Raw genomic sequence first — 55,929 nt, 5'->3', positions numbered from 1 at the left:
CATGCCCGTGCCGAGATCACCCGCCTGCTGGACCTGGGTTTCGTGGCCGTGACCACCTTGCAGGGCAAGGGCACGGTGCCCGAGGACGATCCGCGCACGCTGGGCGCCTTCAACGGCCAGCCCGCGATCGAGGCCTTCTATCAGGGGTGCGACGCGATGCTGGTCGTGGGCTCGCGGCTGCGCGTGCCGGAAACGCTGACCCACACGCTGCAACTGCCGCGTACGCTGATCCAGATCGACGCGGATCCGCTGGCCGAGCAGCGTGCCTATCCGACTTCATTGTTCGTGCGGGGCGATGCGCGCCTGACGCTGGCCAGGCTGGCCGACCGGCTGGCGGGCCGCATGCGGGCCGATGCCGGCCTGGCGGACGAAGCCGCGCGCGCAAGGCAGCGCGCCCAGACCACGATGCGCGGCGCCATCGCGCCCTACGACCGCATCGCCGACGCCTTGCAGGCCGTGTGCGGCCGCGACTTCGGCTGGGTGCGCGACGTCACCATCTCCAACAGCACCTGGGGCAATCGCCTGATGCAGGTGTTCGCACCGGGGCAGGGCATCCACGCCGTGGGCGGGGGAATCGGCCAGGGACTGGCGATGGCCATCGGCGCGGCGACCGGCCGGCCGGACCGCAAGACCTGGCTGCTGGCCGGCGACGGCGGGTTCATGCTGAATCTGGGCGAGCTGGCCACCGCAGTCCAGGAGCGGACCGGCATCGTCATGCTGGTGATGAACGACGGGGGCTACGGCATCCTGCGCAACCTCCAGGACGCGGATTATGGGGGCCGCCGCTATTACTGCGATCTGCACGGCTTCGAACTGGGCGCCCTGGCGCAATCGGTCGGCATGGACTATATCGCGGTGCGCGGTCTGGACGGCCTGGAGCGCGTGCTGCGCGATGCGGCCGGCCGCGATGCGCCGGCCGTGCTGGTGGAGTTCGACATGCGCGCCATCGGGCCGTTCGCCAAGCCGTTCGCGGGGCCGCCGCTGGCGCGCGGCTGACGTCCCGCGGCGGATTCAGTCCGGCGTCAGCCGCGTGTTGCTCGGCTGGCGCCGTTCGATGCTCCACTTGAGCAGCGCGGCGCATCGATAGATGCCGTGCGCGAATTTGCCGTAGGGCAGGGTCAGGAACAAGGCCATCACCACGCCCAGGTGCACGGCCAGCAGCAGGCCCATGGCGCTGGTCTCGCGCACGGCCAGCAGCGCGAGGCCGGTCAGGCTGGTCAGGAACAGCAGGCAGATGAAGCCGCGGTCCATGGGGCGCTGGTCGGGATCGCCATGCGCCGGGTGGCGGCGCAGGTTCAGCCACAGCAGGCCGGCCGGCCCGATCAAGAGGCCGATGCCGCCCGCGGTGCCCAGCAGCACCGGCAGGCTGGTCAGCGCATACGGCGCGTGCAGCCCCAGCGCATAGTGGTAGAGCGTGGCCACGCAGGTGGCGGCGAAGCACAGCATGAAGCCGTAGAAAGTGAAGTGGTGGAACCGCCGCCGCGCCAGGGTGAACGCATCGTCCTCTTCGTTGCAGCCCTTGCCGTGCCCGCCGTCCAGGTACTTCAGGCGCAGCGCGTCGTGCGCGGCCTCGGCCACGGCCGGGCCGGTGGGCGAGCCCGGGGACACGTTGCGCCAGAAGCGCGCCACGCCTACCCCCAGCGCGACGATGGCGAGCACGAACACCGTACCGAACAGCGCCACCAGCAGGTTGTGCGGGAAGATGGCGTAGAAGTTGCCGGCCAGCGGTTCGTGCCAGATGCCGCCGTTCATGGCGGCGGCCAGCACCAGGAACAGCGCCAGCGCGAACGCCGTCGCCAGGGCCAGCGTGACGCCGTTGTGCCGGTACAGGCGTCCCAGGACGCCCGGCCAGGCGTAGTCGCCATAGGTCTGCACGCGCACCTTGGCCATCGCGCGGGGCACGTTGACGCCGAATTCGTTCGGCGGCGCGTACTGGCAGGCGTGCAGGCAGGCGCCGCAGTTGTGGCACAGATTGGCCAGGTAGTGCACGTCGGCCTTGCCGAATTCCAGCCGGCGCATCATGGCCGGGAACGTCGCGCAGAATCCCTCGCAATAGCGGCAGGCATTGCATATCTGCAGGACGCGGGCCGCTTCGCTTTCGTCGGCGGTCAGCGCGGTCGAACAGGCGCCGCCCTGCGCGGCGGCCTGGGTCCGCCATTGGACCGGCACGGCCTGCACGCCGGCCGCCAGGGTTTGCGCGTCGTGCGCGAGATCCTCAAGCTGTTTCAAGTGTGGGTGCTCCGTGAATGCGGGTGTTCTTCCGCGCGGCCTCGGCGGCGCGGGTGCCGGCGATGCGGCCGAAGGCCGTGCCGATGGACATGCCGACGCCGGCGGTATAGCCCTTGCCCAGCACGTTGCCGGACATCATCTCGCCGGCGCAGAACAGGTTCGGGCTGGGTTGCCCGCCGAAGTGCACCGCGGCGTTTTCGTCGACCTTGGTGCCCAGGTAGGTGAAGGTGATGCCCGGGCGCAGCGGATAGGCGAAGTAGGGCGGCGTATCCAGCGGCCGGGCCCAGTGCGTCTTGACGGGAGAGATGCCTTCCGTGCGGCAGTCGTCCATGATGGTGTGGTCGAAGTGTTCGCCCCGGCAGGCCGCGTTGAACTCCCGCACGGTCTGCATCAGACGGGTTTCGTCCAGCCCGGTCAGCCGCGCCAGTTCGGGCAGGCCGTCGGCCCGGATGCCGGTGAACACCGGCGGCATGAAACGCCCGACCGCCTTGGCGTCGATGATGGAGTAGGCGATCTGGTCCGGCTGGAAGGCGACCAGCCGGCCCCAGATCGCATAGCGCTTGGGCCAGAAATCCTCGCCTTCGTCATAGAAGCGCTGGGCGTCGCGATTGACGACGATGCCCAGCGACACGCAGTCCAGGCGGGTGCAGATGCCGCCGTCGTACAGCGGCGAGCGCGCGTCGATGGCGACGCAATGGGATTGCGTGGGGTCGCCGATCATGTCCGCGCCAGCGCCGATCATGAACTTCAACAGCGCACCCTGGTTGTAGCGGGTGCCGCGTATCAGGAAATTGTCGGCCGGCCATTCGCCCCGTTCGTTCTGGCCCCAGGCCTCGCGCATCCATTGCAGGTTGGACTCGAAGCCGCCGGCCGCCATGACGCAGGCCCGGGCCGCGATGCGCTCGTTGCCGGCCAGCGCCGCCACGAAGCGGCCGCCGTCCAGTTCCAGCGCATGCACCGGCGTGTCGTAGCGGATCTGCACGCCCAGCTTTTCGGCGCTGCGGTAGTAGGCGTTGACCAGCGCCCGGCCGCCGCCCATGAAGAAGGCGTTGGTGCGGGCGATATGCAGGGTGCCCGACAGCGCGGGCTGGAAGTTCACGCCATGCTTGCGCATCCAGTCGCGGCAACTGGACGAGGCCCGGATCACCAGGCGCGCCAGCTTTTCATCGGTGATGCCGCCGGTGACCTTGAGCAGGTCCTGCCAGAATTCCTCTTCCGGGTAGCTGTCGACCAGCACGTCTTCCGGACCGTCGTGCATGCAGCGCAGGTTGCGCGTGTGCTGCGAGTTGCCGCCGCGCCATTCCTTGGGCGCGGCTTCCAGCAGCATGACGCTCGCGCCCGCCTCGCGGGCCATCAGGGCCGCGCACAGGGCGGCGTTGCCGCCGCCGATGACCAGGACATCTATCATTCCGCTTTCCTATCAGTGAGGAATCACTGTAGGCGCAGCGGTCCGGCCGGGCTAGACGGCGCGCGGGCAATGGGTATTCACGATTCGTGAATGGTGGCTCCCGGCCAATGGCCGTCGCGCACCAGCGTGCGCATCAGGTCCGCCAGGACCACCCGCGCGGCCAGCGCCGCGGGGGACAGCTCGTCGTCCGAGACGCTGGTCACGACGTTGCGCCGGAACAGGTAGGGGTCGTCCAGCGGATACAGGCACAGGCGCCCCTCGTGCATTCCGCCGGCGGCGACGCCGGGCTGGATGGTGGCGATGGGGGTGTCGATGACGGTGTTCATCAGCGTGGTCAGGCCGTCGATCTCCAGCGCGATGTCCGGCTCGACGCCCGCGCGGTCGAACGCGGCATCGACCAGGATGCGCAGGCCATGGGTCTTGCTGGGCATCGCCAGCGGCAGCCGCGCGGCCTCGGCCACGGTCATCGGCTGGCGGGGCTGGCGGTCGGATACGAGATCGGGCCGGGCCACCACGAACAGCTTTTCGTCCAGCAGCGGCAGGACGCTCCAGTGCCGGCCGCTATCGGTCTGGAACAGCACGGCCAGGTCCAGCAGGCGGGCGTTCAGCATGCCGGCCAGGTGGCCGGACAGGCTTTCCACCAGGTGCAGGCGCACGTCGGGGTAGCGGTCGTGCATGGCGGCGATGAAGGGGCGGGCCAGCAGCGAGGCCGTCGACGGCGCGAAGCCTATGCTGACCGCGCCCGACAGCCGAGCCTCGCGCGCCGCGACCACGGCCTGGTCGGCGTGCCGCAGCGCCATCTGGGCCTGCCGCCAGAACGCCAGCCCCGCGTCGGTGGGGATGACGCCGGTGGCGGTGCGCTGCAGGAGCCGGGTGGCCAGCTCGCCTTCCAGGCGGCTGATCTGCTGGCTCAGCGCGGAAGGCACTAGGCCCAGCTCGCGCGCGGCGCGGCCCATGCTGCCCAGTTCGACGACGCGGACGAAGTAGCGGAGTTGGCGCAGTTCCAAAATGCGATCAGTCCTCTGCCAGCAGGCGGTAGAGCGACGACCCCGACCGCATCTGCGGCTGGCCGTCCACCGTCGAGAACTCGAGCTCGACCAGGTCCCGCCCATGATTGACCGGTACCTGTATCGTCATTCTGGCACGGTCGTCGCCATCGGGCCGCAGCAACTGGCCATCGCTCCACATCACGTACCCTGGCAGCTCGGCCAGCTCGTCCAGCGTGGCGATGCCGCCCCCCAGGGCCAGCGCCACGGACTCGGGCGATTCATTGGTGGGTTCCCAGCGCGTGCCCAGGCGGGCCTGCCAGGCGGCGGACAGCGGGGGCAGGGGCGCCAGGCGCTGGCCCACGGACATCGTCAGCCGGTAGTGCCCCCAGCCGGCCGGTACGCGCTGGATCATGTAGTGCTTGCCGTCCAGCGTCAGCCAGCGGTAGCTGTTCCCCGAGGCAGCGTCGTTCCACCACCAGCCGTCGGCGCGCAGGGTCAGGCCCGGGGCGACCGGCTCCCAGGCGCCGCCTTTCCTGTGCAGCACGTCGATCGTGCCGGCATTCACGGCCTGGACCTTGTACGGCCCTTCGTAGTTGGCATAGATGCCCGCCAGTCCGGCGGCGTCGACGGAGGGCGCCGCCGCCGCGGGGATGCCTGCCAGCGCCGCCGGGACGGCGGGAATCGCGCGCGTGGTCGACAGGGCCCGCAGCAGCACGCCTTCGGCGATGCGCAGCGGCCCGTAGGTGGTGCCGGCCCCCGTCAGCAGCAGGGCCATGCGCTGGTCGGGCAGCACGAAGAACTCGGTCGAGAAGAAGCTCGTGCCGCCGTTCTTCTGCCAGGCCTTGATGCCGACATTGTCCAGGCCGGGCTGGCGCACCGAGTCCCAGCCCAGGCCCCAGCGCCATTCGGGACAGGGGTTGATGCGCAGGCCCGTGGTCTGGTCGGTGCCCATCTCCTGGATGGCTGCCTGCGACACCAGGCGCTTGCCCTGGTGCATGCCCAGGTCCAGGAACATCTGCGCCAGCCGCATCATGTCGCCGGGCGTGGAGGCCAGACCGCCGGTGGCGTAGGCCGACACGAATTCCTGTCCCATGCGCCGCCCTTCGTAGACCGGGTGCACGAAACTGCCTTCGGGAAAGGCCTGCACGGGATAGGCGGAATGGCTCATGCCCAGGGGTTCGAGGATCTCGCGCCGGACGAACTCGGCGTACGGCTGGCCCGTGACCGCCGCGACCAGGTTCTCGACCATCGTGAAGCCGTCGTTGCAATAGACGGCCAGTTCCCCCGGCAGGTGCTTCAGGTGGAAGTAGGCCAGGCCGTCCTCGGTGTCTTGCGCGTAGCCGGCGATGGGCTCGAACGCGAAGATGTTGCGCCAATTGGTGCCGGGCAGCCCGGACGAATGGCTGAGCAGGTGGCGCAGCGTGATCTGGCCGTACTCGCTGGACAGCATCGAGAAGCCGGGCAGATAACGGGCGATGGGCGCGTCCAGCGCCAGCTTGCCCCGGTCGCACAGCACCATGGCGGCCAGCGCGGCCAGCACCTTGCTGACCGAGCCGATATTGAAGCGGGAATCGATGGTGGCGGCGACGTTGCCCTGGGGATCCGCGACGCCGAAGGCTTCCTGCCAGATCACGCCTTCGCTGGTCATCAGCGCGACCGAGACCGCGGTGGCCTGGTTCTTCTGCACGGCCTGGCGGATGGCGTCCCGCCCCCACTGGATGGCCTCGGACAGCCGGCCGGCGTCGGGCTTGGGGTCGTCGCCGCCGCCGCAGCCGGGCAGAGCATGGAGCAGGGCGCCGGCGCCGGCGAACTGTATCCAGTGGCGGCGCGAGGGGGAAAGCAGGGGGGCGGCCGTGGCCGGTTGCGCCCCGGTGGGGCAATCCAGATTCAGTTTCGTTGAATGCATCTCGATTACCCCCAGGTGGCCGAATATCGGGAAAATGATTCTATCCCGGCTCGACCGTACGGAGGGGGTGCGTATGTCTTATATAAGATATAAGACAGTTGCAGCTCGCGGCCGCTAGTCCTACAATCCCGGCGATCGCCCTCAATCCCTTCATACCGGGACACCTCCAATGCTTGAATCCTACCGTCAACACGTTGCCGAGCGGGCCGCGCTTGGCATCCCCCCGCTGCCGCTGTCGGCGCAGCAGACCGCCGACCTGATCGAGCTGATCAAGAACCCGCCCAAGGGCGAAGAGCAGACCCTGGTCGATCTGCTGACCCATCGCGTGCCGGCCGGCGTGGACGACGCCGCCAAGGTCAAGGCGTCCTACCTGGCCGCCGTCGCCCTGGGCAAGGAAGCCTGCCCGCTGATCGATCGCGCCAAGGCCACCGAGCTGCTGGGCACGATGCTGGGCGGCTACAACATCAGCGCGCTGATCGAACTGCTGGACGACGCGCAGGTCGGCACCATCGCCGCCGACGGCCTGAAGAAAACCCTGCTGATGTTCGACGCCTTCCACGACGTGAAGGAAAAAGCCGACAAGGGCAACGCCAACGCCAAGGCCGTGCTGCAAAGCTGGGCCGACGGCGAGTGGTTCACCAGCCGTCCCGAGCTGCCGCAGAGCCTGACGCTGACCGTGTTCAAGGTGACCGGCGAAACCAACACCGACGACCTGTCGCCCGCGCCCGACGCCTGGAGCCGCCCCGACATCCCGCTGCACGCGCTGGCCATGCTCAAGAACCCGCGCCCGGGCATCGAGCCGCAAGAGCCCGGCAAGGTCGGTCCGCTCAAGCTCATCAATGACCTGAAGGAAAAGGGCCATCCGGTCGCCTACGTCGGCGACGTGGTCGGCACCGGTTCCTCGCGCAAGTCGGCCACCAACTCCGTGCTGTGGTGGACCGGCGAAGACATCCCCTTCGTGCCGAACAAGCGCTTCGGCGGCGTCTGTCTGGGCAGCAAGATCGCTCCCATCTTCTACAACACCATGGAAGACGCGGGCGCGCTGCCGGTCGAGCTGGACGTCTCCAAGATGGAAATGGGCGACGTCATCGAGCTGCGTCCCTATGAAGGCAAGGCCTTCAAGAACGGCGAAGTCATCGCCGAGTTCGAGATCAAGTCCGACGTGCTGTTCGACGAAGTGCGCGCCGGCGGCCGCATTCCGCTGATCGTGGGCCGCGGCCTGACCGCCAAGGCGCGCGAGGCCCTGGGCCTGCCGCCATCGACCCTGTTCCGCCTGCCCAAGAACCCGGCCGACACCGGCAAGGGCTACACGCTGGCCCAGAAGATGGTCGGCCGCGCCTGCGGCCTGCCGGAAGGCAAGGGCATCCGCCCGGGCACCTACTGCGAACCGCGCATGACCTCGGTCGGCAGCCAGGACACCACCGGCCCCATGACCCGCGACGAGCTGAAGGACCTGGCCTGCCTGGGCTTCTCGGCCGACTTGGTGATGCAATCGTTCTGCCACACCGCAGCCTATCCCAAGCCCGTGGACGTCAAGACGCACCACACGCTGCCCGAGTTCATGAGCAACCGCGGCGGCATCTCGCTGCGTCCGGGCGACGGCGTCATCCACTCGTGGCTGAACCGCATGGTGCTGCCCGACACCGTCGGCACCGGCGGCGACTCGCACACCCGCTTCCCCATCGGCATCAGCTTCCCGGCCGGCTCGGGCCTGGTCGCCTTCGCCGCCGCCACCGGCGTCATGCCGCTGGACATGCCCGAATCGGTGCTGGTCCGCTTCAAGGGCAAGCTGCAGCCCGGCGTCACGCTGCGCGACCTGGTCAACGCCATTCCCTACTACGCGATCCAGCAGGGCCTGCTGACCGTCGAGAAGCAGGGCAAGAAGAACATCTTCTCGGGCCGCATCCTGGAAATCGAAGGCCTGCCGGACCTGAAGGTGGAACAGGCCTTCGAACTGTCCGACGCCTCGGCCGAGCGTTCGGCCGCCGGCTGCACGGTGCGCCTGAACAAGGAACCGATCATCGAGTACATCAACAGCAACATCACGCTGCTGAAGTGGATGATCGCCAACGGCTATGAAGACGAACGTTCGATCGGCCGCCGCGTCAAGGCCATGGAAGCCTGGCTGGCCAACCCGGAACTGCTGCAGCCCGATGCCGACGCCGAATACGCGGCGGTCATCGAGATCGACCTGGCCGACGTGCACGAGCCCCTGGTGGCGTGCCCGAACGACCCGGACGACGTCAAGACCCTGTCCGCCGTCGCCGGCGCCAAGATCGACGAAGTGTTCATCGGCAGCTGCATGACCAACATCGGCCACTTCCGCGCGGCGTCCAAGCTGCTCGAAGGCAAGCGCGACATTCCGGTCAAGCTGTGGGTCGCTCCGCCCACCAAGATGGACCAGCAGCAGCTGACCGAGGAAGGCCACTACGGCGTCCTGGGTTCGGCCGGCGCCCGCATGGAAATGCCGGGCTGCTCGCTGTGCATGGGCAACCAGGCGCAGGTCCGCGAAGGCGCGACGGTCATGTCGACCAGCACCCGCAACTTCCCGAACCGCCTGGGCAAGAACTCCTTCGTATACCTGGGTTCCGCCGAACTGGCCGCCATCTGCTCGCGCCTGGGCCGCATCCCGACCAAGGAAGAGTACATGGCCGAGACCGGCGTCCTGGCCGAGCACGAGAAGACCATCTACCGCTACATGAACTTCGACCAGATCCCTGACTTCAAGGATGTGGCCGATTCGGTCGGTGTGTGATCGACAGGTGAGGAAGGACGGCCCGACCGGGCCGTCCGGCAGTATTGAGAGGCGCCCCGGATGGGGCGCCTTTTTCATTGGAGGGCAGCGCGCTGCCTCGCGCAGGTGCGTGAGCTATCATTGCCTGGGCCCAATGATGTTCACGAATATGCGCACTCAAGACTATCCCATCGATCGCAGCATAGGCTTCCTGCTCGGCAGGACCTTCCGCCGCCTGCGCCCGATCATGGAACAGCAGATCAACAGCGCCGGGATCTCGTATGGCATGTGGTTCTTCCTGCGCGCCCTGTGGGAGAAGGACGGCGTGAGCCAGCGCGAGATCGCCGAGATGGTGGGGCTGACCCAGCCCACCGCGTGGGCGGCGCTGCGCAAGCTCGAGGCGCAGAAGATGGTCACGCTGCAGCCCGACTCCGAGGACAAGCGCAAGGTGCTGGTGTACCTGACCGAGAAGGGCAGGAGCCTGGAGGAAGTGCTGCTGCCGCGCGTCGAGAACATCAACGAGGTCGCCTTGCAGGGCATCAGCAAGACCGACCTCGCGACCTTCATGCGGGTGCTGGGCCGGATAGAGACCAATATGGGGCCCGGGGAGTAAGGCCCGGTTCGCGGGCCTCGCGGGTCAGATGGCGTTGATGACGCCGCCGTCCACTTGCAGTGCCGTGCCGTTGATGTACGAGGCCCGTTCGGAGCACAGGAAGGCGACGGCTCCCGCGATGTCCTCCGGCTGCCCGAAGCGGCCCACGGGAATGCCCGCCAGCTTACCGGCCGTGTAGGCCTGGCTGTCCGCCGCCAGGTCCTGGCCGCCCTTGAAGCGGTCGGTCATGATGCGTCCGGGCACGATGGTGTTGAGCAGTACGCCGTCGGCGGCCACTTCCTTGGACAGGTACTTGAACAGTCCGTTGACGCCCGGCCGGGTGGCCACCGAGGTCACCAGGTCGGGTATCGGTTCGCGCACCGCCCGCGATTGCACGGTGACCACGCGGCCCCAGCCGCGGGCGCGCATGCCGGGCAGCGTGCGGTTCAACAATCTGAAGGCGGCGATGACCGACATCTCGAAGGCGTCGCGCAGGTCCTGTTCGTTGATGGCATCGAAGCCGCCGCGCTTGGGCGAGCCGCCGATGGAAACGAGGATGTCGATGCCGCCGTGCCGGCGTTCGGCGGCATCGACCAGCGCGTCGATGTCCTGCGCCGAGGTCAGGTCCGCGGGGATGGCCGTGACGTCGCCGCGTGCCACGGTCCGGACTTCTTCGGCCGCCAGTTCCAGTTGCTGGCGTCCGCGCGCGCACATGACGACATTCGCGCCCTGGCTGGCCAGTTCCATCGCACAGGCCTTGCCTATGCCCTTGCTCGAAGCCGTGATCAATGCCGTGCGTCCCGCGATTCCCAGATCCATGGTGTCATCCTTGCGATGGGGTGGTTGACCGCGTGCCCGTCATGCCGACAGGCTGCGGTCCAGAAATGTGCGATCCCAGACGTCTTCCAGCCGCAGCGGCGGGCGCGAGCCGTCGGCATACAGGTCGATGACCCGTTGCACGCCGGCCGCGGACGGATGGGGCTGGCGCTGGAAGCGCCGGGAGTAGAAGTCGTGGACGGCCAGCGCCTGCGCCTGGTCCAGGAAGCCAAGGTGGCGCCGCATGCTGGCCAGGACGCGCTGCGGCTGGTCGATGAACAGTTCGATGGTGCGCACATAGGCGGCCACGGCGCGCTGCACGCGGTCGGGATGCGCCCGCGCGTAGCGCCGGGTGGTGGCGACGATGGGGCCCTGGAACCGCAGTTCCTGGCCCAGGTCGGCCAGGCGGTGCAGGCCGAAAGCGACCGAACCGGCAACGCCGTAGTCGGCGGTCAGCACGCCGGCGGCGACGCCGCCGTCCTGCAAGGCCCGGTAGATGGCGGGGTAGGTGCCCAGCTCCACCAGTTCCACGTCTTTGCGCGGCAGTGCCCATTTGTCCAGCATGGCGGCGGCGCTGACGCCGGTCTGGCCCGCGATGCTGAGCACGCCGATCTTCTGTCCGATCAGTTCGCCCGGCCCGCCGATGCGGGCGGCGCCGAGCAGGTACATGGCGTTGGTCTGCTCGGCCGCCAGCAGGATGACCGGGTCGTGTCCTTCATAGACCGCCTGCACCAGCGGCACGGCGCCGAATTCGGCCAGGTCGTATTCCCCGGCGACGAGGCCGCGCACGCCCTCGGGGCCGGCGGTTTCCTCGCGCGCGATGACCAGGTCCAGCCCCTGTTCGCGGAAGACGCCGGCATCGCGGCCGATGACGCCCAGGCTTTGCGCCGTCGAGCGCAGGCCCAGCGCCAGTCGCACGGTGGGCAGCGGCGTCATCGTCCGGCTCCGTCGAAGATCGCGACCGCGCAGCCGGTGTCCCAGGCCTCGATCGGCTCGTAGGCCAGCGTGCGGGGATGGCGGTCATGGGCCGCGCCCATGGCGGCCACCCACAGCCGCACTTCCCAGGCGCCGAAGCCCGCCTCGTCCAGCCGCGCGGCGGGAATGGACAGGATCGCGTCCAGGTCGCCCCGGTCCAGCATGGACAGGAACTCGCGGTCGAACGCCTCGTCCAGCCGGTCGGCCTCGGCGGCGCCGGGAGCGTGGGACAGTCCGCCCGAACCCAGCACGCCCACGCGCAGGCCGCTGGCGTCGATGGCGGCGCGGATGGCGCGGCCCAGCTCATGGCAGCGGGGCAGGGACATCAGCGGCGGCACCTGGCAGTTCATCATGACCCAGACGACCGGAACGTCGAACGCCGGCGTGACCAGCGAGAGCGGGACGATGACACTGTGCTCCAGTTCGGTCTGCGCGGCGCCCGCCGGTTCGATGCCCCGGCCATAGGCGTGCCGCATGATCAGGTCCGCCAGGCCCGGCGCGCCGGGAACGTCCATCCTGGGCACGCCCAGCCAGTCTTCCACCGGGCCGCTGTAGCGCTCATTCAGCGAGACACAGCAGGCGGGCATGTTGCCCATGAAGAAGTTGGAGAAATGATCGGGCGCGATCACCACCATCGCGTCCAGCCTGGCCCCGGAGGCCGCCGTCTTCAGGGTGGCGGCGGCGTCGAGGAAGGCCTGCCGCTGCGCTGCGGGGGCGGCCTGGGTGAAGGCGGCGATGCCGGGCGCATGGCTCATCGCCGCGGCGAATTCTAGGGATCCCATTCAAGCCTCGCTGTGGCCGTCGAGCCGGTAGTCGCTGGAGAAATGGCGGGCGCCCTTGAGCGGGGCCAGCGCGCGTTGATAGTCGGTGCGGGACAGGCCGGCCATGCGGGAGTACGGCGCGAGCAGCAGGGGATGGACGCCCATCAGGTAGAGCCCGGCCAGGTCCGCGCCGGCCAGGGCGTCGCGCTCCGCGTTGGTCAGGTCGGCATCCCGCAGCGCGGCGCGGGGATCCGTGCGCAGCAGGGCGGCCCGGGGCTTGTCGTGCTTGAGTTCGAAGATCACTCTCTGGACCGCGTAAAGACTCATGGCGCCACCCTGAAATTAATTAGATAGCAATCTAAATTGTTTGGTGTATAGTGTCAATCAACATCGGAGCCGGGAGGTACCCGTGAGCACGATTCACCCAGATGGTCATCCATGGCGGCCAGGCGCCAGCGAAAGCGCCGCCTTGTTGCGGGCCGGCCGGCTGGCCAGCGTGGAGCTGGTCGAATCCGCCCTGGAACGGATAGGGGCGGACAATGCGGCGCTCAATGCCATCGTCGCGCAGGTCGATGCGGAATCCCTGCTGGCCCAGGCCCGCGCCGCCGACCGGCGCTATGCGGCGGGCAATCCCGGCGGCGCACTGGACGGCATCCCGCTGACGGTCAAGGACAATCTCTGGGTGCGTGGGCTGCCGGCGACATGGGGCGTGGAGGCGCTGGCCGCCTTTGTTCCCGATCACGACGAACCGGTGGTGGCCCGCGTGCGCGAGGCGGGCGCGATCATATTGGGCAAGACCAACGTCCCGCCCATGGCGCTGGCGGCCACGACCGGCAACGGCGTGTACGGCCCGACGCGCAACCCGCTGGACCCGGCCATGACGCCGGGCGGCTCCAGCGGCGGTGCCGGCGCCGCGCTGGCGTCGGGCATGGGCGCGCTGGCGCTGGCGACCGACGCGGGCGGATCGATACGGCGGCCGGCGGCCTATACCGGCACCGTCGGCTTCAAGCCCTCGGCGGGCGCGGTGCTGTCGTCCTCCGGTTTTCCCCGCACGTCGCTGGATTTCCAGGTGGTCGGCCCCATGGCGCGGTCGGTGGAGGACTGTGCCCTGCTGGCCGCGGCGATCGCGGTCGACGGGTCGCGTCTTTCCGGAGCGGGGCAGGCGGCCCGGCCCGAGTCCTGGCTGCGCGCGCGGGCACAGGCGCGGCGGGCGCGCATCGTGGCCATCGTGCCGCCCGGGCAGGGGCAGGAGCCCGTGGTCACCGCGGCGCTGAACGAATGCGTGGAGCGCATGGCGCGCGCGGGCCATCGGGTCGTCTGGCAGCCGATGCCGTACTCGGTCGCGCAGGTCGACGCCTTCTGGCTGGAGCTCATTCCGCATGGCGTGCGCGCCGCCATCGACGAACTCGGCCTGGACGAGTCCGCGCTGCCGGCCGCTCTGCGGGATCTCGCGCGGCGTTCGTCGGGCCCGTCGGCCGTGGACGTGTACCGCACGACCGCGCGCCTGCTCGATTGGCGGCAGCGCACGCGCGCGCTATGGGCCGAGGCGGACGTGGTGTTGTCCCCGGCTTCTCCCTGTCTGGCCTGGCCGCTCGATGCGCCGTATCCGGCCACCATCGATGGCCTCGAGGCGTCGCCGCGGGCCGGCGCCCTGTACGCGACGTTCGCCAACGCGGCGGGGGCGCCGTCGATCTCGGTGCCCGTGCCGTGGCATGCCGGCATCGGCATGCAGTTGACCGGGGCGCCCGGCGACGACGCGCAGTTGCTGGCCTGGGCGTGGGAATGCGAGCAGGCGATGTTGGCATGAACCGGTTTTGGTTTTTCTCTTAATAAAACGTTAGCTATCTAATTGATTGTGATGGCCGGCGTCTTGTCCGACAAGGAGGAGAAGGTGAGCGACAAGCAGGATGGTTCCGAACTCGTCCGCGGCGTGCCGCGAGGGTTGGAGCGGGGACTCAGGAACTACTGGTATCCCGTGATGCAAAGCGAGGAGCTGCCCGCCGGCAAGCCGGTCGGCGTGCGGTGCCTGGACGAAGACCTGGTGGTGTTCCGCGACGGGGCCGGCGTGCCCGGCGTGTTGTTCGACCGGTGCCCGCACCGGTACGTGCGGCTCTCCAGCGGCCGGGTGCTGGATGGGCAGCTGCAGTGCGCCTACCACGGCCTGCGCTTCGATGGCACGGGGGCGTGCACGCTGATTCCGTGGGACACGGAAGCCGGCGCCGGCCAATTGGAGAAGGCGCGCGCCCGGTCCTATCCCTGTGCCGAACTGGGCGGCTACGTCTGGGCCTACATCGGCGACACCGACCGCTTCCCCGCGCCGCCCATCGAAACGTGCGTGCCGGAGGAACTCCTGTACCCCGACCGTTTCGTGCATTTCCGGCTGCCCACCGAAGAATGGGACGCGAACTGGCTGCTGGTGATCGACGGCAGCGATGCCTATCACGCCGTCACGCTGCACATGGAGTCGCAATATCACGAAGCCGTGGCGCGCTACCTGGGCGACGGGGAAGCGGGCGCCGCGCAGAAGCTGACGCCCCTGGAAGACCGGCGGGTGAAGATCGTCGAGACCGACGGCCATGGCCTGCGCGGCATCTCCGTGGACCTGGAAGGGAACATGCTGGACCACGGGCATGGCCTGGACAGGATCCAGGGCGAGCGCTTCAACCTGCCGGGCCTGGTGTCCAACGTGCTGCGGCCCAAGGCCGACGCCGCGCCCTATGTGTCGCGGCTGTTCCAGGTGCCCATCGACTATCACCGCACGCGGCTTTTCCGCTACGCGGCGTGGCGTGCCGACACGCCGGACGCGCGCGAGCGGCTGGCGCGGCATTTCGAAAGCGTGGTCAAGCCCAGACAGCTCAAGACCTCGGCCGAGGACCGCGAGATGGCGCGCGTGGCGGGCGATCTGGTGGAGTCCCGCGCGAACGAGATCCTGTTCGGTCCGGACCGCGACATGATCCGGATCAGGCGGCGTATTGCGGCGGCGTTCGAGGCACAGCAGACTGACGGTCTTCGCGCGCCCGCCGACGAGCCGACGCCCGCGCCGGCCACCTTGGTGTTTCCGGTCTGAGCAGGGTAGTGGCGGTACCGTCTGGCGGCGGCGGTCCTGGCGGACCGCCGGCCGTGTCTTCCGAAGTGCACCCGGCTGCCCGCAGGGGAGCCGCATGGCGTCTAGCAGAGGTGGAGCATGAAGAAGCTTGTGGCAGTCCTGGGAATGGGAATCGCGGCCGTGCTGGCCTGTCCGGCGCAGGCGCAGGGGTCCGCCGACTATCCGGCAAGAGCGGTGACGCTGGTCATGCCCTACAGCGCGGGGACGGGCATCGACACCGCCACGCGGGCGCTGGCCGAGAAGCTGCGCGTGGGGATGAAGGCGCCGTTCATCGTGCAGAACAAGGTGGGCGCGGGCGGCAACATCGGCAGCGAGTTCGTCGCGCGCTCGGCGCCGGACGGGTACACGCTGCTGGTGGTGGCCAACACGCTGGCCATGAACCCCAGCCTGTACAAGAACCTGCCCTACGACCCGGTCAAGGACTTCGCTTCCGTGGGACTGCTGTTCAAGGGGGCGATGGTGCTGGTGGCCTCCAGCAAGGTGCCCGCCCGCAACCTCGCGGAGTTCATTGCGGCCGCCGCGAAGGCGCCCGGCCAGTACAACTACGCGTCGTCCGGCGTCGGCACGCCGCAGCACCTGGCCATGGAACTGCTCAAGGAGGCGACGGGCATGAACATCGTGCACATTCCCCACAAGGGGGCGGGCGAAGCCGTGACGGCCATCGCCGGCGGGCAGGTGGAAGTGGGCTTCGTGCCCATCCAGTCGGCGCTGACGCAGATCGAGGCCGGCAAGATGCACGCCCTGGCGGTATCCAGCCCCGTGCGGCAGGCGGCCCTGCCCAACGTGGCGACGGTGGCCGAGTCGGTGGGCAAGCCCTTCGACGTCGATCTCTGGTATGGGCTGTTCGCGCCGGCGGGTACGCCCCCGGCCGTCGTCGACAGGCTGCATCGCCAGATGCAGGCGGCGCTGGCCGAGCCGGACATGCAGCAGAGCCTGAAGGCCCAGGGCATGACGAGCGCGGTCAGCACGCCGGCGGAGTTGAACGCGCTGGTACGCACGGACCTGGCGCGCTGGGCCCGCGTGATCGAGTCCCGCGGCATCGCTGCAAATTGAGGATCCCCTTCCACGCCTATCGTCTCAGTATGTGAGAAATTCCGTTGACGCCGGGTAACCGGCGCGGGATAGTTCGCCCAACAGGAATGACACGCCATGGGTGGAACGAAACAATGGAATTGGGCGCATCGCTGCATCATCTGCATTTGACCTCGCCGGACCCGCGGCGGCTCGCGGACTTCTATGCCCGCACGCACGGCCTGGCCGCCGGCGCGCAGGCCGGCCGCTGGGTGTGCGCGGCGCCGGGACGCACGCTGGTGCTGTCCGACGGGCCGGCCAACCGGCTGGAATACGCGCTGTTCGGCTTCGCGGACGCCGGCCGCTGGCAGGCCTTCAAGGACCGCGTCGGCGCACGGGCCACGGCCGAGGTGCCGACGCTGCCCGTGGCCTGCGATGACGCGCTGGCCGTGCGCGACCCCGACGGCAACCTGATCGTGTTCGCGCTGCGCCCCGGCGCGCCCGCGGGCGTGCCGGCCCGCGACGCGTTGCCCGGTGCCCATTTGCAGCACTTCGCGCTGCGCACCCTGGACCCCGCGCCCATGCTGGCCTTCTACGAAGGCGTGCTCGGCTTCACGCTGTCGGACCGCGTCCAGGACGACGAGGGCGTGCTGCGCGCCTGCTTCCTGCGCACCGAAAGCCTGCACCACGCGCTGGCGCTGTTCCGCGCCCCCGTGCGCTGCTTCGACCACCAGTCCTTCGAGACCACGTCGTGGGACGACATGAAGGCATGGGGCGACCATATGGCCTCCATCCGCGAGGCCATCGTCTGGGGCATCGGCCGCCACGGTCCCGGCAACGACGTGTTCTTCATGGTGCGCGACCCGGACGGCAACCTGGCCGAGATCTCGGCCGAGATCGAGGTCTGCCCGCCGGATCGCCCCGCGGGGGTGTGGGTGCACGAAGAGCGCACCCTCAACCTCTGGGGCAAGGCCATCATGCGCGATTGAGGCCATCGTGTCCGAACGCCTGCTGCGCATACTCGAATCCTTCGACCTCAGCCGCCCGGTGCGCAAGCCGGCCCAGCTCATGGACGAGCTGGGCGTGTCGCGCGCCAGCATCTACCGCGACCTGAAGGCGCTGGAGGAGGCCGGCCTGCTAGAACGGGTGGCCGACCGGGGTTATGCGCTGGGCCCGCTGATCGTCGAGCTGGACCGCCAGATCCGGCTGGCCGATCCGCTGCTGCAGGCGTCGGGCACGCTGCTGCGCAAACTGGCGGCCGAGACCGGCGGCACCGTGCTGCTGTGCCGCGTGCATGGCGACAAGGTCCTGTGCATCCACCAGGAGATGCCCTTGGACCCGGTGACGCCTGTCAGCTATGAACGCGGCCGCGCGATGCCCCTGTACCGGGGCGCGACCTCCAAGGTCATCCTGGCGCACCTGCCGCGCGCCGAACTGGAGCGGCTGTGGCACCGCGACCGCGCCACCATCGTCGCGGCCGGGTTCCCGTCCGGCCTGCAAGGCTTCCTGGCCGAGCTGGAGCCGCTGCGCGAGGCCAAGGCCTGCGTGACGCACAGCGAGGTCGACGCGGGCATGGCCGGCCTGGCGGTCGCCCTGCTGGACGGGCCGCGCGTGCTGGGCAGCCTGAGCGTCGTGATCCCGCTGGCCCGGCTGCCCGCGGCGCGCAGCAAGACCGTGTTGTCCAAGGTCTTCTCGGTCGCGTCCTCCATCGAATCGACCCTCGAAAACGAACGTCTGCGGGCTCGCAGCAAAAGATAGCAATCATGCACGCAACCTCCCACTATCCGGTCATCGTCCTCGGTGCCGGCCCGACCGGCTTGACCCTTGCGAACCTGCTCGGTGGCTACGGCGTCCGCACGCTGCTGCTGGAACGCAATGCCTCGACGGTGGACGAGCCCCGCGCGGTGTCGATCGACGACGAGAGCCTGCGGACCGCCCAGTCGGCCGGATTGATCGACGAGATCCTGCCGTCCATCGTCCAGGGCTACGGGGTCCATTACTTTTCGTGGTCCGGGCGCGAGTTCGCGCGTATCGAGCCGCAGTCGACCGAATACGGCTACCCCAAGCGCAACGCCTTCCGGCAGGCCGTGCTGGCGGCGCAACTGTGCGAGGGCCTGGATCGCTTTGCGCACGTCGAGAAGCGGTTCCGGCATGAGTTGCGGCGCTTCGAGCAGGTGGGCGACAAGGTGGTGCTGGAAATCGACCACGCCGGCACGCCGGTCACGCTGAGCTGCGACTGGCTGGTCGCGTGCGACGGCGGCCGCAGCGGCGTGCGCGAGCAACTGGGCATCCCGCTGTCGGGCGACACCTTCGCCGAGAAATGGCTGATCGTGGACCTGCTCGACCGCAAGACGCCCTTTCGCCATACCCGCACCTACTGCGATCCGGTCCGGCCGGCCATCCGCCTGCCGGGTCCGCAGGGCACGGTGCGCTACGAATTCATGCTCAAGGAAGGCGAGACCGCCGAGTACGTGCTGGACGAGGCCCGCCTGCGCGGCTGGATCCGCGAGCGCGAGCCGCTGGACGAGGGCCTGCCCATCGCCCGCAAGGTGGTCTACACCTTCCATGCCCGCCTGGCCGAACGCTGGCGCGACGGGCGGGTGCTGCTGGCGGGCGATGCGGCGCACCTGACGCCGCCGTTCGCGGGCCAGGGCATGAACAGCGGCCTGCGCGACGCCACCAACCTGGCCTGGAAGCTGCACGCCGTGGTGCAGGGGCGGTGCGGCCCGGCGCTGCTCGACACCTACGAGATGGAACGCAAGCCGCACGCCTGGGCGCTGATCGAGATGGCGATACGCATCGGCCGGTACATGCAGCCGAAGTCGCGCCTGGAAGCCATGGCCGCGCAATGGGCGCTCAAGCTGTGCAGCCTGTATCCGCCGGCGCGCGACTATGTGCTGCAACTCAAGTTCAAGCCCAAGCCGCGTTTCGGGGAAGGCTTCTTCGTGCCTTGCCAGGCGCCCGATACGGCGATCAAGGCGGGACAACTCTTGCCGCAGCCCCGCGTGGAATGGCCCGGCGGCCAGCGCCGGCTGCTGGACGAGGTGCTGGGCCCCGGCTTCGCCTGCCTGAGCCGGGCGGGCCAGCCGCCGGACCCGGAGCTCGAAAGCTGGATGGCCGGCATGGACGTCCGCCGGATCGAACTGGTGGCCGCCGAGGACGACTTCCCCTGGCCCGAGGCGCCGGAGCGCCTGGTCGTGCGCGACTGCGAAGGCGTCCTGACGCGGGTGATGGCCGAGGCCGGCGCGCAGGCCATGCTGGTCCGGCCCGATCGCTACGTGCTGGCCTTCCTGCAGGGCGGCAGGAACGATGCGGCGCCGCTGCGGGCGCTGCTGGACCGCTATCGGGCATAGCGGCAGGCCCCGCCGCCGCGGGGCTGTCTACCAGGCGATCTGGCTCATCGGGTCGCCGTCTTCCTCGCGTCCCCCCACCAGTTCTTCGGCGATCTGGTCCCGCACCCAGCGGTGCAGCGGGCTCAGGTGCGTGCGGACGTGCCAGGCCATCGCGAACTCGAATTTCGGCAGCGTATAGGGCAGCGGATAGCTCTTGAGCGTGGACATCATGCCGCGCGCCAGCGAGGTCGGAAACACCGAGACGAAGTCGGTGTTGCGCAGTACGCGCTCGGCCACGAGAAAGCTCGGCACCGACACGACGGTCTGCCGCGACAGGCCCATATCCTTCAGGATCTCGTCGGTGACGTCGTCGAACTCCCCGCCCAGGGGCAGCACGATCACGTGCCGCATGGCGACGAAATCCTTGAGCGTCAACTGCTTCTTCCGGTAGGGGTGGTCCCAGCGCATGGCGCAGACGAAGGTTTCGTCGTGCAGCGGGCGCACGTGCAGCCGGTCGGGAAAGGCCGAGCGGCGCGAGATGATGAGATCCACCTGGCCCGAGGCCATGTGCTGCTCGACGTCCGGCACCGTCGAGCGGTTCGCGGTGACGAAGCCTATCTGCACGCCCGGCGCCATATTGGCGAGATTGCCGAACCACTTGGCCAGCCGGCACTGGGTCGCGTCGTTGGTGCCGATCAGGATGCTGCCCTGCGCGGTCCTGGGATCGAAGTGGTCCGGTTGGACCAGCGTCCGGAAACCGTCCAGCAGTTCGGATAGCCGCGGGGCAAGCTCCAGCGCCCGCGGCGTGGGCGTCATCCCCCGGGCGCCGGGAATCAGCAGGGGATCGTCGAACATGCGCCGCAGCCGCACCAGTTGCGCGGACACGGCCGGCTGGCTGCTGTTGAGCTTGACCGCCGCCTTGGTGACGTTCAACTCGTTGAGCAGGGTCTCCAGGGTCAGGAGCAGGTTCAGGTCTACGCGGCCAACCATAATCCAATCCTTATGCCAACAATTCGGCTTATTGATTTCAATTATGCCTTCAAAAGGCGCAATATTCCTACACGGTCAATCAAGCAATTAGCACATACCCTTGATTCAGGCTGAAAGATCAACGAGAAAAACGGAGTTCATCATGAAGACCTTTGCATATACCGCCCTGATTGCCGCTTCCCTCATCGGCGCCGCCGCGCATGCCGACCAGGGCAACAACTACGGCAACGATTTTCCCCCTCCCGGGATCTCGACCACACATGAACTGACCCGCGCGCAAGTGCTGGCCGAACTGGCCGAGGCCAAGGCCAATGGCGGCATCGTCTACGGCCAGGAAGGCTTCCCCGACCAGACGGCCCAGCAGGCTTCGACGGTCAGCCGGGCCCAGGTGGTCGAGGAACTCAAGCGCGCCGAACTGGCCCGCCGCGCGGGCGGCCCGGGCGAATACCCGAACAACCTGTAAGCCACGCCGCGGCCCGGCCGGGGCCGCATCCCCGGCCGGGCCGCGTCTGACCAGATCCTGGAGTTCCCGTCATGAAAGCCCAAGTCTTTTCCTTTGCCGCCGCGGCGCTGATCGGCCTGGCAAGCGTCTCGGCCCATGCCGCGTCGGCCCGGCCGGACCTGCTGGGTTCGCCGGTCACCGTCCAGAGCGCCGAGCGCGCCATCGCGTTGAACGACGGCACGCGCTACGTCAACGTGCAGTACGGCGAAACCGTGCGCTTCGACGTCGACGGCAAGAGTTTCGCCGTGAAGTTCGACGGCATCCGCGGCGCGTTCGACCTGAACGACCTGGCACCCGCCGGCGTGCTGAACCACACCATCAGGGCCTACGTCAGTCCGTCCCCCCTGGACGAGCGCAGTCTCTGATTCCCTCCCGCACCGCGCCATCCCATCCGGACGGCGCGTAGCCCGCAGGCCATCCGCCTGCGGGCTTTTTTTACGCCGGACGGCTATTCGAAGCGATAGCCGATGTTCGTCAGCAACAGCGTGTCGGACTTCTTCACCCCAGGCTGCGGATTGCTCATGTAGCGGTTCGACAGCGTGACCTTGAGCTCGATCTTCTTCGTGATGGACGTGGTGATGCCGGCGTCGAACTGGATACGGTACTCGCCGCCGTCGCTGATGTTGGGGTAGAGCGCCAGGCGCTGGTTGAGCGAGGTCGTGTCCGAGATCATGTGGGTGGATTCCTCCCCCAACAGCAGTTCGGTCGAGTTGCGGGTCTCGGTGGTGAAGCGTTCGTGGTTGTACGCCAGGCCGGTGAATACGTCGAAGATCGTCTTCTCGGTCTTGATGATGTGCCGCCCGACACCGGCCGCGGCCACGCCGCGCATGTCCAGTTCCTGCAGCTTGTCGTGTTCGATGTCCAGCGAGCCGAAGCCGAAGGTGCGGTCGGTGATGTCGCGGTCGTACTTGCCGCCCATGCGCAGCAGGTTGGCGGTTTCGCTGCTGCTGCCGTTTTCCTTCTTGGTGCCGTAGAGCGCGGTCAGCGTGAAATTCAGGCGGTCCCGGTCCGTGGCGCGACCCGCGTTGGCGCCCAGGTTGAACGAGGTGGAGTCGGTGTTGCCGGAAGCCAGGCTGGCGCCGGCGTTGATGGAACCGCGCCACTTGCCGTCGGTTTTCAGCGGCGCCTGCGCCCAGGTTGGAGCGGCGGCCAGAGCGAAGGCCAGGGGGGCGATATGTCGGGTCTTGAACATCGATGCGTTCTCCTTATTGCACCAGGCCGCATGGCGCGCATGCGGCGGGACATCCTCAATGACGGGTTGCCATTCGGAGTGGGGTTGGACGAGTCCGCGGCCGGCTGGGGCGGGGCTCGAAGGGAGTGCGTCGCGAGACGCGGTCGGACACGGAAGCGCGGCGCGGCCGCGTTCCGGGTGGGGCGTGCCGCAATCAGGGCGCGCCGCCTGGGCGACGATGCGCCCAGGCGTCACCATACACCGCCCATGTGGCCGGTGCCAACGTAGAATGGCGTGATCGCTCATTCCGGCGCATGCCTTTTCGCTTCATGGATGTCATCGTTTCGCTCTGGGACCGGCTGGTGGCGTGGTTCACCGCCTCCGACACCCCCGCCCAGCTCGTGGTGTCGCTGGTGGTGCTGCTTGCCGCCATGTTCGCCACGCGCGCCACCACGCGCTATTACCGGGGCAAGGGCTCGGGCTCGACCGAGGAACGCCGCACCAGCTACCTGACCGTGCGCAACAGCATCGTCATCGTGACGATGCTGCTGATGCTGTTCATCTGGGGCGGCCAACTGCGCCATTTCGCGCTGTCGGTGGCGGCGCTGGCCGCGGCGGTGGCCATCGCCAGCAAGGAATACGTGATGAGCGCCCTGGGTTCGCTGATGCGCGCGACCCAGCGGACCTATGCGGTGGGCGACGTGATCGAGATCAACGGCATGAAGGGCGAGGTGCTGACCATCGATCTGTTCACCACCGCGCTGCTGGAACAGACGTCGTCGGGCCTGGTCACGGGCCGGGTCTGCCGTTTCCCCAACATGATGCTGCTGCTCAACCCCGTGCGCACGATCTCGGCCATGGGCACTTTCGTGCTCGAGTCGGTGCGGGTGCCGCTGGAGCCGGGGGACGACATTCCCGCGGCCCAGGAACGGCTGCTGCGGGCGGGCAGGGACGTGTGCGAGCCCTGGCTGGAACAGGCCGACGTGCATTTCCGCCACATCGAAGGCGCCTACCTGATCGCGCTGCCCGCCAGCGAGCCGCTGGCCGTGATCGAGCCGGTGGATCCCAAGCGGCTCGACGTGGTGCTGCGCTTTCCCTGCCCCAGCAACCGGCGCGTTCGCACGGGCCAGGAGGTGCTGGCCCACTACTACCGGCAATTGCAGGAGCGGGCGGCGGAAGGCTGAGCCCGGCGCTGTACACTGGCGCCTGTAGCGTCGTTCCCGTCATGACCCAAGCCACTTCTTCCCAAGCGGACATCCTCGTCGTCGGCACCGGCATCGCCGGGCTGGCCGCCGCGCTCGCGCTGGCTCGCCAGGGTTTGCGCGTGGGCCTGCTAGGGCCGCGCGCGCCCTTGCCGGCGCCCGAGGCGGACAGCTTCGATCCGCGCGTCTACGCGCTGTCGCCGGCCAGCCGCGACCTGCTGGCGGACCTGGGGATCTGGGATGCCCTGCCGGCCGAGCGCATCACCGGCGTGCGGCGCATGGAAATCCTGGGCGACCGGCCCGTCTGGGGCGATCGCCCCGGCCGGCTCGGGCTGTCGGCGTGGCAGGCCGGTTGCGACCACCTGGCCTGGATCGCCGAATCGCGTGAACTGGAGCGGGTCCTGCGGCAGGCCGTGCAGTGGTCCGGCATACGCTGGACCACGGAAGATTTCGTCGGGCTCGAAGCCGGGCGCGCCGCCGATGGCGTGACCCTGCGTACGTCCGGCGGCCAGGCCCTGCGGGCGCGGCTGGCGGTGGCGGCCGACGGGGCCGACTCGAAATTGCGCGAGGCCGCGGGGCTGTCCGCCCAGCGGTCGGCCTATGGGGCGACCGGCGTCGTCGTGCACCTGGGCGCGGAGCTGCCGCATCAGGAGTGCGCCTGCCAATGGTTCACGCCCAACGGCGTCCTGGCCCTGCTGCCCATGCCCGACACCCGGGACGGACCGCAGGTCTCGATGGTATGGTCGATGCCGGCCGCGCAGGCCGCCGCCCTGCTGGCGCTGCCCGAACCGGACCGCGCGCGGGCGCTGGAGACCCGGCTGGCGGCGGCCACCGGGGGCCGGCTGGGCGCGCTGCGCGTGCGCAGTCCGCTGTTCGGTTTTCCGCTGGTCTTGCAACACTGTCCCCAGCTTGCCCACCGCGGCGTGGTCCTGCTGGGCGATGCCGCCCATGTCGTGCATCCGCTGGCCGGCCAGGGCCTGAACCTTGGCCTGGGGGACGTGAAGGCGCTGGCGCAGGTACTGGGCGGCCGCGAGCCGTTCCGTACCGTCGACGATCCGCGCCTGCTGCGCCGCTACGAGCGGGCGCGCGCAGAACCGCTGCTGGCCATGCGCGCCGTCACCGACGGGCTGTTCCATCTGTTCGGCGCCCAGGCGGCGCCGGTCGCGTGGCTGCGCAACGCCGGGCTGGACCTGGTGGACCGCATGCCCTTGCTCAAGCGTATGCTGGTCAATGGCGCCTCGGGTACAGGAACTCGCGCCTGACGGGCGCGGTCCGATTGTTTAGGAGATTCGATGAAACGCATGCTGACTTCCCTGTTGCTGACCGCGGCCATGGCCGCGCCCGTGTCCATGGCGTGGGCGCAAGCGGCGAACAAGGGCGCCCCCACGACCGAGGAAGCGGTCAAGCAGCGCTTCGTGCAGCGTTTCGGCGAAGTGGGCGTCGAGGGCGTGTCCCGCACCCCCTACGGCCTGTACGAGGTGCGCATCGGCGGCGAGCTGGTCTACACCGACGAGAAGGTCAGCTTCGTGCTGGACGGCAACCTGATCGACGCCTCGACCCGCAAGAACATCACGCGCGAGCGCAAGGAACAACTGCTGGCCGTGAAGTTCGACGAACTGCCGCTGAACCTGGCCATCAAGCAGGTGCGCGGCAACGGTTCGCGGCGCATCGCCTTGTTCGAGGATCCCAACTGCGGCTACTGCAAGCAGTTGCGCCGGTCGATGGAAGGCATCGACAACGTCACCATCTATACCTTCCTCTATCCCATCCTGTCGCCCGATTCCACCGTCAAGTCGCAGGCGGTGTGGTGCGCGCCGGACAAGGGCAAGGCCTGGGACGAATGGATGCTGAACGGCAAGGCGCCCAAGGCCGCCAGCTGCGACGCGCCGCTCAAGGAATTGCTGGCCCTGGGCAAGAAGCTGCAAGTCACCGGCACCCCCACCATCATCTTCGGCGACGACACCCGGGTGGGCGGCGCGATTCCCGCCGAACGGCTGCGCCAGAAGCTCGATTCCCTGGGCAAGGCCAGCTAGCGTCGACAGGCCGGTCCGGCCCGGCCCCCGGCGTTCAATTGGGGCGCAGGCCCGCCTTGGCGATGAACCGGGTCCAGGTGTCCAGCTCGGACCGGATCAGCGTCCCGAATTCGGCCGACGTGTGAGGTTCGGCGGGCGTCATGCCCAGTTCGCGGACCTGCCTGAGTACCTCGGGCTGCGCCATGATGCGGGCCAGCTCGGCATGCCATTTGGCGATCACCGCGGCCGGCGTGCCGGCCGGCGCGACCAGTCCTTCCCACTCCTTCATCCTGAAGCCGCGCACGCCGCTTTCCTCCAGCGTGGGGACGTCGGGCAGCGTGGCCAGGCGCGTGGGGCTGGTCACCGCCAGCGCGCGCAGCTTGCCCGCCTTGACCAGCGGCACGGCCACCGACGAAGTGGCGAACATGGCCGAGACGTCGCCCGACAGCAGGCCCTGCACCGCCTCGGCCGGTCCTTTGTAGGGCACGTGCAGCATGTCCGCGCCGACGAATTGCGCGAAGCCTTCGCCGATCAGGTGCGCGGGGGAGCCGTTGCCGCCCGATGCGTAGGTCACCGTGCCCCGCGCGCCCCTGGCCCGCGCGATCAACTGGTCCAGCGTGGCGATGTCCGATCCTTGCGGCACGGCCAGCACGTTGTAGATCCAGACCAGGTTGGAGATGGGCGCGAAGGCGTTGGCGGTGTCGTAGGGCACCTTGCCGAACAGCGCGGGCAGCACCGTATGGGTCAGGAACATCATGCCCATGGTGTAGCCGTCGGGCTGGGCCTGCGCCACGGCGGCCAGCCCTATCATGCCGGTGGCTCCGGGCCGGTTCTCGACCACCACGGGCTGGTGCCAGGCCGCCTGCAGGCGTTCGCCCACCAGGCGCGCCAGCACGTCGGGCGGGCTGCCGGGTGGCAGGGGCACGATGATGCGCATCGGCCGGGACGGGTAGTCCTGGGCACAGGCCGGGCCCGAGGCCAGGGCGGCCGTCAGCAGGGCCGCGAATACGCTACGTAACAGGGGCATGGCTGGACACTCCGTGGAAGAGGCAACCGGGGCGGTCTCAGGCGGCGGCCGAGACCGGGGGCAGGAAGACGACGTCGTACTCGCGGGCCGTCCGCACGACCTCGGCGGGGTTCGACATATTGTGGATGCGCTGGTAGAGCTCGACCAGCTTGCCGGAGGGGGCGGCCCAGAACAGCGCCGTCGCGGGCGCGCCGGAGTTGTTGTAGAAGGCGTGCGGGATGCCGCGCGGCATGCGCACCAGGTCGCCCGCGCCGGCGGTCTGCCTGCTGCCGTCCAGGATGAGGTCGATGCGGCCGGCCAGCACGAAGATGTATTCGTCCTGGTGGGGATGCACGTGCGGCGGCACGAAGGTCTCGACCGGGAAGGTGGCGTGCCACGAGAAGCTGTCCTCGGACATCTGCTTGGGCACGTACACCTGGCCGAGGATGTTCCACGACACGCCGTCGATGCCGGTGTGGGCGCGGGTGATGGCGGGGGTTTCGTTCCTCATTGCGGGACTCCCTGCTTGCCCGTCAGGCGATCGAGGGTCGATCTGACGAGCGGGTTGGTGGACGAGAACCGGGGCTTGAACGACTGCCGGGCGCGGGCCAGGTCGTCTTCGTCCCAGTAGCCGATCAGGATGCCGCCCTCGGAGATGCGCGGCTGGACTTCCACCGATTCGATCGCGGCGTCCGGCACGGTCACGCGCTGGCGGGGCCGCAGCGCCCAGCGGAACAGGGCCTCGTGCAGGCGTTGCCGTGCCTGTTCGTGTTCGGGGGCCTGCGAGGCGCCCAGGTCCACGAACTCGTCGGGGTCGGAAGCGAGGTCGAACAGCATGGGCCGGTAGCCCTCGAACACCACGTATTTCCAGCGTCCGTCGAAGATCATGCGCATCCAGGCGTCGCGCGGGGCGGTGCCCAGTTCGATGCGGGCGTCCTGGAAGGCGTAGTCGTATTCGCACACCACTTCGCGCCGCCAGTCGGCCGGGCGCTGGCCGAACAGCAGCGGGCGCAGCGAACGGCCGTCCATGACGTGGGGCACCGGCGCGCCGCCACAGACGTCGAGGAAGGTGGGAGCCAGGTCCACCGCCTCGACCAGGTCGGCGCAGCGGGTGCCGCGCGTGGCGTCGGCGCGGGGGTCGGGGTCGTACACGATCAGCGGCACGCGGATGACCGGTTCGTGGAACAGGTCCTTTTCCCCCATCCAGTGGTCGCCCAGGTAGTCGCCGTGGTCGGAGGTGAACACGATCATGGTGGAATCCATCAGGCCCGCTTCCTCCATGAACGAGAACAGCACGCCCATCTGGTCGTCGATCTGCTTGATCAATCCCATGTAGGCGGGGATCACCGCCTCGCGCACGCCGTCCTGCGAGAAGGTGCGCGACACGCGGTGCTTCATCATGGCGGCGTACACGGGATGCGGATCGCGGCGTTCGGCCTCGCTGCGCACCACCGGCGGCACGTCCTGCGGGCCGTACATCGAGGCGTAGGGCTCGGGCACGATGTAGGGCCAGTGCGGCTTGATGTACGACAGGTGCAGGCACCAGGGCTGGTCGCCCGCTTCCCGCATGAAGTCCATGGCCCGCCGGGTCATGTAGGGAGTTTCGGAGTGCTGCTCGGGTACGCGCGCGGGCAGCCGCGAATACTTCAGGAACCAGCCCGAGCGCGCCTGTCCGTCGCTGTCGGTGCCGGTGTTGGCCCAGGCTTCCCAGGGGTTGTCGCCGTCGCAGCCGTTGCGCCGCAGGTAGTCGCTGTAGGCGGGGTCGGGGTCGTGGCCCGAGTAGGGGTGGATGCCGTCGTCGCGCTCGTAGGGGTCGAAGCCGCATTCGCCTATCCGCACGCCCACCGTCGAATCCGGGTCTATGCCCAGGCGGGACATGCCGGCAAGATCGGCGCGCATGTGGGTCTTGCCCACCAGCACCGAGCGTACGCCCAGCGGCCGCAGGTGGTCGCCCATGGTCATTTCGCCGGCCTTGAGCGGCACGAAGTTCCAGCTCGCGCCATGGGCCTGGACGTAGCGCCCGGTGTAGTAGCTCATGCGCGAGGGGCCGCAGACCGGCGACTGCACGTAGGCCCGTTCGAACAGCATGCCGCGCGCGGCAAGACGGTCCAGGTTGGGGGTCATCAGGCGTTTGTGCCCATAGCACGACAGGTAGTCGGCCCTGAGCTGGTCGCACATGATGAAGAGAATGTTCTTCACGCGCTTGGACAATTGCGACTCCCGGAGTAAGGTTTGGCCGTTCTCGTTACGGGCCATCCTAGGCTTCGCGGCGCGGACATGCTCTTCGCTTTTTTTGATATCGATTACTTGGGGTTATCACCCTCCGGACGATGCGCCTCCAACAATTGCAGCTCCTGCTCGTGCTGGCCCAGACCGGCAGCCTGCGCGCCTCGGCCGAGATGCTTCACGTCTCGCAGCCGGCCCTGACCAAATCGCTGCGCCAGCTGGAAGACGAGTTCGGGACCACGCTGGTGCTGCGCACCGCCAAGGGGGTGCGGCTGGCGCCGGCGGGCGAGATGCTGGCCGCCCGCGCCGCTACCGTGATGCGCGAACTGGGGCGCGCGCGCGAGGAGATCGCCTGGCACACCGAGCATGCCCAGGCCAGCGTCACCGTGGGGCTGTCGCCCGGCGGGGCCATCCTGCTGGGGCCCGGCGCCCTGGCGCGCTTCCGGGCGCGCTGGCCGCAGGTGCGCATACGGCTGGTCGATACGCTGTATCCGCGCATGTTCGCGCAATTGCGCGCCGGGGAACTGGATCTGGCGATCGGGCCGCTGCCGGTGGAAGGCGCGCGGCGCGACCTGGCGATCCATCCCATCTTCACGAGCCGGAACCTGATCGCCGCCCGCCGCGGCCATCCGCTGGCGGACCGCACCCGGCTGGCCGATCTTGTCCAGGCCGCTTGGGTGCTGACGGGGCCGGCGGGCGGGCCGGGCGACCCGCGGCGGATGGACTTCGAGTCGCGCGGGCTGCCCGCGCCCGACGTGCGCCTGGAGTGCGAGTCGTTCTCGACGCTGCTGGCCATCCTGCCGGACCTGGACATCCTGGGCGTCGTGCCCGAGGGATTCTTCCAGCGGCATGGCCCGGCGATGAATCTCGTGGCCCTGCCCATCGCGGACGACCTGCCCGCGACCACCATCCACCTGGTGGCGCGGGCGGACGCGCCGCTGACCGTCCCGGCCCAGCGACTGTACGAAGCGTTCGAGCAGGAGGCGCGCGGCCTGCGCGCCGACGTGCAGCCGGCGCGCGTCCGGCGGCGCAGGGCTTAGCGCGCCGGCGCGGGCACCCCTTCGTTCTTCGGCCACAGCACCCACAGCCGGGTCGGCTGCTTCATGCGGCCGGCCATTTCCCCGGCCTCGTCGCCGAATCCCCAGAACAGATCCACCCGGGCCGGGCCCTTGATGGCCGTGCCGGTGTCCTGGGCCAGGGCCACGACGTTCATGGGCTGGCGCGAGGCCGGCTGGGTGGTCGACAGGAACACCGGGCTGCCCAGCGGCACGATGGACGGATCCACGGCCAGCGAACGATGCGGCGTCAGGGGCAGCCCCATGGCGCCGCGCGGGCCTTCGGACGGATCGGCCACGGCTTCCTCGCGGAAGAACACCACCGCCGGGTTGGCGTTGAGCATTTCCTTGACGCGCGCCGGGTTGCGCTGGGCCCAGGCCCGGATGCCCTGCATCGAGGCCTGCGCCGGCGTCAGTTCCCCCTTGTCGATCAGCCATTTGCCGATCGACACGTAGGGATGGCCATTGTGGTCGGCATAGGCCACGCGTATGGTGCTGCCCTGGCCGGGGCCGGTGTCCAGCACCGCGCGGCCCGTGCCCTGGACCTGCAGGAAGAAGGCGTCGACCGGGTCATTGACCCAGACGATGGCGGGCGGCTGGCGCTCGGGGCGTTCGATCTCGCCTCGGGTGTCGTAGGGCACGACGCGCCTGCCGTCCAGCTTGCCCCGCACGCGCTTGCCCACCAGCTCCGGATACAGGCCGCCCAGGTCTATGGTCAGCAGATCGGCCGGGACCGCGTAGAGCGGCCACTGGTAGGCGCCGCCGCGCTCGCGCGAGGCGTGGACCAGCGGCTCGTAGTAGCTCGTGGCCAGGCCGGAGGCGATTTCGCTGCCCGGACCTCGCACCGACCAGGGCTGCAGCCAGTGCTCCATGAAGGCGCGCACCTGGTCGGCCGCGGGCGTGGGCGGCAGTTCGCGCGCGGCGGCGCAGGCCTGCTGCCAGGCATAGGGGTCGGCCATGGGCGGGGCGGTATTGGAGACCGGCCGGCCGGTGCGCAGGATGATGGACCGGCAGTTGGCCAGGAACGGGCGCCAGACGGCCTCGACCGTATCGGTCCGCCAGCCGGGCAACTGCTGCCAGGATCCGCGCACGAAATGCTTGCTGCTCTGCAAGGCCGGTTTGCTGGCGGGCCGGGGGACGGGCGCGGGCAGCGGCCGGGCGCTGTCGGGTACGGGGGCCGGCGCAGCCGTGGCCGGCGGGGCGGTCACGACGGGCTGGGACGGCGCCGTGCCCGCGTCCGGCAGGGGCTGCACCGTGCCGGACGGCTGCGCGCATCCGGCCACCGCCGCGGCCAGCGCGAGCGCGGGCAGGGGGAAGCGGTTAAATTGGCGGTAATGCCAGTTTCTGGCAATGAACTCGCGAAGGGACATTATGTGGTTGCTCCTGCTGGAAGCGTTCCTGGCGCTTTCCATACTCATATTTATCGTGGTGTGGACCATGCGAGGCAGGCGGAATCCGCCGGCTGCGCGCTCCGCGCATCCTCCGGCCGAGCCGGATCCATCGCAGCCCGGATCCCCATCGTCGCAGCCCGGAAGGGATGCCCGGGAGCAGTAGGGAGTCTCATATTCCAGAGCGCCGCGCGTAGGGGGGAGCCTCACTCATCAGTGCAACGTCCGGGGCATGGCCAGGACGAATTCGGGGATGTCGACCTCGAAGGGCATGCCGTTCTCGCCTACGCAGTGATAGGTGCCGCGCATGGTGCCCACCGGGGTCGAGAGCGGGCAGCCGCTGGTGTATTCGAAGCTTTCGCCGGGCTGCAGCAGGGGCTGCTGGCCCACGACTCCCAGGCCCCGGACTTCCTGTTCCTGCTGGTTGCCGTCGGTGATGATCCAGTGGCGGCTGATCAGCTGGGCGGGTTCGGATCCGCTGTTGGTGATGCGGATGGTGTACGCAAAGACGTACTGCCGCTTGCCCGGGTCGGATTGGTCGGCCAGGTAGCGGGGCTGTACGGTAACCGTCAGTTCATGAGATTTCATGCGTGCGCCATAGGGGTCTGACAAGCTTCTACAATGGGGGGCATCCGGCCGGGCCGGCATCCGCGGGCGCGGCGTCCGCTGGGATGCCCCGCGGCTTGCTCCTGTAAACGGAATATCTTATGCCAGCCTTCACCATTTCCGGGCCCGCTTCCACGCGTATCGCCCCCAGCATTCTATCCGCCGATTTCGCCCGCTTGGGGGAAGAGGTGCGCAATGTCGTGGCCGCCGGTGCGGATTGGATACATTTCGACGTGATGGACAACCATTACGTGCCCAACCTGACCATCGGCCCCATGGTCTGCGAGGCCATCCGCCCCCACGTGCAGGTGCCCATCGACGTGCACCTGATGGTGGAGCCGGTGGATGCGCTGATCCCCATGTTCGCCAAGGCCGGCGCCGACGTCATCACCTTCCATCCCGAGGCCTCGCGCCACGTCGACCGCACCCTGGCGCTGATCCGCGACCACGGCTGTCAGGCCGGGCTGGTGTTCAACCCCCCCACGCCCCTGGACTGGATGGATTACGTGATGGACAAGCTGGACATCGTGCTGCTGATGTCGGTCAACCCAGGTTTCGGGGGCCAGAGCTTCCTGCCCTCCACGCTGGACAAGCTGCGCCAGGCGCGTGCCCGGCTGGACCGCTGGCAGGCGGAAACCGGCCGCGCCATCGCGCTCGAGGTGGACGGCGGCGTGAAGGCCGACAACATCGCCGCCATCCGCGCGGCGGGCGCCGATACCTTCGTCGCCGGGTCGGCGATCTTCGGCAAGCCCGACTACGCGGCGGTCATCAAGGAAATGCGCGCGCAGATCGCCAAGGGCGATGCGTCCTACGCCTGAGTCCGGACCCGGCAAGCAAGGAGCCAGCATGAGTTTTCGCGCCGTACTGATCGACTTGGACGGGACCCTGGTGGACTCCGTGCCCGACCTGGCGCGCGCCGCGAACATCATGCGGGTCGAGTTCGGGCTGGTGCCGCTGCGCGAGGACGTCATCGCCACCTTCGTCGGCAAGGGCATGGAGAACCTGGTGCACCGCGCGCTGTCGGGCAGCCTGGACGGCCGCGCCGAACAGGAACGCTTTCCGCAGGCGCTGGATGTCTTCCGCGACGCCTACCACGAGGTCAACGGCGAGACCGCCCGCATCTTCGACGGCGTGCTCGAGGGCCTGCAGGCCATGAAGGCGCAGGGCCTGCGCATCGCGGTCGTGACCAACAAGCCGGCCGAGTTCACCGGCCCGCTGCTGGAGCGCATCGGGCTGCGCGCCTATTTCGACGCCGTGGTCAGCGGCGACAGCGTGGCCCGCAAGAAGCCGGATCCCGATCCGGTGCTGCATGCCTGCGAACTGCTGGGCGTCACGCCGGCCGAGGCCGTGGTGGTGGGCGACTCCATGAACGACGCGTCGGCGGCCAGGGCGGCCGGCTGCCGCGTGCTGCTGGTGCCCTACGGCTACAACGAGGGGCGGGATGTGCATGCCATCGAGTCCGATGGTATAGTTTCCACGCTTGTCGACGCGGCGCTTTGGATTTCCCAGTCGCAGGTCCTGTCCCGGACCACGGTGGTTCCACCGGCGCCGCTCTAGTTCGTTGCTCTAGATACTTCCCAGGGTATTACCCGCACATATGGTTGCCATGACTCGGTCGTCCGTCCAAACCTGCGCCTGGTGGCGCTGGTGGCGTTCGTCTGCCGGGTGGTGGTGATTCTCTCCGGCCGTAAGCCAGCGCGCTGACCGGCCCCTAGCAAATCCCGATACGAATCTCCCCGCCCGAGTCCTGCCGGACCGTCGGGGCATGCCTGCTCGTGCGTTTCGGACAAGGTCTCCGGCGGAACCCCAACATTCCACGCGATACGAGGCAAGCATGACCGAAGTCGAATTCCAGGCCCTGGCTTCCCAGGGGTACAACCGCATCCCGCTGGTGTCCGAAACCTATGCCGACCTGGACACCCCGCTCGGGCTCTACCTGAAACTGGCCCAGACCGGGCCCCGGCGCGGCGCCATGAGCTGCCTGCTGGAATCCGTTGTGGGCGGCGAGCGCTTCGGGCGCTATTCCTTCATCGGCCTGCCCGCGCGCACTTTCATCCGGGCGCGCGGCCGCAACGTCGAGGTGGTGACCGACGACCAGGTGGTCGAGCGCCACGAAGGCGATCCGCTCGCCTTCATCGCTGAATACCAGAAGCGCTTCAAGGTGGCGCTGCGCCCCGGCATGCCCCGCTTCGTGGGCGGCCTGGCCGGCTATTTCGGCCACGACATGGTCCGCCACATCGAGCCGCGGCTGGGGCCCTGCACCAAGCCCGATCCCGCCGGCATGGGTGATCCGGTGCCCGACTTGCTGCTGTTGCTGATCGACGAACTGGCCATCATCGACAACCTGAGCGGGCGGCTCTACCTGATGGTCTACGCCGATCCGACCCAGCGCGAGGCCTATGCCCGCGCCCGCACCCGCCTGCTGGACTTGCGCACCCAGCTGCGCCGCCCGGCCGAGATCCCGTACAGCCAGGCCAGCATGGTGACCGAGACGCGCCGCGACTTCCACAAGCCGGACTATCTGGCGGCCGTGCTCAAGGCCAAGGAATACATCGCCGCCGGCGACCTGATGCAGGTCCAGGTGGGCCAGGTCATCGCCAAGCCGTTCCGCGATTCGCCGCTGTCGCTGTACCGGGCGCTGCGCTCGCTCAATCCTTCGCCCTACATGTATTTCTGGAACTTCGGCGACTTCCACGTCGTGGGTTCCTCGCCGGAGATCCTGGTGCGGCAGGAGGCGGTGCAGGAACAGGGCGAGACCCGCAGCCGCGTCACGATCCGCCCCCTGGCCGGCACCCGCCCGCGCGGCGGCACGCCCGAGGAAGACCTGGCGCTGGCCGAGGAACTGCGCGCCGACCCCAAGGAGATCGCCGAACACGTCATGCTGATCGACCTGGCCCGCAACGACGTCGGCCGCATCGCCGACATCGGCTCGGTGCAGGTGACCGACCAGTTGGCGATCGAACGCTATTCGCACGTCATGCACCTGGTGTCCAACGTCACCGGGCTGCTGCGCCGGGACATGAGCTCCATGGACGTGCTGCGCGCGACCTTCCCGGCTGGCACGTTGTCGGGCGCGCCCAAGGTGCGGGCGCTGGAACTGATCGACGAGCTGGAGCCCGTGCGGCGCTGTGTGTACGGCGGGGCGGCGGGCTACCTGAGCTACGGCGGCGAAATGGACCTGGCCATCGCCATCCGCACCGGCGTGATCAAGAACGGCATGCTGTACGCGCAGGCGGCCGCCGGCGTGGTGGCCGATTCCGAGCCCGAGAAGGAGTGGGCGGAAACGGAGGCCAAGGCGCGGGCGGTGCTGCGCGCGGCGGAGCAGGTGCAGCTGGGGCTGGACGATCCGGTCTGAGGGGGCGCCTGCCCGTCAATCCGCCGGCGCCACCGACACGCCTTCGATCCGGTGGCGTTCCAGGGCCTCGGCCACGAAGCCGGAGGCCTTGGCTTCTTGCACGTAGGCGCTCAGGAACCGGGCGGCCTCGTCGCTCCTGCCCTTGGGCAGACCCATGGCCTGGCGTATTTCCATGAAGCGTCCCGGTAGGAGGCGCAGTCCGCCGCGGGCCGCCATATCGGCCTCCAGTTGCTGGCGCACGCCGGCGGCGACGTCGGCGCCTTCCTTCACGAAGACCTCGACCACCGACGGCGACGTGGGCGCGCGCAGCAGCGTGGCGTGCTGGAGCGCGCGGGTCAGGAACAGGTCGTAGGCGCTGCCGCGGCCGACCACGACGGTGGTGCCCTGGGCGTCGACCTCGTCGTTGTCGCGCAACGGCGAGTCCTGGGGCACCAGGTAGCATCCCTCGATGATCACGTAGGGCGCGGTGAAGCCTATGCCCTGCCCACGCTCGGGATCGATGGCGAAGAAGCCGACGTCGGCCTGTTCGTCGGTGACCGCGCGCACGGATTCGCCGGCGCTCTTGAATACCTTCAGCTCGATGGGCAGGTCCAGCCGGCGCGCCAGTTCCCGCGCCAGGTCGACCGACACGCCGCGCGGGGTGTCGCTGCCCGCGTCCAGCGAAGCCAGGATGGGGTTGCCGATGTTGATGGAAGCGCGCAGTACGCCGGTAGGGGCGAAGGCGGCGCGTACGTCGGGAGTGATGTGCATGGTCAATCGTTCGCGAGTTGGGAGAAATCGAGGCGGGGCGCGCAGCACAGATCGATCTTCGTCTGTTGCAGCGTCTCGCTGAACCAGGCGCCGATTTCGGCGGCGCGTTCGCCCACGTAGACGGGGCGGCCGTCGGCGTCCAGGCGCATGCTGAGGTCGTGGCCCGGGACCAGCAATGTGCCGGGCCGCCGCTTCCAGAGTTGCCAGATCGTCTCCAGGCTGCGGGCGCTGGCTTGCGCGTCGTCGGTGTCCGCCACGCTCATGCTGAGCAGTTCGGCGCGGTTCTTGGCCGCGTCGCCGGTGAACAGCACCGGCTCTTCCGTATCGGTCAGGTAGAACAGGAGATGGCCGGGCGTATGGCCGGGGGCCGCGATGGCCTGCAGCCCGGGCAGGAAGGTTTCGCCGTCGCGCACCCGCCGCACGCGCGGCGAGGCGCACAGCTCGCGCACGTAGAGTTCGGGAATGGGGTTGAAGCCCGGCGGCTGCGCGGCGGCCCAGTTCAGCTCCTCGTCGCCGATCCAGACGTTGGCCCACGGAAACAGCGTGAAGTTGACCGCATGGTCGTAGTGGGCGTGGGTCAGCACCACGTCGGTGACGTCGGCCGGCTGCACGCCGCGGCCGGTGAGCGCCTTCAGGATGGGCTTGCGGGCGCCGAAGGCGCCGACGTCGACGAGGATGTTGCGGCCGTCGGCACGCACCAGCGTCACGGTGCTCCAGCCCAGCCCGCCGTGATGGGTGGCGCGTCCGGGGTAGCCCTGGATCAGGACATCGACCATGGTCATGTTCATTGCATCCTGATGTTCGCGTCCTGGATCAGACGCTTGTACATGTCGAGTTCGGTCGCGATCAGCCGGGCGAAATCCGCCGGGGAACCGGCGACGATCTCGTAGCCGCCTTCCTCGGCCAGGCGCTTGACCACGTCGGGTTCGCGCATGGCGGCGCCCACCGCGTCGTTGAGTGTCTTCACGATGGCCGCGTCGGTGCCGGCGGGAGCAAGAATGCCCTGGAACTGCGTGATGTGAAAGCCCTTGTAGCCGAGTTCTTCCATGGTGGGGACATCGGGCAGCGCGGACGAGCGGGTCGGTCCGGACACCGCGAACGCGCGCAGCTTGCCGCTACGGATGTGCGGCACGGCGGTCACGATGGTGTCGAAGGTGAAGGACAGCTGGCCGCCCAGGATGTCGGCCAGTGCCTGGGCGTTGCCCTTGTAGGGAACGTGGGTGAGTTCGGTCTTGCTCATCAGCGCCAGCAGTTCGCCGGCCAGGTGGCCGCCGGCGCCGATGCCGGCCGACCCGTAGCTGAGCTTGCCAGGCTGCGACCGCGCCGTCCGGATCAGGTCGTCCAGGCTGTGCAGCGGCGAAGCCGCGGGCACGACCAGCGCATACTGGTAGCTAGTCAATTGGCTGACGGGTACGAGGTCCTTCACCGGGTCGTACGGCACCTTTTCGTACAAGGAGGGGTTGACGACCAGCGGCCCGCTGGCGTCGGCCAGCAGGGTATAGCCGTCCGGCTTGGCCTTGGCGACGAAGTCCGTGCCTATCATGCCGTTGGCGCCTGGCTTGTTCTCGACGACGAAGCTCGCGCCCAGGCGGTCCGAAAGCTTCTGGGCGATCACCCGCGTGGTGATGTCGGCGGCGCCGCCGGCGACGTAGGGCACGATGACACGCACGGGTTTGGACGGGTACTTGTCCGCCGCGTGCGCGGTCAGCGCCAGGCCGAGCATCAGGGTGATCGTCAGGGTCTTCATGTCTTCCTCCTCGGTTTTGTCGCGGGCCGGCCTATCGGGGCGAGGCGTAGGCGGCCAGCAGGGCGGCCGTGTCGGCATCCAGGTCGATTCCCTCCGCGCGGCTGCGCGCCAGGCGGCCCAGTTCGATTTCCCCGGGGACGATGACGGGCTGGTCGGGATCGACTGGCGCGCTGCCGTGCAGGATGGCGGCGAAGTCGTTCATCCGTTGGGCCAGCCAGGCGGTGGAGCCGAGCCGGCGCGTGTCGATCAGGATGAAGAAGTGCCCCAGGTTCTGCGGTTCGTCCGGCGCTTCGACCCACGACTTCACGTGGGTCAGGTAGGCCGCGTTGGACAGCAGGCCGGCGAACAGGTCCACCATCAGGGCCAGGCCATAGCCTTTGTGCCCGCCGATGGGAAGCAGGAAGCCGTCCAGCGCGGCGGCGGGGTCGGTGGTGGGGCGGCCGGCCTGGTCGGTGGCCCAGGTGTCCGGGATGGACTGGCCCTGCTTGAGGGCCCGGCGGATCTTGGCGCGGGCGACGACGCTCATCGCCATGTCGAGCAGGAAGGGATCGCCGCCCGGATTGGGGACGCCGAACCCGATCGGGCTGTTGCCCAGCCTGGCGTCGCTGCCGCCCCAGGGGGCGATGGTGGTGGTGGCGTTGCTGCCGATGATGCTGGCGAACCCGCTCTGGGCGGCGATCAGGGAATAGGGAGAGACCGGCCCGAAATGGTTGCTGGCGCGAGCGAACGCGACGCCCACGCCGCATTCGCCCGCGGCTTCCATCGCGGCGCGCAGGGCATGCATGCCGACCAGCGGGCCGACGCCGTTGCCGCCGTCGACCAGGCGCAGCGCGGGTGCCACCGTGCTTACCGTGACCTGGGCTTGCGCGGCGATGCCGCCGACCTTCAGGCGATCGCCGTAGGATTCGAGGCGGCTCAGGCCATGGGTCGACAGGCCGAACATGTCGGCCAGCACCAGCACGCGGGTGACGTCCTGGGCATCCTGCTCGGGCAGGCCGAGCGCGCGGAAGGCGAGGATGCCCAGGCGGGTCAGTTCGGCTTCGGAATACTTGGTGGGCGGGGTAGCGGTGGAGGACATGAAACGTTCCTGCATGGGAGAAGAAGGGAGTTCAATCGGCCGAAATGCCGGCGGCGCGCACCACGTCGCCCCAGCGGGCCTGTTCGCCGCGGATGAAGGCCGAGAACTCGGCGGGGCCCTGGCCCAGCGATTCGCTGGAGTCGTGCTGCAGGCGCTGCTGGACCGAAGGCGAATGCAGGGCCTTCAGCGCTTCCTCGTGCAGGCGCCGCACCACTGGCTGGGGCGTGCCGGCGGGCGCCAGCAGGCCGAACCACTGGGAGCTTTCGAAGCCCGGGTAGCCGAGTTCGGCCACGGTGGGAACGTCGGGCAGCACTGCCAGGCGCTTCGATGCGCCCACGGCAAGAATGCGTATCCGGCCGGCCTGGAACGGCGGCAGGAGGCCGGGCGTGCCGGCGGCCGCGGCGTCGATGTGACCGGCGATCAGGTCGGCGACCTGGGCGCCGGTGCCTTTGTAGGGGACATGCGTGATGGCCGTCTTCGTCGCGGTCTTGAGCATCTCGAAGGCGAGGTGCCCGGCGCTGCCGTTGCCGGCCGACCCGTAGTTGAACTTGCCGGGCCGGGCGCGGGCCAGCCGGATGAAGGCTGGCAGGTCGGCGGCTTCCACCCGGTCGGAGACGGCGAACACCATGGGCAGGCGCGCCAGCAGCGTGATGGGCGCGAAGTCCTGGTCGACCCGGTAGGGCAGGTCTTTCATCATGGCCGGATTGACCGCCAGCGTGCCCACGTGGCCCAGCACGATGGTGTAGCCGTCGGGCCGGGCCCGGGCCACTTCGCTCGTGGCGATCGTGCCCTGGCCGCCGCCCTTGTTCTCGACCACCACGGCCTTGCCCAGGCCCTTCGCCATTTCCGTGGCAATGGCGCGGGCGATCACGTCCGAGCTGCCGCCGGGGCCGTAGGGCACCAGCAGGCGTATGGGCTTGGCCGGGGTCCAGGTGTCGGCCTGCGCCAGGCCGAGCGTGGCGGCGGTCAGCAGCGCGCCGCCGGTCAGCAGCCGCAGGACGGGGCGGCGGGAAATCGAATGTGGCAAGTGTGTCTCCGTATCCGGTATGCCCTGGACGCAAGGCTATGGAGCGCATCTTGGGCGTCGGCCAAACAGGAGTAAAGTGCAAAAATTGGATGGATTCTTGACGAAAACGCATGAAATTCGATCTGGCCGATCTGCGGGCCTTTCTTGCCGTGGCCGACCTGGGAAGCTTCCGGGCCGCCTCCGAATCCCTGCACGTGTCGCAGTCCGCGCTGTCCCGGCGGGTGGACAAGCTGGAGGACGCCCTGGGCGTCAAGCTGTTCGAGCGGACCACGCGCAAGGTTCAGTTGACGACCATAGGACGCGGCTTCGTGCCGCGCGCAAGAAACGTCCTCAACGAGTTGGAGAGTGCGCTGATCGGGATCCAGGACGTGGCCGAGAAATTGTCGGGCGAAGTCACCATCGCCTGCGTGCCGTCGGCGGTGGCCTACTTCCTGCCCGAGGTCATCCGCCAGTACCACCAGCAATACCCGCGCATCCGTATCCGCATCATCGACGAGTCGTCATCCGAAGTCCTGACCGCGGTGGCGCGCGGCGACGCCGATTTCGGCCTGACCTACATCGGCACGCAGGATGCCGAGATCACCTACCAGCCCTTGTTGAACGAACCCTTCGTGGTGGCGCTTCGGCGCGACCACCCCCTTGCCGCGCGACGCACGCTGACCTGGGCGCAACTGGCCGATCACCACTTCATCCGGCTGGCGCAGGGCAGCGGCAATCGTTTCCTGATGGACCAGGCCCTGGCCCACAGCGCGCAGCAGCCGCGATGGTTCTGCGAGGTCCAGCACGTGCCCGCGCTGGTCAGCCTGGTGGAAGCGGGGGTGGGCATAGGCGTCGTGCCGAAACTGGCCATGCCCAAGGGCCGGCATGCGGCCCTGGTCAGCAAGCCCTTGCGCGAGCCTGCCGTCAGCCGGGACATCGGGCTGATCCATCGGCGCGGCAGGCAGCTCAGCCCGGTGGCCCAGCTGCTGTACGACATGTTGATGAAGACGCGGCGCACGGTTTGACGGCTGCGTGTCAGGCCAGGCCGACGCCGTTGCTTCCGAAGCGCGCCGCCGCGCTCAGCACCGCGAGCACCGACGCCACGACGATGTTGGCGTGGCAGCCCGCGCCGTAGCGGGTTCCCGGGACCCCGGGCAGGGCGGCCTCGACGATGGCGAATGCCCGGGCGTCGGCGCCGGCACCCAGGCTGCGCTCCTCGTAGCCGTCGATGCGCAACGGCAGGCCGAGCGCGTCCACCGTCGCCGCGATGGGCCCGTTGCCGGTGCCGCGCAGGCGGCGCACGCGCCCTGTCTCGTCCGTCACTTCCAGCTCGATGCCCTGGCCTGCCTCGGCGTCGAACAGCCGGTGGCCGCGATAGACCAGCGAGCCGCCCTCGGCGGTCGGCGCCAGATAGGTGTGGCTGAACAGCGCCCACAGTTCGTCGCTGCCGAGCTCCGTTTCGCTGGCGTCCGCATGCTTTTGCACGATGGCGCCGAACTCCACCTGCATGCGGCGCGGCATGACCACGCCACGGTCGCGCTGGAGCAGGAAAGCGATGCCGCCCTTGCCCGACTGGCTGTTGACGCGGACGATGCTGTCGTAGGTGCGCCCCAGGTCGTGCGGGTCGATGGGCAGGTATGGCACTTCCCAGACATCCCCTTCGCGCCGCGCCGCGAAGCCCTTGGCGATGGCGTCCTGATGCGAGCCCGAGAAGGCGGTGAAGACCAGGTCGCCGACATACGGATGACGGGGGTGGATAGGCAGGGCGGTGCATTCCTCGGCTACCCGGGCCACGGCGGCGATGTCCGAGAAATCCAGGCCGGGGTGGATGCCCTGGGTGTACAGGTTCAGCGCCAGCGTGACCAGGTCGAGATTGCCGCTGCGCTCGCCGTTGCCGAACAGGCAGCCCTCCACGCGCTCGGCGCCCGCCAGCAGGGCCTGCTCCGCGCAGGCCACGCCGGTACCCCGGTCGTTGTGCGGATGCACGGACAGGACCACGTGCTCGCGCCGTTCGATGCGGTCGTTCATCCATTCGACCTGGTCGGCGAACACGTTGGGCGTGGCGACTTCCACGGTGGTGGGCAGGTTGATGATGATGGGCCGGCCGGGACCCGCGTCCCACGCGCGTATGGCGGTGTTGCACATCTGCAGCGACACCTCCAGCTCGGCCATGCAGAAGGTCTCCGGCGAATACTGCAGCACCCATTCGGTCTCGGGGCAGGCGTCCGTCAGTGTGCGCAGGAGCCGCACGTGGTGATCGACCATCTGCCGGATCTCGGGTACGGACATGCCGAACACCACCCGGCGCCAGGCCGGCGCGATCGCGTTGTAGAAATGGACGATGGCCCGCCGGGCTCCCCGGATGCTGCGGACGGTTTCGCGGATCAGGTCCTCGCGCAACTGCGTGATGACCATGGGCGTGACGTCGTCGGGAATGCGACGCTGGTCGACCAGGTGCCGGACGATGTCGAAGTCGGTGCGCGAGGCGGCGGGAAAGCCGACTTCGATTTCCTTGAAGCCCAGGCGCACGAGTTCGTCGAACAGCCGCAGCTTGCGTTCGCGGTTCATCGGTTCGAACAGGGCCTGGTTGCCGTCGCGCAGGTCGGTCGACAGCCAGACGGGCGCCCGCGCGATGGTGCGCGAGGGCCATTGGCGGTCGGGCAGGTGGACGGGAGGGAAGGGGCGATACTTGGTTTCGGGATGGTCGATCATGACAGGCCTCGGAATGTGGACGCGATCTCCCCGCTTTCAGGTGAAAGCTGCGTCCGGCCGGGGTCTGGGGAGATCAGCGGGTGTCCAGGGTCGTCGTGCGCGCAGGCAGACCCCGGCCGGAAGGCAGGGGCCGTAGTAGCGAAAGCGCGGGAATGACGAGGGGCATGGGGACAACCGGATGATCGATGCCGTCAAGGATAGAAGCGGCGGATCATGGCCGTATTGCGCGGTTTGGTCTTTTTTTGTCGCGAAATGGTCAGAGTAAGGTAGCATGGGCCATGATCTCCCATGCCGCCGGCTCCGCCTACGACTCCACCGCCACGCCCGTGACCGGCGTGGCGGTGGACTACCCGGCCGGCCACGTCATTCCTCCCCACAGCCACCCGCGATCGCAACTCGTCTATGCCATCGAAGGCGTCCTGGCCGTGGAAACCGCCGCCGGCCGCTGGGTCGTGCCGCCCACCCGCGCGGTCTGGCTGCAAGCGGGGGTCGAGCACACCATCCGCGCGCGTGGGGCGGTACGCATGCGCAGCCTGTTCGTCAATGTGGACGCGATCGAAGGCCTGCCCGGAACCGATTGCGTGATCGACGTTCCGCCGCTGCTGCGCGAACTGATCCTGGCCGCCACCCTGGTGCCACCGGGCTATCGCGCCGACAGCCGCGATGGCCGGCTGATGCGCTTTCTGCTGGACGAGCTGCGGGCCTTGCCGGTGCTGCCGTTCCACCTGCCCTGGCCCGACGATGCGCGCATCGAACGCGTGTGCCGCGCCCTGACCGAGGATCCCGCCGCGGCCGGCACGGCGGACCAGTGGGCGGCCCGGTTGGCGATGAGCCCCAAGACCTTCCATCGCCATTTCCTGCGCAGTACCGGTGTGACGTTCGGCCGATGGCGCCAGCAGGCCCGGCTGCTGCTGGCGCTCGAGGCGCTGGCCCAGGGCCTGCCTGTCGTGCGGGTCGCGTTCGAGCACGGCTACGACAGCCAGAGCGCCTTTACGGCGGCATTCAGGCGGCAGTTCGGCGTGCCGCCGACGGCGTTCTATCGCTAGGGTTGCAACTGCGCGCGCAGGAAATCCGCCAGTGCGCCCACTGTGCGATTGGGCGGGGGCGAGGCCGGCGACACCACGCCTATCTCGATCCGCTGGGCCGGCGCGAGCGCCAGCACGCGCAGCGGATCCGCGCCCAAAGGCGGGACGCTGATGCGGCCCACGATGGCGGCCCCCACGCCGCCGCGCACGAGTTCGATGGCGGTCCAGGCGTCGCGCACCTCGATGTCGAAGCGCGGCTTGATTTCCGCGGCGGAAAACCAGCGGTCGACGATGGGGCGGATCACGCCGCTGGGCTTGAGTCCGATCAGCGGAATATCGGCCAGGTCGGCCGGGGTGACGGCGTCCGGCCGGGGCGGCGCGCGGTGCGCGGGAAGCACGCATACCAGGTCGCTGGCGAAGACGCTGGTGGCCACGATACGGTCCGTTTCCACCGGCAGCGACAACACCGCCAGGTCCGCATGGCCCGACAGCAAACGGCGCACGATGGTTGCCCGGTGCGCGGTGTCGATGTCCAGGCGCAGGCCCGGATGCCGCGCCGCGTAGCGGCCGATGGCCTGGACGCAGGCGCCGGTGGACAGGGCGGGGGTCAGCAGGATGCGCAGCACCGCGCGCTGGTGGTTGGCGATGAGTCGCGCCACCGCCTCGACCTCGTCCACGCTTTCGTACAGGCGGTCGACTTCGTCGATGAGCTGATGCGCCTCGGGCGTGGGGATGAGCTTGCCCTTTTCGCGCCGGAACAGCGCGAAACCCACGGCGTTTTCCAGCGATCCGATCAGGTAGCTGACGGCCGGCTGGGTGATGGCCAGCGTCGAGCTGGCCCGCACCATGCTGCCTTCCCGCATGACCGCGCGGAAGGCTTCGATCTGTCTGAGTTTCAATGCCAAGGTCTATCGTCTGCCTGGAAGAAAGCCGGAGACGATGATCGGGCAGAAGCGCCGGCTAGTCCACCGAAATGTGGGCGGTCCTGCGGATGGCCGCGACGCTGTCCATGTCGCGCCGGATGGTCGCGGCGAATTGCTCGGGAGTGCCCAGGGCGGGAAACACCCCCTGGCCGCGATACTTCTCCCGCAGGCCGGGGTCGTCCAGCGCGGCTCGCATGGCGGCCCGCAGCGCGCCGCGCGCATCTGCGGAAAGCCCCGCCGGCCCCACCAGTCCGTACCAGGTCGGCTGGTTGTTGTCCGGCCATCCCGCCTCGGCGTAGGTGGGCACCTCGGGCAGCATGTCCAGGCGCCGGGGCCAGCTCACCGCCAGCGCGCGTACACGGCCGTTGCGCAGATAGGGCATGGCCGAGGCGACCGAGGTGAAGGTCGAATCGACCTGACCCGCCACCAGGTCGGCCAGGGCCTGCGAGGCGCCCTTGTACGGCACATGCAGCATGGTCGTGCCGGTCGAGTGTTTGAACAGCTCGCCCCAGACGTGGCCGATGGTGCCGTTGCCGGGCGACGAATAGGTCAGCTGGTCGGGATGGCTGCGCAGGTGCTGCACGAACTGCGCCAGGGTCGCGGCCGGCACCTTGGCGTTGACCAGCAGGATGCCGGGGGCCTGCGCGATCTCCCCCAGCAGCGTGAAGTCGGCCAGCGGGTCGTATCCGACCTTGCGGTAGACGACGGGGTTGACCGCATGGGTCGATTGCGTGGCGAGTCCCAGCGTGTAGCCGTCGGGAGCGGCGCGCGCCACCTCCGAGGTGCCGATCGATCCGCCCGCGCCGCCGCGGTTTTCCACCACCACGGTGGCGCCCAGGTGCTTGCCCATCAGCATCGCGATCTCGCGTGCGATGACGTCGGTCGCGCCGCCGGGAGCGAAGGGGACCAGCAAACGGATCGGCCGGTTCTGGGACCAGGCCGCCGGCATCGTGGCGGTCGCCGCCAGGCCGAACAGGAATCGTCGTCGTTCCATGTCGTGTTTCCTTGAAATGCATGGGGGTGAGCCGGGGCGCGTCAGGACGCGGCCAGCTCTGCCGCCGCCGAGGCCAGGGCCAGGGCCCCGGTCTCGATGGCGCGTTCGTCGCAGAAATAATCGCTTTGATGCAGTTGTGTCGAGCGCCCCGCGCCTCGCGAGCCGATGCGCAGATGCGCCACGGGCACGCGCTGCCGGTACCAGGCGAAGTCCTCGCCGCCCATCGACGGCGCATCGAGCTCGACCAGCGCGTCGGCGCCCAGGCAGCGTTCGATCGCGCGGAGTGTCCGGTCCAGGGTGTCGCGATCGTTGATCAGGGCGGGGGCCAGGGTATGCCATTGCACGTCCACCTGCGTTCGCGTCGCCGTGGCCGTGCCCTGTGCCAGCCGGCGCAGCGCGGCTTCGACCTCGCCGCGCACGGTGTCGTCCAGCGTCCGGCAGGTGCCTTCCAGCGTGACGGCATCGCAGATGACGTTGCGCGCGCGCCCGCCCTGGATCCGGCCCACGGAAAGAATCAGGGGCTGGTCGGCTGCGACTTCCTTCGCGCGTATCGCGTTCAGTCCGGCCAGCAGCATGGGCAGGGCCTGCAGCGCATCCACGCCGGAGCGCGGATGGGCGGCATGGCCGGCCGCGCCGCGTACGTCGATGACGAAGGCGCTGGACGAGGCCATGGAGGCCCCGTGCCGATAGCCGATCCGGCCGGTGTCCAACTGCGGCGAGTTGTGGCAGCCCAGCAGGACGTCCACCGCCGGCGCCTCGAGCGCGCCGGCCTCGATCATGGCCCGTGCGCCTTCCAGCGTTTCCTCGGCCGGCTGGAACAGGAACTTGAAGCGGCCGCGCAAGGTATCCCGTCGCTTGCACAGCAGCGAGGCTGCGCCCAATCCGATGGCGCAGTGCACGTCGTGGCCGCAGGTGTGCGCCGCGCCGGTCACCTCGGACTTGAACGGCACGTCGGCGGTTTCCGTCATGGGCAAGGCATCCATGTCCACGCGCAGGCCGACCGTGCGTCCGGCGCGGCCGGTGTCCAGCACCGCCACGACGCCGGTGCCCGCCACGCCGCAAATGGGGTCCAGCCCCAGCCCGGCCAGGTCTTGCCGGACGATGGCCGCGGTGCGCCGTTCCGCGAACGCGAGTTCGGGATGGCGGTGGATGTCGCGCCGGATCCGGACCAGTTCGTCGTAGCGCCCGGGCTCCAGGGAGAACGGGGTCATCGCTCGGCCTCCGCCAGGATGCGGGCGAACGCCTCGTCCGTGCCGTTCAGCGCGGCCAGGCGCGCGCCCGCGCGGACCCGGGCATAGCGTTCCGCCTGCGCGGCCTGCCGCGCCTTCGCCTCGGATGCGCAGGCCCGCAGGCGCGCGCCGTCCACGAAAAGCACGCCGTTCTCGTCGCCCAGCGCCAGCATTCCGGGCACGATGTCCACGCCGTCTATGGAGATCGGCCAGCAGAACTCGCCTTCTTCATAGCGGCGCTTGCAGGTCAGCGCGGTCAGGCCGGTGGCCCAGACGGGCACGGCCAGTTGCCGCAGCTCCTGCACGTCCGTGACCGGCCCGTCCACCAGGATGCCGGCGCAGCCCGCCCGTTCGGCGGCAAGCGCGAGGCCGCCGCCCAGGCAGGCTTCCTGGTCATCCGCCTCGCGCGCGATGGCCAGGAAGTCGCCGGCCCGCAGGCGCGAGACCGCGTGGTGCACGATGGCGTTATCGGCGCCGCGGCTGCGGCAGGTCACGACCATGCCCAGCGAAGGTTCGCGGCGGCCCGCCAGGTGGCGGTGGCGCGGTCCGGTGAAACCTTCGTTCAGCAGATGGCCCAGCGCGGCGGGCTCCAGGCCGTCGGCCAGCGCGCGTAATTCGGACGGCAGGGGCGCAGGCATGTCGCCGAAGCGGAAGGCGGCCTCAGGCATGCATCAGCTCCGCGGCGACGGGCCGCTCGCCCTCGACGGTGGTCCGGTGCAGGCGCCGCACGGATCGCGGGTCGAAGGCATCGCGCTTGTGCAGCAGGCAGCGGTTGTCCCACATCATCATGTCGCCCGGCCGCCATTGCTGCGCCCAGACGTGGCGGGCATCGGTGGCGGCGGCCCACAGGTCCGCCAGCAACGGCGCCGCTTCGTCCTGTGGCATGCCGGGGATGGACTGGTGCGGTCGGTCGCCGCCCAGGTACAGGCACGGCCGGCCGGATCCGGGGTGCAGGCGGACCAGGGGGTGATCGACGCCGGACCAGGTGGCGTAGTCATCGGACACCGGCGGCGACTTGCCCAGCCGAACTTCCCCCCGCCCGTCGATGACCGACTGGTGATGGATGGCCAGGCCGTCCAGGCGCGTCTTCATCGCCGGGTCCAGGCCCTCGTAGGCGGCGTACATGTTGGCGAAATAGGTGTTGCCGCCCTGGTCGGGCAGTTCGACTGCGCGCAGGATGGCGGCCGAGGGCGGCTGCTCGACGAACCAGGTGTCCGTGTGCCAGCGCACTTCGCCGTCGCCCAGGTCGCCGGCGGGCGAACCGTCGGCCTTCTTCTTGTTGCTGATGACCAGGATCTCGGGGAACTCGGCATTCCTGCCTTCCTGGAGCTGCCGCGGATGGAACACCGCCGGGCCGAGCGCGCGGCTGAAAGCCACCTGTTCCCGGTCGCCGATCCGAACGCCGCGAAAGCGCAGGACCGGGTAGCGGAACCAGGCCGCCTTCAGCTGGGCCACGACGTCCTGGTCGATGGCGTCGAAGGGGAAGTCCTCGATCTCGCCCACGAAGTCCTCGACTATCTCTGTTACCGCGAATCGCATCGACACATCTCCGGTTGGCCCCGGATGCGTCCGGCCGCGCCGGGCATCGAGGTGGAACGATTATGCGAACGCGCGCGGCATCGGCGCCAATCGAATCGAGGCGGTGGGCGATAAGGGGATTTGATAGGGGAGGGCTGGAGTCCCTGTCGGCGCCATGTTCCGTCCCTATTTCTTCCGTTCGACAAGCGAAACGCGGACGCGCTAGAATTCCCGCCGGAGCTGAAACGCGCACATGGCCGCGGCTCCCGACTCACTTCAAGACATGAACCGCATCGTTTCGAACCAAGCAGCTCAGTGGTGGCGCTTCCGCTAGGAAGCGGCACGTCGTTGCGGTTCGAAAACTGCACCCTGCCGCCGTAACCGGTGGCAGGTCGCGAATTCACACAGCTCCCCCGGCACGGCGGCTCCCGATCCAGGAGATTGTCCGTGTATCCAGCAGTATCCCCCCTTGCCAGCCGAACCCCCGCACGCGCGCATCGTGGCTCGTCGCTCGCGTGGTGGCGCCCGCTCCCGGACGGCGCGATCGCCGACATGTTCCCGGCCACTGGCCTGTTCGATTCCACGGGGAGAGCGGCATGCTGCTGATGCTCGACAACTACGATTCCTTTACCTACAACCTGGTCCAGTACTTCGGCGAACTGGGCGCCGACGTGCGGGTGTACCGCAACGACCAGATCACGCTGGACGAGATCGCGGCGCTGGCGCCCGAGCGTATCTGCGTCTCGCCCGGACCGTGCTCGCCCGCCGAGGCCGGCATCTCGGTGCCGCTCATCCAGGCCTATGCCGGCAAGGTGCCCATCCTGGGCGTGTGCCTGGGCCACCAGTCCATCGGCGCCGCGTTTGGTGGCAAAATCGTCCGCGCGCGGCAGATCATGCACGGCAAGACGTCGGCCCTGACCCATACGGGCAGCGACGTGTTCCGGGACTTGCCGTCGCCCTACACGGTCATCCGGTACCACTCGCTCGCCATCGAGCGCGACAGCCTGCCCGATTGCCTGGAGGTGACGGCGCAGACCGACGACGGGGAGATCATGGGCGTGCGCCACCGCAGCCTTCCCGTCTACGGTGTGCAGTTCCATCCCGAATCCGTCCTGAGCGAGCACGGCCATGCCTTGCTGCGCAATTTCCTGCAGTTGAACGCATGAACCAGCGGCAACGATTTCCCAAGGAGTCCATGGTGCCCATTACCCCGACCGAAGCGCTGGTGCGTTGCATCGAACACCGCGAGATCTTCCATGACGAGATGCTGTCGCTGATGCGCATGCTGATGCGCGGCGAGATGTCGCCGGCGACGGCGGCCGCGCTCATCATGGGCCTGCGCGTCAAGAAAGAGACCATAGGCGAGATCACCGCGGCCGCGCAGGTCATGCGCGAGTTCGCCGACGGCGTTAAGGTGCCCGATACCGACAGCCTGGTCGATCTGGCCGGCACCGGCGGCGACGGCGCGCATACCTTCAACATCTCGACCGCGGCCATGTTCGTGGCGGCGGCCGGCGGCGCCAAGATCGCCAAGCACGGCAACCGCGGGGTCTCGTCGTCGTCGGGCAGCGCCGACGTGCTGGAGGCGCTGGGCGCCAACGTCATGCTGCCGTCCGCGGCCGTGGCGGAATGCATCGACGCCACCGGCATCGGCTTCATGTTCGCGCCCATCCACCACTCGGCCATGAAGAACATCGCGCCCATCCGCAAGGAACTGGCGGTGCGCACCATCTTCAACCTGCTGGGGCCGCTGACCAACCCGGCCGGCGCCGCCAACCAGCTCATGGGCGTGTTCCACCCCGACCTGGTCGGCATCCAGGTGCGGGTGCTGCAGCGCCTGGGCTCCAAGCACGTGCTGGTGGTCTACGGCAAGGACGGCATGGACGAGGCTTCGCTGGGCGCGGCCACGATGGTGGGCGAGCTGCGCGACGGCGAAGTGCACGAGTACGAGATCCATCCCGAGGACTTCGGCCTCCAGATGGTGTCCAACCGCAGCCTGAAAGTCGCCAATCGCGACGAATCCCGTGAACTCGTGCTGGAAGCCTTGTCCAACGTACCAGGCCCCGCGCGCGACATCGTCGCGTTGAACGGCGGCCTGGCCATGTATGCCGGCAACACCGTGTCGTCGGTGGCCGAGGGCATACGCAAGGCCTTCGAGCTGATCGCCAGCGGCGCCGCGCGCGCGCGCCTGGACGAGTTCGTATCGTTCACCAGGAAGGCGGCGCAATGAGCCGTCTTCGCACAGGAATCCTGATGGGTGGGTCATGAGTGACATTCTCCAACGCATACTGGAAGTAAAGGCCGAAGAAGTCGCCACCGCGCGCCTGCTTCGCAGCGAGTCCGACCTGCGGCGCGAAGCCGAGGCACGGCAGGACGTGCGGGGCTTCGCGCAGGCCATCGAGGCCAAGGTGGCGGCGGGCCAGTCCGGCGTGATCGCCGAGATCAAGAAGGCCTCGCCGTCGAAGGGCCAGCTGCGCGAGAACTTCCAGCCCGACGAGATCGCGGCCTCGTATGCCTCGCATGGCGCGGCCTGCCTGTCCGTGCTGACCGACGTGCAGTTCTTCCAGGGGTCGCAGGACTACCTGCGACGCGCCCGCGCCGCGTGCGCGCTGCCCGTGCTGCGCAAGGATTTCATCGTCGACTCCTATCAGGTGGTCGAGGCGCGGGCGATGGGCGCCGACTGCATCCTGCTGATCGTGGCCGCGCTGGAGCCTTCGCAGTTGCGAGACCTGGAAGCGCTGGCGCTGGAACTTGGCATGGACGTGCTGGTGGAGGTCCATGACGCGGCCGAACTGGACACCGCGCTGGAATTGCGGACCAGCCTGCTCGGCATCAACAACCGCAACCTGCGGACCTTCGAGGTTTCCTTGCAGTCCACGATCAGCCTGCTGCCGCGGATCCCGGCCGGCAAGCGGGTGGTCACGGAAAGCGGCATCCTGGGCCCGTCCGAGGTGCGCCAGATGCGCGAGTACGGCGTCAACGCCTTCCTGGTGGGCGAGGCCTTCATGCGGGCCCCCGATCCCGGCGCCGAACTGGCGCGGCTGTTCGCATGAGCGCGCCCGCTCGGCCGCCCGCCGACCTGTTCGCGGCGGAGCCGGACAACCGTCTGGCCGAACCGCTGCAAAGCCACGTGGATCGCCTGCCTGCCGGCTGGCGCGCATTGCTGGCCGAGGCGCTGGCCAGCCCGTCCTTCGACGCGCTGCGGCGCTTCGTCGACCTGCGCCGGGAAGCGGGCGCCGTGATCTATCCGGCCATGCCGTTTCGCGCGCTGGACCTGGCCACGCCCGAGTCCACCCGGGTCGTGATCCTGGGGCAGGATCCCTACCACGGCCCCGGCCAGGCCCAGGGCCTGGCGTTCTCGGTGCCGGACGGCTTCAAGCGGCCGCCCAGCCTGCGCAACATCTTCAACGAGATCGCGGCCAGCTTCGGCGGCAATCCCGCCGCCTTCGGCAACGATCTGCAGCGATGGGCCCGGCAGGGCGTGCTGCTGCTCAACACCTCGCTGACGGTGGAAGACGGCGCGCCCGCCTCGCACGCGAAGCAAGGCTGGGAAGCGTTCACCGACGCGGTCATCGCCGCTGTCGCGCGCGAGCCCTCGCCCAAGGTCTTCATGCTGTGGGGCGCGCATGCGCAGGCCAAGCAGGCGCTGCTGCCGCCTGGCGGCAGGCACCTGGTGCTGATGGCCAATCATCCCTCGCCCCTGTCGGCCCGGCGCCCGCCGGTGCCGTTCCTGGGCTGCGGGCATTTCGAGACCGCCAACCGCTGGCTGGCGGAGCAGGGGCGCGAGCCCGTCGCCTGGTGAAGGCGGGCGGCCGGATCAGGCCGCCGCGATCACGCACTCCGTTTCCGGCGCCGGGTCGAGCTTGACCGTGAACCGGCGCAGTTCGTCGCGCCGGAAAGCGTGGATCTCGATCAGGTCGCCGGGCCGGTAGCGCGCCAGGAGCTTGTCCAGGTTGCCGTTCTGCACGCGCAGGCCGTCGATGGCCACCAGCACGTCCTGCGCCGACAGCCCCGCCCGGTGGGCCGGGCCGAGCGTGTACACGGTGGCCAGGCGCAGGTCTTCTCCCTGGCGCGCGGTCTTCACGCCCAGGGAAGGAAGCGGCGACGAGGCCTTCCAGGTCAGGGCGTAGCCGTGCCGCGCGAGCAGTTCCGCCAAGGGCACGTCCTCGCGGCCGTAGGCGTGGCGGCGCAGGAAATCGCGGGCATCGACGCCGGTGGCTTCCCGGATCAGGTCCGGCATGGCGTCTTCCTCGACGCCGCGCGCGGCTCCCCGGTAGAAGTCGCGGCCATAGCGCGTCCACAGCAGCCGCATCACGTCGTCCAGGCCGTGGCGTCCGCCGCTTTCGTGCCGCAGCAGCAGGTCCAGCCCCAGCGCGACCAGCGAGCCCTTGGTGTAGTAGCTGACGATGGCGTTGGGCGAGTTCTCGTCCTGGCGGTAGTAGCGCGTCCAGGCGTCGAACGAACTTTCCGCCACCGACTGCCTGAAGCGGCCGGGCGCCGCGTGCACCAGGGATACCGTCCTGGCGAGCGTGCGCAGGTAGTCTTGCCCGGTGATGACGCCGGCCCGCAGCACGAACAGGTCGTCGTAATAGGAGGTGAAGCCCTCGAACAGCCACAGCAGCCGGGTATGGTTCTCGCGGTCCAGGTCGTAGGGCGCGAAGGCCGCGGGTTTGATGCGCTTGACGTTCCAGGTGTGGAAGTACTCGTGGCTGACCAGGCCCAGGAAGTTGCGGTAGCCGTCGGTCTGTTCGGGCCGCCCCTGCACGGGCAGGTCCGACCGCGAGGTCATCAGCGCGGTGGACGAGCGGTGTTCCAGGCCCCCGTAGCCGTCGCCGGTGACCATGGTCATGAAGACATAGCGGTCCGAGCTGTCCAGGAAGGGCGCGCGCCGGGTGCGGGGTTCGAAGAAGGCGATCTGCTTCTCGCAGATCTTGCGGATGTCCGCCACCAGCCGTTCCAGGTCCAGGTTGGGAATGTCGCCGGTGAAGACCAGTTCGTGCCGCGCGCCATGGGCCTCGAAGCTGGCGACCTGGGGTGTGCCCATCTCTATGGGGTGGTCGACCAGCGCATCGTAGTCCGGCGCGCGGTACATGCCAAAGCCGTGGCGCGGCGCCCGCTGCGGATGCCCGTCTGCCTCGGGCAGGCTGGTGTAGACCTTCCAGTCCAGGCCGCGCGGCGGCACCAGCTCCAGCAGGCAGGGCACGCCGTCGTGGCCTGCCGCGCGCAGGAACACGCTGGTGCCGTTGAAGAAGCCGTGGCTCTGGTCCAGATGCGCGGCGCGCACCGACAGGTCCCAGGCGTAGATCTCGCAGACGATCTGCAGCGGCCCGCGGCACGGCGCGGCCTGCCAGGTCTGCTTGTCCAGCTTGGTCAGTTCGATCCTGCGGCCCCAGGCCCGCGCCTCGATGCTCTCGATCTGCCGCGCGAAGTCGCGGATCATGTAGCTGCCGGGGATCCAGGCGGGCAGGCTGACGCATTGCCCGGTCGGGTCGGGGTCGGGGATGGACATCGTGACCCGGCAGCGGTGTCCGGCCGGATCGACGGGCTCCAGGCGATAGGAAATGGCTTCGGTCATGGGCGTGTCCGGCAGGGACGCGCGCCGGCGAGGCGCGGGGCGCGTGGGGACGGCGGTTCGTTGCATAAGTCCTTTCATGGTTAGGCGAGGAGAGTGGGGCCCGGCGCCAGGTCGTCCGGCGTATCGACGTCGCGCACGCAGCCCGGGTCTTCCACGGCCAGGGGGGTGACCTGGCCGGAGATCAGGGCGCGGGCGCCTTCGTCGCCCTGCAGCTGCGACAGCGGCGCGGCCCAGTCCGGCCCCAGCAGGACGGGGTGGCCGCGCATCTGCCGGTAGGTGGGCGCGAGCACGGCGCGTTCGCGCCGGGACGGCGGCAGGGCCAGCCAGGCGTCGCGCAGCGCCGCGACGGTATCGGCGTGCACCCACGGCATGTCGGCGGGCATGATGCACCAGGCGGGCGCCTCGTTGCCGGCCGCCTGTTCCCGCGACGATAGCCACGAGACGGCCTGCGCCAGCGTGCCGCCCATGCCTTCGGCCGCGCGGTCGCATACGATGACCTCGCACCCGGCCTGCCGCAGCGCATCGCCCACCCGGGGCGCGGCTGGCGAGACGGCCGCCGCCACACGCGGCAGCGCCCCGCGCAGGGCCTGGGCCGCCGCGGCGCAGACAGGCCGTCCGTCGACGCCGGCCAGCAGCTTGTTCGCGCTGCCGTCCGCCGAAAAGCGCGACCCCCGGCCCGCGGCCAGCAGCAGTCCGATGATGCTGCGGCCGCCGCTTGCTCCTCCAGCCATGTGCCTTCCTTGGAATATGGAACCGAAGATGGTGCGCCATGGCGGAGCGAAACTCAAGCCGCCGGCCGCCGCGGGTGCGGGTATGCTTGAGGCGGCACCGGCGCGCCCGGTACATATATATAGGAAGGAGTGTGGTCGTGAGCGAAGCTCTGGTTTTGGTCGAGAATCGTGGCCGGGTCGGCCTGCTGACCCTGAATCGCCCCAAGGCGCTCAATGCGCTGAACGATGCGCTGATGGACGAGCTGGGGGCGGCGCTGCTGGCCTTCGACGCGGATCCCGACATCGGCGCCATGGTCATCACCGGCAGCGAAAAGGCCTTCGCCGCGGGCGCCGACATCGGCGCGATGAAGGACCTCACCTATGTAGAGGCCTACGCCTCGGACTTCATCACCCGCAACTGGGAGACCCTGCGCCGCATCCGCAAGCCGGTGATCGCGGCCGTGGCCGGCTATGCGCTGGGCGGCGGCTGCGAGCTGGCCATGATGTGCGACATCCTGGTGGCGGCCGAGACGGCGCGCTTCGGGCAGCCCGAGATCAAGCTGGGCATCATCCCCGGCGCGGGCGGCACGCAGCGCCTGCCGCGCGCGGTGGGCAAGGCCAAGGCCATGGACCTGGTGCTGACCGGACGGCTGATGGACGCGGCCGAGGCCGAGCGCGCGGGCCTGGTATCGCGCGTGGTGGCCGCGGACAAACTGTTGGACGAGGCGATCGAGATGGCCACCGTCATCGCCTCGATGTCGCTGCCCTCGGTCATGATGGCCAAGGAGGCGGTGAACCGTGCCTTCGAGGCGCCGCTGGCCGAAGGCATGCAGTTCGAACGCCGCCTGTTCCATTCGCTGTTCGGGACGCAAGACCAGAGGGAAGGCATGGACGCCTTCATCGCCAAGCGTCCTCCGTCGTTCCGGCACAAGTGACGCAAAAAAATTTTCGTCCAGGCCAAATGGCGATACAGCGCGCTTTGCGCGCTGTACGAGGGCCCGCAAGGGCCCGGTTTCGGTCACGAAACTGACAAGAAAGCCTGGATCGATTTGCGTGCCGATTTCAATGCGTGCTATAGTCTCTTTCTCGACGCAAACAACGCAACCGCAGCGGCAACAGGCGCAGCGGGAAGTGCGAAGGGTGAGGAAGGCGGTTTCAGCGGCGGTTACGCATAAGCGGGCGCAGCGAAGCAGTCGACCAAAAGAAGGGGCCTTGCGGCAGGGTGGTAGTGCAGCAGGGGTCTGACGAATCGAAATTAGCAGCGCTAACGACGATTTGACAGACGTAAAA

General features: G+C 69.0%; 53 protein-coding genes (1 of these 53 only partly in view). 25 read left to right on the top strand and 28 right to left on the bottom strand.

The genetic code is table 11. The features are described from left to right. Window positions 1-996: the 3' portion of a thiamine pyrophosphate-binding protein gene (locus EV675_RS00270; RefSeq protein ID WP_130357853.1), read on the top strand. It extends 651 nt beyond the left edge of the window; 996 of the gene's 1,647 nt are visible here — the last part of the coding sequence; its start codon lies off the left edge, out of view; it ends in the stop codon at window positions 994-996. 15 nt (window positions 997-1,011) lie between these two features. On the opposite strand, the gene tcuB is transcribed toward EV675_RS00270, so the two are convergent. The 4 genes from tcuB to EV675_RS00250 all read right to left on the bottom strand — a co-directional run bounded on the left by tcuB (window position 1,012) and on the right by EV675_RS00250 (window position 6,532). Further along, entirely contained in the window at window positions 1,012-2,229 is a 1,218-nt protein-coding gene (tcuB, locus tag EV675_RS00265) for a tricarballylate utilization 4Fe-4S protein TcuB (RefSeq protein ID WP_130355448.1), read from the bottom strand. Further along, window positions 2,216-3,637, bottom strand: coding sequence for an FAD-dependent tricarballylate dehydrogenase TcuA (tcuA, locus tag EV675_RS00260; protein WP_130355447.1), 1,422 nt, complete (start codon window positions 3,635-3,637; stop codon window positions 2,216-2,218). Before tcuA ends, tcuB begins: the two co-directional genes overlap by 14 nt. A gap of 77 nt (window positions 3,638-3,714) precedes the next feature. Beyond that, a complete protein-coding gene (locus EV675_RS00255; protein ID WP_124691295.1) occupies window positions 3,715-4,644 on the bottom strand; it encodes a LysR family transcriptional regulator in 930 nt (309 codons plus the stop codon). A gap of 7 nt (window positions 4,645-4,651) precedes the next feature. Further along, entirely contained in the window at window positions 4,652-6,532 is a 1,881-nt protein-coding gene (locus EV675_RS00250; RefSeq protein WP_130355446.1) for a serine hydrolase domain-containing protein, read from the bottom strand. Between the two features lie 169 nt (window positions 6,533-6,701). Here EV675_RS00250 and acnB point away from each other — a divergent pair, with 169 nt between their 5' ends. Then, complete coding sequence (gene acnB, locus EV675_RS00245; protein WP_130355445.1) at window positions 6,702-9,287, top strand: bifunctional aconitate hydratase 2/2-methylisocitrate dehydratase; 2,586 nt, start codon at window positions 6,702-6,704, stop codon at window positions 9,285-9,287. Between the two features lie 148 nt (window positions 9,288-9,435). After that, window positions 9,436-9,879: a MarR family winged helix-turn-helix transcriptional regulator gene (locus EV675_RS00240; RefSeq protein WP_165404343.1), complete on the top strand. Its 444-nt coding sequence runs from the start codon at window positions 9,436-9,438 to the stop codon at window positions 9,877-9,879. Window positions 9,880-9,903: 24 nt separating this feature from the next. Here EV675_RS00240 and EV675_RS00235 read toward each other — a convergent pair whose 3' ends face one another. The 4 genes from EV675_RS00235 to EV675_RS00220 are packed head-to-tail and all read right to left on the bottom strand — an operon-like array spanning window position 9,904 to window position 12,737. Beyond that, on the bottom strand, window positions 9,904-10,677 hold the full coding sequence (locus EV675_RS00235) for an SDR family oxidoreductase (RefSeq protein WP_130355443.1): 774 nt from the start codon (window positions 10,675-10,677) through the stop codon (window positions 9,904-9,906). Window positions 10,678-10,716: 39 nt separating this feature from the next. Beyond that, entirely contained in the window at window positions 10,717-11,610 is an 894-nt protein-coding gene (locus tag EV675_RS00230) for an ABC transporter substrate-binding protein (protein ID WP_130355442.1), read from the bottom strand. Continuing rightward, window positions 11,607-12,431 (bottom strand): DODA-type extradiol aromatic ring-opening family dioxygenase, encoded by an 825-nt coding sequence (locus EV675_RS00225; protein ID WP_130355441.1) that lies wholly within the window; start codon window positions 12,429-12,431, stop codon window positions 11,607-11,609. The genes EV675_RS00230 and EV675_RS00225 overlap by 4 nt, the downstream gene beginning before the upstream one ends. Beyond that, a complete protein-coding gene (locus EV675_RS00220; protein WP_130355440.1) occupies window positions 12,432-12,737 on the bottom strand; it encodes a hypothetical protein in 306 nt (101 codons plus the stop codon). It lies immediately after the preceding gene. Between the two features lie 82 nt (window positions 12,738-12,819). Between EV675_RS00220 and EV675_RS00215 the strand changes: the two genes are divergently transcribed. The 6 genes from EV675_RS00215 (at window position 12,820) to EV675_RS00190 (ending at window position 19,880) form a co-directional block, all read left to right on the top strand. After that, the gene (locus EV675_RS00215) at window positions 12,820-14,217 is read left to right on the top strand and encodes an amidase (protein WP_165404342.1); all 1,398 of its coding nucleotides are present in this window, start codon (window positions 12,820-12,822) and stop codon (window positions 14,215-14,217) included. A gap of 84 nt (window positions 14,218-14,301) precedes the next feature. Beyond that, window positions 14,302-15,477: an aromatic ring-hydroxylating oxygenase subunit alpha gene (locus EV675_RS00210; protein ID WP_165404341.1), complete on the top strand. Its 1,176-nt coding sequence runs from the start codon at window positions 14,302-14,304 to the stop codon at window positions 15,475-15,477. 117 nt (window positions 15,478-15,594) lie between these two features. Beyond that, a complete protein-coding gene (locus EV675_RS00205; RefSeq protein ID WP_130355437.1) occupies window positions 15,595-16,569 on the top strand; it encodes a tripartite tricarboxylate transporter substrate binding protein in 975 nt (324 codons plus the stop codon). 113 nt (window positions 16,570-16,682) lie between these two features. Then, window positions 16,683-17,516, top strand: a complete 834-nt coding sequence (locus EV675_RS00200) for a VOC family protein (protein ID WP_130355436.1) — start codon at window positions 16,683-16,685, stop codon at window positions 17,514-17,516. Window positions 17,517-17,523: 7 nt separating this feature from the next. Then, a complete protein-coding gene (locus tag EV675_RS00195; RefSeq protein ID WP_242621289.1) occupies window positions 17,524-18,285 on the top strand; it encodes an IclR family transcriptional regulator in 762 nt (253 codons plus the stop codon). Between the two features lie 5 nt (window positions 18,286-18,290). Beyond that, the gene (locus tag EV675_RS00190) at window positions 18,291-19,880 is read left to right on the top strand and encodes a bifunctional 3-(3-hydroxy-phenyl)propionate/3-hydroxycinnamic acid hydroxylase (RefSeq protein WP_130355435.1); all 1,590 of its coding nucleotides are present in this window, start codon (window positions 18,291-18,293) and stop codon (window positions 19,878-19,880) included. 27 nt (window positions 19,881-19,907) lie between these two features. Here EV675_RS00190 and EV675_RS00185 read toward each other — a convergent pair whose 3' ends face one another. Further along, window positions 19,908-20,849 carry a LysR family transcriptional regulator gene (locus EV675_RS00185; protein ID WP_130355434.1) on the bottom strand — a complete coding sequence of 314 codons (942 nt, stop codon included), beginning with the start codon at window positions 20,847-20,849 and terminating at the stop codon, window positions 19,908-19,910. Window positions 20,850-20,991: 142 nt separating this feature from the next. Between EV675_RS00185 and EV675_RS00180 the strand changes: the two genes are divergently transcribed. Then, window positions 20,992-21,312, top strand: a complete 321-nt coding sequence (locus EV675_RS00180; RefSeq protein ID WP_130355433.1) for a DUF4148 domain-containing protein — start codon at window positions 20,992-20,994, stop codon at window positions 21,310-21,312. Window positions 21,313-21,383: 71 nt separating this feature from the next. After that, on the top strand, window positions 21,384-21,716 hold the full coding sequence (locus EV675_RS00175) for a CzcE family metal-binding protein (protein ID WP_130355432.1): 333 nt from the start codon (window positions 21,384-21,386) through the stop codon (window positions 21,714-21,716). An 83-nt stretch (window positions 21,717-21,799) separates the two neighbouring features. Here the strand turns inward: EV675_RS00175 and EV675_RS00170 are convergent, their stop codons facing one another. Beyond that, window positions 21,800-22,543 (bottom strand): DUF481 domain-containing protein, encoded by a 744-nt coding sequence (locus EV675_RS00170; protein ID WP_165404340.1) that lies wholly within the window; start codon window positions 22,541-22,543, stop codon window positions 21,800-21,802. 308 nt (window positions 22,544-22,851) lie between these two features. On the opposite strand from EV675_RS00170, the gene EV675_RS00165 reads away from it, so the two are divergent. The 3 genes from EV675_RS00165 to EV675_RS00155 are packed head-to-tail and all read left to right on the top strand — an operon-like array spanning window position 22,852 to window position 25,757. Continuing rightward, window positions 22,852-23,706: a mechanosensitive ion channel family protein gene (locus tag EV675_RS00165; RefSeq protein WP_165404339.1), complete on the top strand. Its 855-nt coding sequence runs from the start codon at window positions 22,852-22,854 to the stop codon at window positions 23,704-23,706. A 41-nt stretch (window positions 23,707-23,747) separates the two neighbouring features. Next, window positions 23,748-24,986, top strand: a complete 1,239-nt coding sequence (locus EV675_RS00160; protein WP_130355429.1) for an FAD-dependent monooxygenase — start codon at window positions 23,748-23,750, stop codon at window positions 24,984-24,986. Between the two features lie 30 nt (window positions 24,987-25,016). Continuing rightward, window positions 25,017-25,757 carry a DsbC family protein gene (locus EV675_RS00155; protein WP_130355428.1) on the top strand — a complete coding sequence of 247 codons (741 nt, stop codon included), beginning with the start codon at window positions 25,017-25,019 and terminating at the stop codon, window positions 25,755-25,757. A 34-nt stretch (window positions 25,758-25,791) separates the two neighbouring features. On the opposite strand, the gene EV675_RS00150 is transcribed toward EV675_RS00155, so the two are convergent. Genes EV675_RS00150 through EV675_RS00140 form a run of 3 tightly spaced genes read right to left on the bottom strand, consistent with a single transcriptional unit; the run spans window position 25,792 to window position 28,953 of the window. Beyond that, entirely contained in the window at window positions 25,792-26,763 is a 972-nt protein-coding gene (locus tag EV675_RS00150; RefSeq protein WP_130355427.1) for a Bug family tripartite tricarboxylate transporter substrate binding protein, read from the bottom strand. A 37-nt stretch (window positions 26,764-26,800) separates the two neighbouring features. Beyond that, the gene (locus tag EV675_RS00145; protein ID WP_130355426.1) at window positions 26,801-27,253 is read right to left on the bottom strand and encodes a cupin domain-containing protein; all 453 of its coding nucleotides are present in this window, start codon (window positions 27,251-27,253) and stop codon (window positions 26,801-26,803) included. Continuing rightward, entirely contained in the window at window positions 27,250-28,953 is a 1,704-nt protein-coding gene (locus tag EV675_RS00140; RefSeq protein ID WP_278044750.1) for an alkaline phosphatase family protein, read from the bottom strand. The genes EV675_RS00145 and EV675_RS00140 overlap by 4 nt, the downstream gene beginning before the upstream one ends. Window positions 28,954-29,072: 119 nt before the next feature. Here EV675_RS00140 and EV675_RS00135 point away from each other — a divergent pair, with 119 nt between their 5' ends. Continuing rightward, window positions 29,073-30,008 carry a LysR family transcriptional regulator gene (locus tag EV675_RS00135; protein WP_130355424.1) on the top strand — a complete coding sequence of 312 codons (936 nt, stop codon included), beginning with the start codon at window positions 29,073-29,075 and terminating at the stop codon, window positions 30,006-30,008. On the opposite strand, the gene mltA is transcribed toward EV675_RS00135, so the two are convergent. Together mltA and apaG are read right to left on the bottom strand one after the other, a co-directional pair. Then, on the bottom strand, window positions 30,005-31,393 hold the full coding sequence (gene mltA, locus EV675_RS00130; RefSeq protein ID WP_130355423.1) for a murein transglycosylase A: 1,389 nt from the start codon (window positions 31,391-31,393) through the stop codon (window positions 30,005-30,007). The two genes, EV675_RS00135 and mltA, sit on opposite strands and share 4 nt — an antisense overlap. A 231-nt stretch (window positions 31,394-31,624) precedes the next feature. After that, window positions 31,625-31,999, bottom strand: coding sequence for a Co2+/Mg2+ efflux protein ApaG (apaG, locus tag EV675_RS00120; RefSeq protein ID WP_124691271.1), 375 nt, complete (start codon window positions 31,997-31,999; stop codon window positions 31,625-31,627). A gap of 119 nt (window positions 32,000-32,118) precedes the next feature. Here apaG and rpe point away from each other — a divergent pair, with 119 nt between their 5' ends. The 3 genes from rpe (at window position 32,119) to EV675_RS00105 (ending at window position 35,372) form a co-directional block, all read left to right on the top strand. Next, complete coding sequence (gene rpe / locus EV675_RS00115) at window positions 32,119-32,835, top strand: ribulose-phosphate 3-epimerase (RefSeq protein WP_130355421.1); 717 nt, start codon at window positions 32,119-32,121, stop codon at window positions 32,833-32,835. A gap of 28 nt (window positions 32,836-32,863) precedes the next feature. Beyond that, on the top strand, window positions 32,864-33,574 hold the full coding sequence (locus EV675_RS00110; protein WP_130355420.1) for a phosphoglycolate phosphatase: 711 nt from the start codon (window positions 32,864-32,866) through the stop codon (window positions 33,572-33,574). Between the two features lie 277 nt (window positions 33,575-33,851). Further along, window positions 33,852-35,372 (top strand): anthranilate synthase component I family protein, encoded by a 1,521-nt coding sequence (locus EV675_RS00105; protein ID WP_130355419.1) that lies wholly within the window; start codon window positions 33,852-33,854, stop codon window positions 35,370-35,372. 15 nt (window positions 35,373-35,387) lie between these two features. Here the strand turns inward: EV675_RS00105 and EV675_RS00100 are convergent, their stop codons facing one another. Genes EV675_RS00100 through EV675_RS00080 form a run of 5 tightly spaced genes read right to left on the bottom strand, consistent with a single transcriptional unit; the run spans window position 35,388 to window position 39,974 of the window. Next, window positions 35,388-36,122, bottom strand: coding sequence for an ABC transporter substrate-binding protein (locus tag EV675_RS00100; protein WP_130355418.1), 735 nt, complete (start codon window positions 36,120-36,122; stop codon window positions 35,388-35,390). 2 nt (window positions 36,123-36,124) lie between these two features. Continuing rightward, window positions 36,125-36,904: an MBL fold metallo-hydrolase gene (locus EV675_RS00095; RefSeq protein ID WP_130355417.1), complete on the bottom strand. Its 780-nt coding sequence runs from the start codon at window positions 36,902-36,904 to the stop codon at window positions 36,125-36,127. Between the two features lie 2 nt (window positions 36,905-36,906). Continuing rightward, a complete protein-coding gene (locus EV675_RS00090; RefSeq protein ID WP_130355416.1) occupies window positions 36,907-37,869 on the bottom strand; it encodes a Bug family tripartite tricarboxylate transporter substrate binding protein in 963 nt (320 codons plus the stop codon). A gap of 31 nt (window positions 37,870-37,900) precedes the next feature. Next, complete coding sequence (locus tag EV675_RS00085; protein WP_130355415.1) at window positions 37,901-38,947, bottom strand: Ldh family oxidoreductase; 1,047 nt, start codon at window positions 38,945-38,947, stop codon at window positions 37,901-37,903. 31 nt (window positions 38,948-38,978) lie between these two features. Then, complete coding sequence (locus EV675_RS00080; RefSeq protein WP_165404338.1) at window positions 38,979-39,974, bottom strand: Bug family tripartite tricarboxylate transporter substrate binding protein; 996 nt, start codon at window positions 39,972-39,974, stop codon at window positions 38,979-38,981. Window positions 39,975-40,084: 110 nt separating this feature from the next. On the opposite strand from EV675_RS00080, the gene EV675_RS00075 reads away from it, so the two are divergent. Further along, on the top strand, window positions 40,085-40,978 hold the full coding sequence (locus EV675_RS00075) for a LysR family transcriptional regulator (RefSeq protein WP_130355414.1): 894 nt from the start codon (window positions 40,085-40,087) through the stop codon (window positions 40,976-40,978). Window positions 40,979-40,988: 10 nt separating this feature from the next. Here EV675_RS00075 and EV675_RS00070 read toward each other — a convergent pair whose 3' ends face one another. Then, on the bottom strand, window positions 40,989-42,665 hold the full coding sequence (locus tag EV675_RS00070; protein ID WP_130355413.1) for a 2-isopropylmalate synthase: 1,677 nt from the start codon (window positions 42,663-42,665) through the stop codon (window positions 40,989-40,991). Window positions 42,666-42,943: 278 nt separating this feature from the next. On the opposite strand from EV675_RS00070, the gene EV675_RS00065 reads away from it, so the two are divergent. Next, entirely contained in the window at window positions 42,944-43,711 is a 768-nt protein-coding gene (locus EV675_RS00065; protein ID WP_130355412.1) for an AraC family transcriptional regulator, read from the top strand. On the opposite strand, the gene EV675_RS00060 is transcribed toward EV675_RS00065, so the two are convergent. From EV675_RS00060 to EV675_RS00040, 5 genes are read right to left on the bottom strand one after another with little or no spacing between them, the layout of a single operon-like run. Next, entirely contained in the window at window positions 43,708-44,595 is an 888-nt protein-coding gene (locus EV675_RS00060) for a LysR family transcriptional regulator (protein WP_130355411.1), read from the bottom strand. The two genes, EV675_RS00065 and EV675_RS00060, sit on opposite strands and share 4 nt — an antisense overlap. Before the next feature lie 55 nt (window positions 44,596-44,650). Next, a complete protein-coding gene (locus EV675_RS00055) occupies window positions 44,651-45,607 on the bottom strand; it encodes a Bug family tripartite tricarboxylate transporter substrate binding protein (RefSeq protein WP_130355410.1) in 957 nt (318 codons plus the stop codon). A 41-nt stretch (window positions 45,608-45,648) separates the two neighbouring features. Beyond that, window positions 45,649-46,818, bottom strand: a complete 1,170-nt coding sequence (locus EV675_RS00050; RefSeq protein WP_130355409.1) for a M20 metallopeptidase family protein — start codon at window positions 46,816-46,818, stop codon at window positions 45,649-45,651. After that, a complete protein-coding gene (locus EV675_RS00045; protein ID WP_130355408.1) occupies window positions 46,815-47,504 on the bottom strand; it encodes an RraA family protein in 690 nt (229 codons plus the stop codon). Before EV675_RS00045 ends, EV675_RS00050 begins: the two co-directional genes overlap by 4 nt. Then, entirely contained in the window at window positions 47,497-48,375 is an 879-nt protein-coding gene (locus EV675_RS00040; RefSeq protein ID WP_130355407.1) for a TauD/TfdA dioxygenase family protein, read from the bottom strand. The genes EV675_RS00045 and EV675_RS00040 overlap by 8 nt, the downstream gene beginning before the upstream one ends. A gap of 575 nt (window positions 48,376-48,950) precedes the next feature. Between EV675_RS00040 and EV675_RS00035 the strand changes: the two genes are divergently transcribed. The 4 genes from EV675_RS00035 to EV675_RS00020 are packed head-to-tail and all read left to right on the top strand — an operon-like array spanning window position 48,951 to window position 52,156. Further along, complete coding sequence (locus EV675_RS00035) at window positions 48,951-49,520, top strand: aminodeoxychorismate/anthranilate synthase component II (protein ID WP_130355406.1); 570 nt, start codon at window positions 48,951-48,953, stop codon at window positions 49,518-49,520. Between the two features lie 32 nt (window positions 49,521-49,552). Next, window positions 49,553-50,584 (top strand): anthranilate phosphoribosyltransferase, encoded by a 1,032-nt coding sequence (gene trpD / locus EV675_RS00030; protein ID WP_165404599.1) that lies wholly within the window; start codon window positions 49,553-49,555, stop codon window positions 50,582-50,584. Between the two features lie 34 nt (window positions 50,585-50,618). After that, entirely contained in the window at window positions 50,619-51,407 is a 789-nt protein-coding gene (gene trpC, locus EV675_RS00025) for an indole-3-glycerol phosphate synthase TrpC (protein WP_130355405.1), read from the top strand. Further along, window positions 51,404-52,156, top strand: a complete 753-nt coding sequence (locus EV675_RS00020; RefSeq protein WP_130355404.1) for a uracil-DNA glycosylase — start codon at window positions 51,404-51,406, stop codon at window positions 52,154-52,156. The genes trpC and EV675_RS00020 overlap by 4 nt, the downstream gene beginning before the upstream one ends. Window positions 52,157-52,171: 15 nt before the next feature. On the opposite strand, the gene EV675_RS00015 is transcribed toward EV675_RS00020, so the two are convergent. After that, window positions 52,172-53,929 (bottom strand): M61 family metallopeptidase, encoded by a 1,758-nt coding sequence (locus EV675_RS00015; RefSeq protein ID WP_130357850.1) that lies wholly within the window; start codon window positions 53,927-53,929, stop codon window positions 52,172-52,174. Window positions 53,930-54,009: 80 nt separating this feature from the next. Further along, window positions 54,010-54,660, bottom strand: a complete 651-nt coding sequence (locus tag EV675_RS00010) for a nucleotidyltransferase family protein (RefSeq protein ID WP_130355403.1) — start codon at window positions 54,658-54,660, stop codon at window positions 54,010-54,012. 137 nt (window positions 54,661-54,797) lie between these two features. On the opposite strand from EV675_RS00010, the gene EV675_RS00005 reads away from it, so the two are divergent. Beyond that, window positions 54,798-55,574 carry an enoyl-CoA hydratase gene (locus EV675_RS00005; protein ID WP_130355402.1) on the top strand — a complete coding sequence of 259 codons (777 nt, stop codon included), beginning with the start codon at window positions 54,798-54,800 and terminating at the stop codon, window positions 55,572-55,574. Window positions 55,575-55,929 lie beyond the last annotated feature (355 nt).

It is taken from the genome of Pigmentiphaga kullae, assembly GCF_004216695.1.
GTDB classification, from domain to species: domain Bacteria; phylum Pseudomonadota; class Gammaproteobacteria; order Burkholderiales; family Burkholderiaceae_B; genus Pigmentiphaga; species Pigmentiphaga kullae.
This window is presented reverse-complemented; position numbering and strand designations above follow the sequence as displayed.

Bases quoted from the DNA above. Each gene is read 5' to 3' on its own strand.
- tcuA (WP_130355447.1), bottom strand. From the start codon at position 3,637: ATGATAGATGTCCTGGTCATCGGCGGCGGCAACGCCGCCCTGTGCGCG.
- EV675_RS00250 (WP_130355446.1), bottom strand. From the start codon at position 6,532: ATGCATTCAACGAAACTGAATCTGGATTGCCCCACCGGGGCGCAACCG.
- acnB (WP_130355445.1), top strand. From the start codon at position 6,702: ATGCTTGAATCCTACCGTCAACACGTTGCCGAGCGGGCCGCGCTTGGC.
- EV675_RS00240 (WP_165404343.1), top strand. From the start codon at position 9,436: ATGCGCACTCAAGACTATCCCATCGATCGCAGCATAGGCTTCCTGCTC.
- EV675_RS00235 (WP_130355443.1), bottom strand. From the start codon at position 10,677: ATGGATCTGGGAATCGCGGGACGCACGGCATTGATCACGGCTTCGAGC.
- EV675_RS00230 (WP_130355442.1), bottom strand. From the start codon at position 11,610: ATGACGCCGCTGCCCACCGTGCGACTGGCGCTGGGCCTGCGCTCGACG.
- EV675_RS00225 (WP_130355441.1), bottom strand. From the start codon at position 12,431: ATGGGATCCCTAGAATTCGCCGCGGCGATGAGCCATGCGCCCGGCATC.
- EV675_RS00220 (WP_130355440.1), bottom strand. From the start codon at position 12,737: ATGAGTCTTTACGCGGTCCAGAGAGTGATCTTCGAACTCAAGCACGAC.
- EV675_RS00205 (WP_130355437.1), top strand. From the start codon at position 15,595: ATGAAGAAGCTTGTGGCAGTCCTGGGAATGGGAATCGCGGCCGTGCTG.
- EV675_RS00200 (WP_130355436.1), top strand. From the start codon at position 16,683: ATGGAATTGGGCGCATCGCTGCATCATCTGCATTTGACCTCGCCGGAC.
- EV675_RS00190 (WP_130355435.1), top strand. From the start codon at position 18,291: ATGCACGCAACCTCCCACTATCCGGTCATCGTCCTCGGTGCCGGCCCG.
- EV675_RS00185 (WP_130355434.1), bottom strand. From the start codon at position 20,849: ATGGTTGGCCGCGTAGACCTGAACCTGCTCCTGACCCTGGAGACCCTG.
- EV675_RS00180 (WP_130355433.1), top strand. From the start codon at position 20,992: ATGAAGACCTTTGCATATACCGCCCTGATTGCCGCTTCCCTCATCGGC.
- EV675_RS00175 (WP_130355432.1), top strand. From the start codon at position 21,384: ATGAAAGCCCAAGTCTTTTCCTTTGCCGCCGCGGCGCTGATCGGCCTG.
- EV675_RS00170 (WP_165404340.1), bottom strand. From the start codon at position 22,543: ATGTTCAAGACCCGACATATCGCCCCCCTGGCCTTCGCTCTGGCCGCC.
- EV675_RS00165 (WP_165404339.1), top strand. From the start codon at position 22,852: ATGGATGTCATCGTTTCGCTCTGGGACCGGCTGGTGGCGTGGTTCACC.
- EV675_RS00160 (WP_130355429.1), top strand. From the start codon at position 23,748: ATGACCCAAGCCACTTCTTCCCAAGCGGACATCCTCGTCGTCGGCACC.
- EV675_RS00155 (WP_130355428.1), top strand. From the start codon at position 25,017: ATGAAACGCATGCTGACTTCCCTGTTGCTGACCGCGGCCATGGCCGCG.
- EV675_RS00150 (WP_130355427.1), bottom strand. From the start codon at position 26,763: ATGCCCCTGTTACGTAGCGTATTCGCGGCCCTGCTGACGGCCGCCCTG.
- EV675_RS00145 (WP_130355426.1), bottom strand. From the start codon at position 27,253: ATGAGGAACGAAACCCCCGCCATCACCCGCGCCCACACCGGCATCGAC.
- EV675_RS00135 (WP_130355424.1), top strand. From the start codon at position 29,073: ATGCGCCTCCAACAATTGCAGCTCCTGCTCGTGCTGGCCCAGACCGGC.
- mltA (WP_130355423.1), bottom strand. From the start codon at position 31,393: ATGTCCCTTCGCGAGTTCATTGCCAGAAACTGGCATTACCGCCAATTT.
- apaG (WP_124691271.1), bottom strand. From the start codon at position 31,999: ATGAAATCTCATGAACTGACGGTTACCGTACAGCCCCGCTACCTGGCC.
- rpe (WP_130355421.1), top strand. From the start codon at position 32,119: ATGCCAGCCTTCACCATTTCCGGGCCCGCTTCCACGCGTATCGCCCCC.
- EV675_RS00110 (WP_130355420.1), top strand. From the start codon at position 32,864: ATGAGTTTTCGCGCCGTACTGATCGACTTGGACGGGACCCTGGTGGAC.
- EV675_RS00105 (WP_130355419.1), top strand. From the start codon at position 33,852: ATGACCGAAGTCGAATTCCAGGCCCTGGCTTCCCAGGGGTACAACCGC.
- EV675_RS00100 (WP_130355418.1), bottom strand. From the start codon at position 36,122: ATGCACATCACTCCCGACGTACGCGCCGCCTTCGCCCCTACCGGCGTA.
- EV675_RS00095 (WP_130355417.1), bottom strand. From the start codon at position 36,904: ATGACCATGGTCGATGTCCTGATCCAGGGCTACCCCGGACGCGCCACC.
- EV675_RS00090 (WP_130355416.1), bottom strand. From the start codon at position 37,869: ATGAAGACCCTGACGATCACCCTGATGCTCGGCCTGGCGCTGACCGCG.
- EV675_RS00085 (WP_130355415.1), bottom strand. From the start codon at position 38,947: ATGTCCTCCACCGCTACCCCGCCCACCAAGTATTCCGAAGCCGAACTG.
- EV675_RS00075 (WP_130355414.1), top strand. From the start codon at position 40,085: ATGAAATTCGATCTGGCCGATCTGCGGGCCTTTCTTGCCGTGGCCGAC.
- EV675_RS00070 (WP_130355413.1), bottom strand. From the start codon at position 42,665: ATGATCGACCATCCCGAAACCAAGTATCGCCCCTTCCCTCCCGTCCAC.
- EV675_RS00065 (WP_130355412.1), top strand. From the start codon at position 42,944: ATGATCTCCCATGCCGCCGGCTCCGCCTACGACTCCACCGCCACGCCC.
- EV675_RS00055 (WP_130355410.1), bottom strand. From the start codon at position 45,607: ATGGAACGACGACGATTCCTGTTCGGCCTGGCGGCGACCGCCACGATG.
- EV675_RS00050 (WP_130355409.1), bottom strand. From the start codon at position 46,818: ATGACCCCGTTCTCCCTGGAGCCCGGGCGCTACGACGAACTGGTCCGG.
- EV675_RS00045 (WP_130355408.1), bottom strand. From the start codon at position 47,504: ATGCCTGAGGCCGCCTTCCGCTTCGGCGACATGCCTGCGCCCCTGCCG.
- EV675_RS00040 (WP_130355407.1), bottom strand. From the start codon at position 48,375: ATGCGATTCGCGGTAACAGAGATAGTCGAGGACTTCGTGGGCGAGATC.
- EV675_RS00035 (WP_130355406.1), top strand. From the start codon at position 48,951: ATGCTGCTGATGCTCGACAACTACGATTCCTTTACCTACAACCTGGTC.
- trpC (WP_130355405.1), top strand. From the start codon at position 50,619: ATGAGTGACATTCTCCAACGCATACTGGAAGTAAAGGCCGAAGAAGTC.
- EV675_RS00020 (WP_130355404.1), top strand. From the start codon at position 51,404: ATGAGCGCGCCCGCTCGGCCGCCCGCCGACCTGTTCGCGGCGGAGCCG.
- EV675_RS00015 (WP_130357850.1), bottom strand. From the start codon at position 53,929: ATGACCGAAGCCATTTCCTATCGCCTGGAGCCCGTCGATCCGGCCGGA.
- EV675_RS00010 (WP_130355403.1), bottom strand. From the start codon at position 54,660: ATGGCTGGAGGAGCAAGCGGCGGCCGCAGCATCATCGGACTGCTGCTG.